This window comes from Streptomyces sp. NPDC057939, assembly GCF_042887545.1.
GTDB lineage: Bacteria > Actinomycetota > Actinomycetes > Streptomycetales > Streptomycetaceae > Streptomyces.
In genome coordinates, this window is record NZ_JBHVPG010000024.1 from 1 (window position 1) to 57,671 (window position 57,671).

A 57,671-nucleotide genomic window follows, 5' to 3' on the forward strand; every position below is an offset into this window, starting at 1 on the left:
CTCGCCCATCACCGAGCGGCTGACGCGGCACGCCCTGTCGCACCGACTGGGGGGGATCCCGGCCGGTGACCTCATCGTGGAGAGCGCCGGTACGTTCGGCCGGGCGGCGGGACCGTTCGGAAGCCGAGGGAAGTACCGCTCAGAAGCCGAAGCCGCCCGCGCCGAGGTGTGCGGGCGTCGGCTCCGGCGCGGGGGCCGGCGCCGCGGGCGCGGGCCGGCGCTCCTCCAGCGGGACGATCGCCGGGACCGGGACGGCCTGTCCCAGGAAGACCCGGCGCACGACGCGCTCGGCCGCGTGGCCGTCGTCGTAGGAACAGAACCGCGAGCGGAACGACGCGCGCAGCTGGGCCGAGCGGGAGCCCTGCCAGTGACCGGTCGCGAAGATGTCCACGAGCTCGTCCTCGGTGCGGGCCACCGCCCCCGGCGGGCACGTCCGCAGGTCGAAGTAGGTGCCGCGGGCGGCCTCGTACGCCTCCCAGTCGTCCGCGTGGATCACGATCGGCCGGTCCAGGGTCGCGTAGTCGAACATCAGGGACGAGTAGTCGGTGACGAGCGCGTCCGAGGCGAGGCACAGCTCCTCGACGGAGGGGTGCGCGGAGACGTCGATCAGCCGCGGGTGCGGCTCCCACGTCGGGGTGGTGCCCGCGTACGTGAGGTGCGTACGGGTCAGCACGGTGAACCGCGGACCCAGATCGCGCAGCACCCGCTCGAAGTCCAGGTGGTCGGGGCGGCTGCGCCGGTAGTCCCGGTGCGTCGGGGCGTACAGGATCGCGGTGGAACCCGGCGCGATGCCCAACCGTTCGCGCAGTTCGAGGACCTCGGAGCGGGTGGCCCGGTGGAAGGCGTCGTTGCGCGGGTAGCCGTACTCCAGCGTCGTGTACGAGGACGGCAGCGCCCGCTCCCAGACGAGGGTGGAGTGCCGGTTCGCGGAAAGCAGGTAGTCCCACTGGTCGGCGCCGCGCAGCAGCCCCGCGAAGTCCGTCGTCGGGGTCGCCGCCGGCCGGTCCTGGAGGTCCAGGCCGACCCGCTTGAGCGGGGTGCCGTGCTGGGTCTGCACCAGGATCTGGCCGGGCCGCTTGACCAGCGCGCGGTCGAAGTTGACGTTCGTGGTCAGGTAGGTGGCCCGGGCGAGGGCCGTCCAGTACGCGGCGGAACCGGGACGCAGCGCCGCCGTCGTCGCGGGCAGCGTCGCCGCGTGCTCCGGGTCGCAGATCCACGCCGTCCGCATCCGCGGGGCCAGTTCGCGCAGCTTCGCCTCGATCGCCGCCGGGTTGCAGGCGTAACCGCCGTGCCAGTACGCGGAGAAGACGGCCAGCTCCGGGCGCAGCGGCAGCAGCCGCTGGATCCGGTAGTGCAGCCGCAGCAGCGTCTCGCGCAGGCCCCGCCCCAGGACCAGGGCCCCGCCGCCGGCGGCCAGGGCGGCCCGGCGGGCCGTCGACAGCACCCGGTAGGTGCGCCGGACCCCGAGCCGCATCAGGGCGTGCCGCAGCCGGTCGGTGCGGTTCGGGGACGGCGACCGGCCGGCCGGGCCGACCGGGGGCCGCCGACGGCGCAGCAGGGCCGAGGCCCGGGCGAAGAACTCGGCGCGCCCGGCGCGCGGGAGGCGGCGCGGGTCGGCGTACAGGGCGCAGAAGTGCTCGGCCATCCGCCGGTGCACGGCGGGGCGCCAACGCTCCAGCTCGGGCCGGGTGCCGAGGAAGGCGAAGACCCGCTCGTACTGGTCGAAGATGTCGAGGTGGCGGCGGCTCGACGTGGTGAGGATCGACCCGGTGCGGCGCTGGCGGTAGTGGACGCAGACCCGGTCGAGGACGGCCACGGACTCGGCGGCCAGCAGCGCCGGATAGGTCCAGGGGGTGTCCTCGTAGAAGCCGGGCGGGAAGGTGAGGCCCTCGCGTTCCACGTACTCGCGGCGGTACGCCTTGTTCCACACCACCATCAGCATGCCGAGCAGGTCCGGACGGTCCGAGAGCCGGAAGCTGGCCGGGCCCTCCTCGTCCAGACGGTGCGCGAGGCGGTTGCGCACCACCTCGCCGGTCCAGAAGGCGCGCGCGTAGTCGTAGACGAGGACGTCCGGGGAACCGGTGGCCTTGAGCCGGTCGGTGACGGCCTGGAGGGCGCCCGGTGCGAGGGTGTCGTCACCGTCGAGGAAGATCAGGTAATCGCCGCAGGCCCGGGCCAGGCCCGCGTTGCGGGCCGGGCCCAGGCCCAGGTTGTGCGCCAGGTGCACGGCGGTGACGCGGGGGTCACGGGCCGCGTACTCGTCGATGATCGAACCGCAGGCGTCCGGGGAGGCGTCGTCGACCGCGATCAGCTCCAGATCCGGGTACGACTGGGACAGGACCGAATCCAGACTCTCCTGGAGGTACGCCTGAACCTTGTACGCGGGCACGATGACGCTGAACCGGGGCACGGCACATCCAGGGGTCGGCGCGGGCATATGGCCCAGGAACCCCGGGCGTGGTGATCGGGTTACGCCACGTGCGCCATACGGGTTACCCGGCGTCAACGTCCCACGTCAACACCGTGATCAAGAGCGGATCACTTGACCGCGCCGGCCATCACCCCCGTCACGAACTGCCGTTGGAACGCGAAGAAGACGACGAGCGGCACCACCATCGACAGGAACGCCCCGGGGGCCAGGACGTCGATGTTGTTCCCGAACTGCCGCACCTGCTGCTGGAGCGCCACCGTCACCGGCGGGTGCGCGGAATCGGCGAAGACCAGCGCCACCAGCATGTCGTTCCACACCCACAGGAACTGGAAGATGCCGAGCGAGGCGAGCGCCGGCCCGCCGAGCGGCAGCACCACCCTGGCGAACAGGCGCAGTTCACCGGCGCCGTCCAGGCGGGCCGCCTCCAGCAGCTCGCGCGGGATCTCCGCGAAGAAGTTCCGAAGCAGGAACACCGCGAAGGGCAGCCCGAAGGCCGTGTGGAACAGCACCACTCCCGCCGTCGTCTCGAACAGGCCGATGGAGCCGAAGAGTTCGGACACCGGGATCAGCGCGACCTGCACCGGCACCACCAACAGGCCGACGACGAGCAGGAACAGCCAGTCCCGGCCGGGGAACTCCAGCCAGGCGAAGGCGTATCCGGCGAACGCCCCCAACACCAGGACCAGCAGCGTCGCCGGGACGGCGATCGCGACCGTGTTCAGCAGCGAACCGGTGATCGTGTCGTTCTCCAGCAGCCGTCCGTAGTTCGACGCCGTCAGCCGCGACGGCGCCGTCAGCACCTGCCACCAGCCTCCCCGGTTCAGGTCGTCGGGAGCCAGGAACGAGGACAGCAACAGTCCGAGCGCGGGCACGAGCCAGAACAGGGCGACGACGACCAGGAACACCCGCACCGCCCCCGACGCCACCCGGGCGGCGACCGCCCGGCCCGCCGACGTGGTCCGCCTGCCCGCGGCGCCGCTCATCGCGATCCCTCCTTCCGCAACCTGCGGATGTTCACCAGCATCACCGGCACCACCAGCACCAGCAGCAGTACGGCGATGGCGCTGCCCAGCCCCGGATCGGCATCCGTGCCGAACGACGTCCGGTACAGCTGGAGCGCGAGCACGTTCGCGTCGTCCTGGACCGCTCCCGGAGCGATCACGAAGACCAGGTCGAACACCTTCATCACGTTGATGACGAGCGTCACCAGCACGACCGCCAGGACGGGCCCCAGCAACGGCACCGTGATCCGACGGAACACCTGCCACTCGCTCGCCCCGTCCACCCGCGCCGCCTCCAGCAGCTCCCGCGGCACCGAGGCCAACCCGGCCCCGATCAACACCATCGCGAAACCGGCCCACATCCAGACGTACGCACCGATCACCGCCGGGGTCACCAGCGCCGGGCCCAGCCACTGGACCCCCGCGTACGCCTCCCGGAAGTTCTCGGCGGGCAGCCGCAGCAACGCCCCGTCCGCCTTCGCGGACATCAGGAACGTCCCGTCGGCGCGGGTCGTCGCCGACTCCACCACCCTGTCGCCCCTCACCGCCTCGAGCCGCATCCCCGCGAAGGCCGACTCCGTGGGATCCACGGTGTTCGTCGTACCGCCCCCGCCCCGGGTGAAGTCCTGCCAGACCGTGCCGGTGACCTTCCGCGGATCCGAACCGGCCGCCTCGGCCGTCGCGGTCCCCTCCGGCAGGTCCTCCGGCGCCACCCCGACCAGCGGGAGCAGCACCGGCACGCCCGCCCGTGCCGGCTCGCGCGTCACGAACGCGCCGCCCGCCACCGGCTCCAGCGGCGAGTCCCGGCCCGGCCGGGCCCGGGGGAAGGCCGAGGACTCCGCGAAGGTGTCGTGCACCCCCACCCACACGGCGTTGGCGACGCCCTTGCCCGGGTCGTGGTCGTACACCAGCCGGAAGATGATGCCCGCCGCCAGCATGGAGATCGCCATCGGCATGAAGACGATCAGCTTGAACGCCGTTCCCCAACGCACCCGTTCGGTCAGCACCGCGAAGATCAGGCCGAGCGCGGTCGCCGTCGTCGGCGCCAGCACCACCCACACCGCGGTGTTCTTCAGCGCCGTGCGGATCGTGTCGTCGCCGAGGATCTCCCGATAGTTGGCGCCGCCGACGAACACGTCGCCGGAGCGGTCGAAGAAGCTGCGGTACACGGAGTAGCCGATGGGGTGCACGACCAGCGCACCCAGCAGGACGAGGGCCGGGAGGAGGAACGCCGCCGCGATCAGACGGCGCCGCCGGTCCTCGGCCGAACGCGGGGCCGACTTCCGCGGGGCGGACCTCCCCGGACCGGACCTTCCCGCAGCCGGCTCCCGCGGGGCCGACCTCCGTGAGGCTGTGGCCGCCACCGGTCAGCCCCCGTAGGCCTTGGCCGCTTCCGCCTCCAGTTTCGCCTGCGCCCCCGCCACGTCCGCCGGGTTCGCCAGGAAGTCCTGGAGGGCCTTCCACTCGCCCGACCCCGGCGTACCGCCGAACGCCGCCGGAGCCTGGTCCGACATGTCGAAGCGGAAGTCGTCGCCCGCCGCGATCAGCGACTTCGCGATCCCGCGCTGGATGTCGTTCGGATAGGCGGCCGGGTCCACGGCCTTGTTCGGCGAGACGAAACCGCCCTCGCGGGCCTGGATCTCCGCCGCGTCCGGCGACGCCAGGAACGTCAGCAGCGCCTGCGCGCCCTTCGACGGCTTCAACGCCACCGCCACGTCACCGCCCGAAACGACCGGGGGCTTATCGCCCACCGCCGGGAACGGGAACACCAGGGCGTCCTCACCCACCTTCGCCTCGGTCTGCGCGATGTTCACCGCCACGAAGTCGCCCTCGAAGACCATCGCCGCCGCAGGCCGGTCACCACCGGTGAACGTCTGCGTCACCGACTTCGGGAACTCCGTCGACAGCGCCCCGCTCTGGCCGCCAGCCAGGAAGTCCTTGCGCCCGAACAGCTCGCCCAGCGTCGTCAGCGCCTGCTTGACGCTGTCGTCCGTCCACTTCAGCTCGTGCTTGGCCAACCGGTCGTACTTCTGCGGACCCGACTGGGAGAGGTAGACGTTCTCGAACCAGTCCGTCAGCGTCCAGCCGTCCGCCCCCGCCACCGACACCGCCGGCGTACCGGACGCCGAGAGCGTGTCGGCCGCCGCGATGAGGTCCTTCCAGGTCTTGGGGGGCGTCACGCCCGCCGCCTCGAAAGCCTTCGCGTTGTACCAGATCAGCGACTTGTTGGCCGCCTTGTAGTACACGCCGTACTGGGTGCCGTCGACCGCGCCGAGGTCCTTCCAGCCCGCCGAGTAGTTCGCGTCCAACTGGGCCTTCGCCTCCGGACCCACCGGCTGCGCCCACTTGTTCTGCACCGCCGCGCGCAGCGCCCCGACCTGCGGGAGCAGCGCCACGTCCGGCGGGGCGCCGCCCGCCACCTTCGTACCGAGGAACGTGACGATCGGGTCCTGCGCCGGGACGAAGGTGACGCTCGCCCCCGTCCGCTTCTCGAACTCCTTCAGCACCTTGGTGAAGTTGGCCTGCTCCGGGCCCGTCCACACCGCCGCGACCTCAAGCTTCTCCCCGGGCAACTGCGGTAACCGCACCCTGGAGGCCGAGGGCCGCTCCCCCTGCGGGGGGCCCGGCTCCGGATCCTTCCCGTCCCCGCAACCGGAGAGGGCCAACGCCCCCACCGCGGCCAGGGCCGTCCACGCCCCGCCCGGCACAAGGGCCCGCGTCCGGCCCGTACTTCGCTGTCCCCGCTGTCGTCCCTGTCGTCGCATGGTGTCGCCCCCGATGCCGTGTGGCCTTGGTGGTGTGTCCCGTGCCACAAGGTCTACGCCGCCCCGCGCACCCCCGCAATACCGCGTCGCGGGGGTGCCGGGGAGGCCGAGGCAGACGTCAGGGGGCCGGCGGGAAGAGCACGGGCACCGCGGACACCAGGTGGGACGCCCGGTCGAGGGCACTGGCCAGGAGCGCGAGGTCGGTCGGGCCGTTGCCCAGTTCCCGCACCGGCCGACGGGCCGGCGGGTCGCCCATCCGGTCCCACTCCACCGGCACGACCGTCGGTCGCAGCGTCGCCGTCCGAGGGATCCGGCCCGTGACCCGGCCGCCCTGGAAGGGCACCCGGCGGCCGTCGGCGTACCGGAGCACGCCGCGTCCGGGACCGGGCTGGTCGGGGGAGTCCAACTCCACCCGCAACGTCGCCAACCGGGCCGGCTCGGAGTCGGCCGTGCGCTCCGGGCGGGCCGTGGCCGCGATCAGGTGCACCCCGAGCCGGGTCCCCTCACGGGCCACCGCCTCCAGCGCACGCACCACCGAACCGGCCGCGGGCCGACCCGTACTGCCCAGGGCGGGCGCCACCAGCGCGTCGAAGTCGTCGACCAGGACCACCAGCCGCGGCAACGGACTGGGACCCGCCGCGGGATCGGTGCGCGGGGTCGATGCCCGCAACCGCAGGGTGCCGCTGCGCGGCGGATCCAGGTCGCCGTGCTGCTCGCCCGGCGTGGGCCGGCGCGGGGACACCATGTGGTCGGACAGGGCCCGGTGGGCGTGCCACTCCGCGAAGGGCACCCCGTCCAACAGCTCGTGGCGGCGCTTCAGTTCGGCGCCGAGGGCCTGCGCGAACTCCCGCATGCGCACCGGGTCGGACGCCACCAGGTGCGCCGAGACGTGCGGCAGCTCCGTACAGGGCAGGAGGCCGTCGCCGCGCTCGCCGCCCGCTCCGTCGAGGAGGACCAGCGCGAGGCGGTCGGGACGGGCCGCCGCCGCCAGCGAGGCGGCGAGGGAGCGCAGCAGCTCCGTACGGCCGCTCCCGGCCGGGCCCTCGACGAGGAGGTGCGGGCCCTCGTGGGCCAGCTCCGCGCCGACCGGACCGCGCTTCCCGGTGCCGAGGACGATCTCGGCGAGGCCGCCGACGCCCTGCCCCTGCTCGGTCGCGGCGGCCCAACGCGCCATCAGGGAGGCCGGGGTGGCCCGGGCCAGCCCCAGTTCGTCCAACAGCCGCGAGGTCGCCGGCAGGTTGGCGGCGGCCGGCCGGTACCCGTCGTCGCCGGCCGGCGCGTCCGCGCGCAGCGGGGCCAGGGCCCGGGCGAAACGCTCCGCCCAGGCGGCGGACACCGCGTCGGCGACGGCGGTGCCGCCGGGCGCCACCGGTCTGCCGCCGCTGACCGCGAAGGTGCGTACGGCGGTGGCGACGTCCCCGCTGAGCAGGGCCGCCGTGGCGCAGTGGCGGAAGGCGGGCGCGGCCGCGCAGGCGCTCTCGTACGTGTCGACCACAGGGGAGGCGGGCGTCGCCGCCGGCGCCTCCGCGAGGGCCACGACGTGGATCCCGGCGGCCGGCCCGTGGGAGGCCAGCCGGCAGGTCACCTCGCGCAGGGCGCCCGAACCCGGATCGCCGTCGAGGACGACGACCGTGCGCGGCCCCCCGTAGCCGCGGGCGGCCTCCCGCACGGCGGCCGGGTCCGCGCCGGCCCAGTTGGTGCCGAGCGGACTGTCGTCCAGCCGGCGGGTCAGCTCACCGGTCCGGGCCGCGGCCTGGTCGCGGTCGTACGCCAGCAGGAGCCGGCAGTCCTGTCCGTGAGCGGGGCGCACGTGGGGCAGCCAACCCAGCCAGCCCCAGTCGCGCAGGCGTTCCTGGACGGGCCGGGCCCGGTCGGCCGCGATCAGTACGATCTCCAGCTGCCCGGGCGCGTGCAGCGCGGCCAGCTGCGCGACCACCGAGCGGGCCACCCCGGTCAGCCGGGCGCGCGGGCCGGCGATGCCCAGCGAGCCGACGCCGAGCAGCGCGACCCGGCTTCCGGCGCCGAGCCCGACCTCCAGGAACCCGGGGTGACCGGCGCCCCGCGACCAGAGCCGGCCGGTCGGGCCGAGCGCGGCCAGCAGCAGCGAGGCCGGCTCGTCGGGGTCGGGAGCCGCGGCGACGGGTGCCTCCGGCTCGGCCACGGCCTCCGGCTCGGTCTCCTCGCCCCGGACCCACTTGCGGGCCCAGGCCCCGATCCCGCGGCGCGACCTGGCGCCGCCGGACGCCACGGCGTCGGGGACGGCGCCGGTGCGGGGGTCGGCGGCCCCGGCCGGGTCGCCGCCGCCCGCGGTTGCCCCGTACGGGACGGCGCCCGCGGTCGGCGGCCGGCCGGCGGCGGGCGCACCGGTGTCGTGAGCCCCGGCGGGGGCGGGGGCCGGGGTCGGTTCCGGTTCGTGCCCGGCCGGGGGGCGCGGCAGGGCGAGGTGGCCCTCCAGGTCCGGGACCACGGTCAGGGGGGCCGCGCCCGCGCGGGCCAGCCGCAACGTCGACTCGCCGATCCGCAGCAGGGCGCCCGGGGCCAGTGCGACGGGGCGGGCGCCGACGGGCGTCCCGTCCAGCGTGGTGCCGTTCGTCGAGCCGAGGTCGGCCACGGCGACCCGCCCGTCCGCCATCACGGTCACCGCGCAGTGCAGCCGCGACACGTCCGGGTCGTCCAGCGGCACGTCGGCGTCCGCCGAGCGGCCGATCCGTACCGCGCCGGGGTGCAGCAGGTGCACCCCGCCGGCGTCCGGGCCGGCCACCACGTGCAGCTGCGCCGCGCCGGGGCCGTCGTCGGGCAGGGCGTCGGCGTTCGGCAGGGGGGTGTGCAGGGCCAGTACCGCCCCGTCGACCAGCGGGGGCTCGCCCAGGACGGCCCGCTGCGGGTCGAGTCGCTGCGAACCGGCGTACAGCACCACGGTGCCGCCGGTGTCGGGCCCGCCGGCGGTCGCGGCGAGCCCGGAGGCCACGGCGGCCAGGGGGGTGCCGGCGGGCGCGGTGACGAGTACGTCACCACTGGCCGGCGCGGTGGCGGTCTGGTGGCCGCTGCGCGACCCAAGCACGGTCAGCCGGATCTGCATCGCCGTCAGCGGTCCCTTCTGCGCGGAGCGCAGTGCGCGGAGCGTGCGCCCGGCAGGGAACCGGCGGGACATGCCTTCCCGACCACCCCCACCCGGCGCGGACGCCTCGTCCGGTCAGGTACGCCGGAAGGGCAGGGCTCCCGTCCCGGCCGTTCCGTACGGGTGCATCCTCGCACCTGTCACACACAACACGCCCGGCACCCGGCAACAAATGATCTTGATCGGTCGGCAGGGGTGCCGGGACCGAACAAATCCGGACAGGCCGCCGGATGAAATCCGAGCGAAAACGCCCCCGGCATACCCGGTAAATCTCACCCTTCGTACATATGTGCGGCAACCAACCTCCGTCGCCCCGCGTCTTCCCCGGGGACACCCCCTAGAGTTGGGGGGGCCGAAACCCATCCAGCGGAATCAGCCGAGGAACTCCGGTACGACCCGAGAACCGGAAGACCCGAACAACGGAACAGACGACAGCAGGGGAGCGCGAGACGTGCGGCCAGTCGGCAGCAAGTACCTGCTCGAGGAGCCGCTCGGACGCGGCGCCACGGGCACTGTCTGGCGTGCCCGCCAGCGGGAGACCGCCGGTGCGGAGGCAGCCGTCGCCGGGCAGCCCGGCGAGACCGTGGCGATCAAGGTCCTCAAGGAGGAGCTGGCCCAGGACGCGGACATCGTCATGCGTTTCCTGCGCGAACGCTCCGTCCTGCTGCGCCTGACCCACCCCAACATCGTGCGCACCCGCGACCTCGTCGTCGAGGGCGACCTGCTGGCGCTGGTCATGGACCTGATCGACGGTCCCGACCTGCACAAGTACCTCCGCGCGAACGGCCCCTTCAGCCCGGTCGCCGCGAGCCTGCTGACCGCGCAGATCGCGGACGCGCTCGCCGCCAGCCACGCCGACGGCGTCGTGCACCGCGACCTCAAGCCCGCCAACGTGCTGCTCGACGAGAGCAACGGCCAGATGAAGCCGATGCTCACCGACTTCGGCATCGCGCGCCTCGCCGACTCCCCGGGCCTGACCCGCACCCACGAGTTCGTCGGCACCCCCGCCTACGTGGCCCCCGAATCCGCCGAGGGGCGCCCGCAGACCTCCGCGGTCGACATCTACGGCGCCGGCATCCTCCTCTACGAGCTGGTCACCGGCCGACCGCCGTTCGCGGGCGGCACCGCGCTCGAAGTCCTCCACCGGCACCTGAGCGAGGAGCCGCAGCGACCCCCGACCCTGCCCGAGCCGGTCTGGATCGTCATCGAGCGCTGCCTGCGCAAGGAGCCCGACGAGCGCCCCAGCGCCCAGAGCCTGGCCCGCGGCCTGCGCGTGGTCGCCTCCGGCATCGGCGTGCACTCCTCGCCGGGCGAGGTCGAGGCCGCCCTCGGGGTCGGCGCGCTGCTCGCCCCCGACCCCTCGCCCGCCCCGGTCCCGGCGACGCCCGGGGCCGTCGGTCCGGCGCACGCCCCGGCCGGCCCGCAGGGCTCGTACGACCCGAACGCCATGACCAGCGTGATGCCGCCCATCGGAGGGGCCGACGCCACCACCGTGCTGCCCAGCACCGGGCCGGCTCCCGCCGACGCGACCTCGGTCATGCCGCCCGTGCAGCAGCCCGACGCCCCGCACCCGTGGCAGTCGCAGATGCGGGCGGTCCGCGACCGCAACGAGCAGACGCAGATGCACCGGCTCGACCCGAGCGAGGACCCGCTGCGCCGCCGCCCGCAGCGCCAGGCCCCGCCGCCCCCGCAGCACCAGCCCCGACCGCCGCAGCAGCCGCAGCAGCCTCCCCAGTACCGCCAGGCCCCGCCGCCGCAGCACTACCAGCAGCAGTCGCAGCCGCCGCAGCAGTACCAACAGCCTCAGCAGCAGCCCCAGCAGCGGGCGCCGCAGTACCAGCAGCCGCAGCACCAGCCCCAGCAGTACCAGCCCCAGCCTCCCCAGCAGTACCAACAGCCTCAGCAGCAGCCCCAGTACCGGCAGCCGCCGCAGTCCCCGCCGCCGCAGCAGCGGGCCCCGCGGCCCCCGCGCGAACCGCGTGAGCCGCGCCGCCGCAGCGCCAACCCGGTGCGGATCCCCGGCCTCGGCTGCCTCAAGGGCTGCCTCGTCATGATCCTGCTGTTCTTCGTGGCGGGCTGGCTGGTCTGGGAACTCACCCCGCTCCAGGAATGGGTCGGCACCGGCCGCGGATGGTGGGACCAGGTGTGGACCTGGGGCTCCGACACCGTCGACTGGGTCACCTCCGTCGGCGACGGCTCCGGCGGCGGCTCCGCCACCCCCTGACGCCGGTCCGCACGAGCCGCCGGTCCGCACGAGCCGTCGGTCGTGGCGTGCGGGGCACTCGTACCGGGCATCCGTGCGAGGCGTCCGTATGAGGCGTCCCGGGGAGGTATCCGTACGAGCCTTTCGCGACGGCGGCCGTACGGCCCGCCGTCGGGCCGCCGGGGCCGCCCCGCGCGGCCCGGTGGCCGGCCGTCGACGGCGCCCGGAGCACCGAGTTCGTGGATTTGTCGACATCCGGGACGTGATTTCGCCCCCAGAAGTCAAGGTCGCCGCGATCCGGAGCGCCCAACCCCCATTCGGCCGCGTAGCTTTGGTGCGTACTTCAGCCGCTGAGGGAGCAGTCGTGGCACGGAAGATCGGCAGCCGGTACACCGCGCACCAGATCCTGGGGCGCGGCAGCGCGGGCACGGTGTGGCTGGGTGAAGGGCCGGACGGGCCCGTCGCCGTCAAACTGCTGCGCGAGGACCTCGCGTCCGACCAGGAACTCGTCGGGCGGTTCGTACAGGAGCGCAGCGCGCTGCTCGGCCTGGAACACCCGCACGTCGTCTCCGTCCGCGACCTCGTCGTCGACGGCAACGACCTCGCCCTCGTCATGGACCTCGTCCGCGGCACGGACCTGCGCACGCGCCTCGACCGCGAGCGCCGCCTCGCCCCCGAGGCGGCCGTGGCCATCGTCGCGGACGTCGCGGACGCCCTGGCCGCCGCGCACGCGGCGGGCGTCGTCCACCGGGACGTCAAGCCCGAGAACGTCCTGCTCGACATGCAGGGCCCGCTCGGTCCGGGCGGCGCGCACCCCGCGCTGCTCACCGACTTCGGCGTCGCCAAGCTCATCGACTCCCCGCGGCGGGCGGCCGGGGCGCCCGGGACGCGGGCCTCGGCCCCGACCACCCGGATCATCGGCACCCCCGACTACCTGGCCCCGGAGATCGTGGAGGGCCTGCCCCCGAGGGCGGCCGTCGACATATACGCCCTGGCCACGGTGCTGTACGAGCTGCTGGCCGGCTTCACGCCCTTCGGCGGCGGGCACCCGGGCGCGGTCCTGCGCCGGCACGTCACGGAGACCGTGGTCCCGCTGCCGGGGATCCCGGACGAGCTGTGGCAGCTGATGGTCCAGTGCCTGGCGAAGGCCCCCGCCTCCCGGCTGCGCGCCTCGGAGCTGTCGGTCCGGCTGCGGGACATGCTGCCGATGCTGGCCGGGATGCCGCCGCTGGACGTGGACGAACCGGACGACGTCGAGCCGGAGGAACCGGAGGCCGAGGACCTGCCGGCCGACCCGGTCCGGCGGCGGGGCGTGGTCCCGCTGGTGCCCGGCTCCGCCACGGACTCCAACCGCGACACCCACACCTCCATGCGGGTGCCCGGCCCGGACGAGCTGGCGGGCGGGGCACTGGGCACCGCCCGCGTCCCGCGTCCCGCCGGCGGACACCGGCCCGGGTCCGCCCGGCACCGCGCCGAGGCCGCGCGCAAGCGGCGGCTGGTGATGTCCGCCTCGGCGGTGGCGCTGGTCGCCGCCGTGGGGCTGGGCAGCTGGCTCGCCGTGTCCGGCGACGAAGACGGCGCCCCGCCGCCGCAGGACGGGAAGCGCTCGGCCCCGGCCCGCCCGTAGGTTCCGCGCCCCCGGGCCGTCCGGCCGGGGTTCCCGGCGGTCCCCGGCGGTCCCCGGCGGTCCCCGGCGGTCCCCGGCGGTCCCCGGCGGTCCCCGGCGGGTCCCCGGCGGTCCCCGGCGGTCCCCGGCGGTCCCCGGCGGTCCCCGGCGGTCCCCGGCGGTCCCCGGCGGTTCCCGGTCCGCCGGGGTCAGCCGGCCGGGTCCCGGCCGCCGTCAGGCCGTGATCAGCTCCGGGTGCCACCGGCGGGCCACCGTCGGGTGGGCGCGCACCCAGCCCTTCAGCTCGTTGCGGCCGTACTCCGCGTGCAGCGGGTTCGACGCGTCGTGCGCCACGCCCGGGGCGGTGCGCAGGTACTCCCCGGGGACCGTCTCCACCACCGAGTCCAGCCGCGGGTTGTAGAAGAACGGCACCGAGAACCGCTCCACCGCGCCCGGCGGGCTGACCACCCGGTGGTCGGTCGCCACCAGGTACCCCTCCGTCGCGATCTCCAACAGCTCGCCCAGGTTGACCACGAAGGCCCCCGGCATCGGCGGGATGTCGACGTAGCCGCCGTCGCGCACCACCTGGAGCCCGCCCACCCCGTCCTGGAGGAGCAGGGTCAGGAATCCGTAGTCCTTGTGCGCGCCGACGCCCTGGTCGGCGCCCGACGGGGCGGATCCGGGGTAGCGGATCAGCTTCGTGTGCAGGTGGGGGCGGTCGGCGAAGACCGCGTCGAAGAAGTCGGGGGCCGCGCCGATCGAGGCCAGCAGCTCGCGCAGCAGCCGGTGGGCCACGGCCGCCAGCCGCGACTGCCACGAGAGCACCACGTCCCGCAGCTCCGGCAGGGCCGCCGGCCACTGGTTGGGTCCCTCCAGCCACAGGTACGAGGGATCCCCCGGGCCCACCTCCGGCGCGGGGCGTTCCGCGCCGACGTCCAGCTGGTCGCGCCAGTCGGAGGTGCCGCCCGTCAGCTCGTGTCCTATGCGGGTGTAGCCGCGGAAGTGCGGGGAGTTCAGGTTGCTCACGGCCAGCCGGTCGGCCTCCGGGAGGGCGAAGAAGGCCCTGGTCAGCTCCAGGATCCGGGCGGTTTCCGCCTCGCTGATCCCGTGGCCGGTCAGGTACAGGAAACCGGTGTCCCGGGCGGCCGCGTGCAGCTGCCTCAGGAAGTCGTCCCGCTCCGCGGGGTCGTCGGCCCGGGAGAGGTCGATCACGGCCAGGGAGGAGGGCGCCGGGGCGGAAGGGGCCGGGGAGCCGGCGGCCACGGCGGAGGAGGTCACGGAAGAGGAGGGATGCGCGGACGGCATGACGGCTCCGTTTCGGATGTCACGGGGTCCTGGGCCCCGGAGATGGAGGGGCAACGGAGGGAACGGCCGGCCGGCAGGGATGGCGCCGGGGGCCGCGTGGCCAACGCGTACAGGACCGAAGTCGGATCGGGGTGGATCAGGCTCGTGCGAGGTCCGTCGGCAGACAGCTCGTCGTCGTGACACGCATGTGGTCCACATGGCGGCGCTTCACGAGTGGGACAGTCATACGGTGAGCGTACGCCTGTACCCACCCCTGTCCGTACGTACCGATCCGGCCTGACCGGAGAGTGCCGCCCGGGGACCGGCTAGGCTGGGCCCGTGGCAGTTGTCGATGTATCCGAAGAGCTGAAGTCCCTCTCCTCGACCATGGGGTCGATCGAGGCCGTCCTGGACCTCGACAAGCTGAGGGCAGATATCGCCGTGCTCGAGGAGCAGGCCGCCGCGCCGTCCCTGTGGGACGACCCGGAAGCCGCTCAAAAGATCACGAGCAAGCTTTCGCACCTCCAGGCCGAGGTCCGCAAGACCGAGAGCCTGCGCGGGCGCATCGACGACCTCGCGGTGCTGTTCGAGCTCGCCCAGGAAATGGACGACGCGGACACCCTCGCCGAGGCCGAGACCGAGCTGATCTCGGTGCGCAAGGCACTGGACGAGATGGAGGTCCGGACCCTCCTCTCCGGCGAGTACGCCGAGCGCGAGGCCCTGGTCAACATCCGTGCCGAGGCCGGCGGCGTCGACGCCTCCGACTTCGCCGAGCGGCTCCAGCGCATGTACCTGCGCTGGGCCGAGCGCCACGGCTACGCGACCGAGGTGTACGAGACCTCGTACGCGGAGGAGGCCGGCATCAAGTCGACCACCTTCGTCGTCAAGGCGCCCTACGCCTACGGCACCCTCTCCGTCGAACAGGGCACCCACCGGCTCGTCCGGATCTCGCCCTTCGACAACCAGGGCCGTCGCCAGACCTCCTTCGCGGGCGTCGAGGTGCTGCCGGTCGTCGAGACCAGCGACCACGTCGAGATCGACGAGGCCGAGCTGCGCGTGGACGTCTACCGCGCCTCGGGCCCCGGCGGCCAGGGCGTCAACACCACCGACTCGGCGGTGCGCATCACGCACCTGCCCACCGGCATCGTCGTCTCCTGCCAGAACGAGCGCTCGCAGATCCAGAACAAGGCCAGCGCGATGAACGTGCTCCAGGCCAAGCTGCTGGAGCGGCGCCGCCAGGAGGAGAAGGACAAGATGGACGCCCTCAAGGACGGCGGCAGCTCCTGGGGCAACCAGATGCGGTCCTACGTCCTGCACCCGTACCAGATGGTCAAGGACCTGCGGACGGAGTTCGAGGTCGGCAACCCGCAGGCGGTCCTCGACGGCGAGATCGACGGCTTCCTGGAGGCCGGTATCCGCTGGCGCAAGCAGCAGGAGCAGTCCGCGTAACGGACCTCACCGCGCGCGGACCACACGACGCGAGGAAGGGCCCGGACACCTTGGGTGTCCGGGCCCTTCCCCATTCCGTGTGATCGGGACGTGCCCGCGGGCGGGCGGTCTAGGCGGTCTGGGCCGCCAGCGCCAGCGCCGCCACCAGCACCACCAGAAGCGCGATGAGTGTCACCGGGTTCAGCCCGGCGAAGGGCCCCTCCTGCTGGAGGTGCTTCCGGTTCGCCCGGCACACCGGGCACCTGCCCTGGTTGACGGGCGCGGCGCAGTTCGCGCACACGAGCCGGTCATATGTCATGCGCTCCTCCTCTCGTCCCCTCGTACAACGGCACGGGGACCGGGTCCGTTCCCCCTACCACTGTGCCGGCTCCGACGGCATTCGGCGCGGCCCGTCCGGGCAATCACGATCGGGCTGCGCGGGCACCCGGGGATTATTCGGGCAACTGCGGTTGGCGGGTCCACACCCACCGTCCGTTCGCGTATGGTCACGCTCACCTACTCCCGGCGACCCCGTGGTGCACCCGTGATCCGATTCGACAACGTCTCCAAGTCCTACCCGAAGCAGAACCGGCCCGCACTCAGAGATGTCTCCCTGGACATCGCCAAGGGCGAGTTCGTCTTCCTGGTCGGCTCCTCCGGCTCCGGCAAGTCCACCTTCCTGCGGCTGGTCCTGCGCGAGGAACGGGCCAGTCACGGCCAGGTGCACGTCCTGGGCAAGGACCTCGCCAAGCTCTCCAACTGGAAGGTCCCGCACATGCGGCGCCAGCTGGGGACCGTGTTCCAGGACTTCCGGCTGCTGCCCAACAAGACGGTCGCCGAGAACGTCGCCTTCGCGCAGGAGGTCATCGGCAAACCGCGGGGCGAGATCCGCAAGTCCGTCCCGCAGGTCCTGGAACTCGTCGGCCTGGGCGGCAAGGAGGGCCGGATGCCCGGCGAACTGTCCGGCGGCGAACAGCAGCGCGTGGCCATCGCCCGCGCCTTCGTCAACCGGCCCGCCCTGCTGATCGCGGACGAGCCGACGGGCAACCTCGACCCGCAGACCTCCGTCGGGATCATGAAACTGCTGGACCGGATCAACCGGACCGGCACCACCGTCATCATGGCGACGCACGACCAACAGATCGTGGACCAGATGCGCAAGCGCGTCATCGAACTCGAACAGGGCCGACTCGTGCGCGACCAGTCGCGCGGCGTCTACGGCTACCAGCACTGAAAGGCCCCTGAGACGTCATGCGCGCCCAGTTCGTCATGTCGGAGATCGGCGTCGGCCTCCGCCGCAATCTCACCATGACCTTCGCGGTCATCATCTCCGTGGCCCTGTCGCTGGCCCTGTTCGGCGGCTCCCTGCTCATGCGCGACCAGGTGAGCGCCATGAAGGGGTACTGGTACGACAAGGTCAACGTCACGGTCTACCTCTGCACCAAGAACGACGCCCTGGAGGCCGCCGGGAGCGCGGCCGCCGGCCCGCCCGCCGCGGGCGGCACGTCCGACGCGGTCGGCTCGCCCCGCGCCTGCTCCAAGGGGGCCGTGACCCCCGAGCAGCGGCAGGGGATCGAGACCGAGCTGAAGAAGATGCAGCTCGTACAGACCGTCACGTACGAGTCCTCGGACGAGGCCTACAAGCACTACAAGGAACGCTTCGGACACACGGCTCTGGCCTCCGTCGTCACCCCCGACCAGATGCCCGACTCCTTCCGCGTGAAGCTGAGGAACCCGGAGAAGTACGAGGTCATCACCTCCGCCTTCACGGGCCGCGACGGCGTCCAGTCGGTCGCCGACCAGAGCTCGCAGCTCGACAACCTCTTCAAGCTGCTCGGCTACCTCAACTGGGCCGCCCTCGGCATCATGTTGATCATGCTGATCGTGGCGCTGCTGCTGATCGTCAACACGGTGCGCGTATCGGCCTTCAGCCGAAGGCGGGAGACGGGCATCATGCGGCTCGTCGGCGCCTCCAGCTTCTACATCCAGGTCCCGTTCATCATGGAGGCGGCCGTCGCGGGCCTCATCGGCGCCGCGCTGGCCTGCCTCATGCTGGGCGCCGGCCAGTACTTCGTGATCGACCACGGCGCCGCGCTCCGCGACAAGCTCGAACTGATCAACTTCATCGGCTGGGACGCCGTCCTCACCAAGTTGCCGCTGGTGCTGGTCATCGGGCTGCTCATGCCTTCCCTGGCCGCCTTCATCGCGTTGCGCAAGTACCTGAAGGTGTGACGAGCGCCCCCTGTGAGGTACGCCCAACCCGCCGTACCGCGGCGGGGCTTGTCCTAGACTCGGCGCCATGCCGGGTCTGCCCGCTCACTGTCCCCGGCCCCGCGACCTGCGTCGCGGGGCCGTCTTGACGTTGGTGTTCCTGACCTCCGTCGTCGCCGCGGCGAGCACCGGCCGCTGGGACGCCGCGGAGGCCGGAACCCTCGCCCGCACGAGCGTTCCCGCGCAGGCCGCCGCCCCCGATCCGGCCCCGGCCCCCGCTCCCGCCGCCCCCGACGCGCCCCGGGCAACCGGTACCGCCGACCGCGAGGCCGTCGCCCGCGCCGCCGCGGAGGCCGTCGCCGAGGGCAAGTCCGGCAAGAAGGCGGCGCAGGAGGTCGTCAGCCGCAGCGGGGACCGCTGGGGCAAGGTCTACGACCGGGGCGAGTACGCGGCCTTCGCCGACGACCTCGACGGCCACTGGACCGGAGTCGGCCTCTGGGCCGAACGCACCCGGGAGGGTTGGATCCGGGTCGACCGGGTCCAACCCCTCGGCCCCGCCGCCCGCGCCGGCCTGCGCGCCGGGGACCGGCTGCTGAGCGTGGACGGGCAGGGCGTCTCCGGCCTCGCCGTGGTCGACGTGGTGGCCCTGCTGCGCGGCGAGGCCGGCACCCCGGTGGTGCTGCACCTCAGCCGGGACGGCGTGGACCTGACCGAGACCGTCCGCCGGGAGCAGCTGCGCGCCGAACCGGTGACCGTACGCCGCCTCGCGGACGGGATCACCGTCATCAAGGTCGACTCCTTCACCCGCGGTTCGGGTGAGCGGGTGAGGACAGCGGTCCGCGAGGCCCCGCCCGGCGCCGGCGTGCTGCTTGACCTGCGCGGCAACCCGGGCGGGCTGGTCGCCGAGGCGGTGACCGCGGCCTCCGCGTTCCTGGACGGCGGGCTGGTGGCGACGTACGACGTGCGGGGCTCCGAGCGCGCCCTGTACGCCGCCCCGGGCGGGGACACCGGGCGGCCCCTGGTGGCCCTGGTCGACGGCGGCACGATGAGCGCGGCCGAGCTGGTCACCGGCGCCCTCCAGGACCGGGGCCGCGCGGTGACGGTCGGCACCCGCACCTTCGGCAAGGGCTCGGTGCAGATGCCCACCGAGCTCCCGGACGGTTCGGTGGCCGAGTTGACCGTCGGCACGTACCGCACGCCGGCGGGCCGCAGCCTCGACGGCGGCGGGATCACCCCGGACCTGGCGGCCCGGGAGGGGGCCGAGGAGCGGGCGCGCAAGGTATTGGGTGGCCTCGGGGTGGGTCCGTAGTGCGAAAATGACCGCACTATGGCTAAGGAAACAGGGCGCAAGATGATCGCCCAGAACAAGAAGGCGCGGCACGACTACACGATCATCGACACCTACGAGTGCGGTCTCGTGCTCACGGGTACCGAGGTCAAGTCCCTGCGCCAGGGCCGTGCCTCGCTGGTGGACGGCTTCGTCTCGGTGGAGAGCGGCGAGGCCTGGCTCTACAACGTGCACGTGCCGGAGTACAGCCAGGGCACCTGGACCAACCACAGCGCGCGGCGCAAGCGCAAGCTCCTCCTGCACCGCGAGGAGATCGACAAGCTGGACTCGAAGACGGGGGAGACCGGCAACACGATCGTGCCGCTCGCCCTGTACTTCAAGGACGGCCGGGCGAAGATCGAGATCGCGCTGGCGAAGGGCAAGAAGGAGTACGACAAGCGGCAGTCGCTGCGCGAGAAGCAGGACACGCGCGAGACGAACCGGGTGATCTCGGCCGTCAAGCGCAAGGAGCGCGGTCAGCTCTAATGTCCTGGCACGCGGAGGTCCACTTCGCGTACGATGGCGTCAGCACCACGCGCTTGCGGGTGGCGCCGGTCGAGCGGGACGCATGGAGAGCGCCTGCTGGATCTCGACAACTGAACAGCGTGAAACATGGGGATGATCGGTTTCGACAGCGGCTGTCGATGTAGGGGAAGCGAGCCGAGAAAGCGGCAATGATCTCGTTAACCATATGTCGCAAAAAATAATCGCCAACTCCAAGAGCGATAACTCCCGCTTCACCCTCGCTGCCTAATAACAGTGAGCTGAAGCCTCTGTGAGGAGCGTCAGCCCGGAAGTGGTCCCGGTCCGGATCCTGGCGTCAATTAGGGATCTAAACCTCTAACTCCGGTCACGGGGGATAGAGGGAAATCAAACAGTGACTGAGCCCGTCGGAGACTTGTCCGTGTGATCTCCGGGGCCGAGAAAAGCGCAGCGGAATGCGCTCGGAGAAGCCCTACTTCTGCACCGTTGGACGCGGGTTCGATTCCCGCCATCTCCACCACCCCATGTTGACGAAGGCCCCGCAGCTCCTGGCTGCGGGGCCTTCGTCGTGTTCGGGTGAGGTGGGAGCCCCGGTGGGGCCTCAGGTCAGCAGAAGGGGACCTTGTTGAGGTTCTGGGCGTAGCGGGCGGCGATCCAGCCGCTGCCGTCGGCGAGTTTGTACCAGATCGAATTGCCGTCGACCTTCTGGCCGTTGACCTTGCACTGGAGGGCGACGACCGCGCCGGTCGCGACCTTGCCCTTTTCGGCGTACCCGGTGCCCGGGCCGGAACGGATGCCGAGTCCCTTTCCGGGGGAGACGATGCGGGCCTTCGGGGCCTTCTTGCCGTGGTCGTCGTGGCCGGGCTTGTCGTGGCCGGGCTTTCCGTGGCCGCCGTGGCCGTTCTCGCACTTCTTGCAGGCGCCGGGCTTTCCGGTGTCGCCCTTCGGGCCCTGGGGGCCGGTCGGGCCGGTCGGGCCGCGGTTGCCGTCGGAGCCCTTGGGGCCCTGCGGGCCCGGGTTGCCCTTGTCGCCCTTCCGGCCGGCGGGGCCCGTCGGACCGCGGTCGCCCTGCTTGCCCTTTTCGCCGGTGTCGCCCTTGGGGCCCTGCGGGCCCCGGGGGCCGTTGGCCGGGCCCCGGTCGCCCTTGGGACCCTGCTCGCCCTTCGGGCCCTGCGGTCCGGCGGGGCCGGTGACGCCGTCACGGCCGTCGCGGCCGGTTTCCCCGCGGTCGCCCTGCGGGCCGGACTCGCCCCGGTCGCCCTTGTCGCCCTTCTCGCCCTGCGGGCCGGGGCGGCCCGGCTTGCCGTGGTGGCCGGGCTTGCCGTCGTGGCCCGGTCGGCCGTCGTCGCCCTTGGGTCCCGTCACCGGGGTGGACACCGCGAACAGGGCCGACTCCTCGGTGCCGGTGGCCCATTCACCGCCGTCCAGGGTGACGCCCTCGGGGGCGTCGGCGTCCACGTGGAGCGACACCGAGAGCCGGGTCCGGGTGTTCGCCGGGAACGTGAAGCCCGCGCGGGTTCCCGCGTCGCAGGTCAGCAGGCGGGCGTCCGACGAGCGTTCGCACGAGCCGCCGGCCCGGTCACCGTTCCAGTAGATGCGGGCCTCGGGGAACGTGGTGCTCTGCGGAGCGGTGATGCGGAAGGTGCTGCTGCGCGTCGCCTCCGCCCCGCCCGCGGCCGCGATGACGACGCGTCCCGTCCGGCCGGGAGCGATCGAGGGGACGTACGGCTGGGAGAAACGCAGGTCCGAGGAGGCGGCCAGGGCCGGCGCGGCCGGCAGGAGGCAACCGGCGGTGACGGCCGCGACGAACAGGGCCGCGGGCACGGAACGGGAAGCAGGCAAGGGGTGTTCCTCCGCAAGGGGAAGGGCGCTGGGGGAAGACCCCCCAGTTATGGCCGATCCCGCGCGGCGGCGGGGAGTCCCACGCGGGAGTGATCACTCGGCCGCCGGATCAAATCGTCCCGACGCGGAGGCGAACAGGGCCAACAGGGCGGCCGCGGCGGGCAGCAGGTACGCCGTCGTCGTGCCGAGGTGGTCGACGGTCAGCCCCGCCGTCGCCGAACCGACGGCGATGCCCCCGAGGATCGCGGTGACGGCCAGGGTCATGCCCTCGTTCAGCCGCTCCCGCGGGGTGACCCGCTGGACCAGTGCCATCGCGGTGACCATCGCCGGGGCCGTCGCCGCGCCCGCCAGCAGCAGCGCGCAACCCAGCAGGGCCGGGGAGCCGGCGCCGGCCGCGATCCAGGGCAGCGCCATCGCGGCGGCCAGGGCGAGCAGGCACGTCCGCAGGCTCCGGGGGCGCCGGGTCCCGTAGAACAGGCCGGCCGCGCAGGAGCCCGCCGCCTGGAGGGCGAGGACCGGTCCGATCGCGGCGCCGAGCCCCTGTGCGCCGAGGTGGGCGATGGACGTGACCTCCATCGAGCCGAAGACGACCCCGGTGGCGAGGAACAGGCCGAGCAGCGGCAGCAACCGGCGCGACAGGGAAGGACCGGCGGCCGAGGGGCGTACGCCGGCGGGCGGGGGCTCCGTGGCGCGGTGCGCGGTGAACACCGTCATCCCGGCCAGGAGCAGCACCGCCGCGACGAGGGTGCCCGCCTCCGGGAAGAGCGCCGTGCACAGGAACGCCGCCGCCACGGGGCCGAGCAGGTAGCAGAGTTCGTCGGCGGCCTGTTCGAAGGACATCGCCGTGTGGTGCGAGGCCGGCGGCAGCAGATGGGTCCAGCGGGCCCGGGACATGCCGCCGATGTTGGGGGTGGTGGCGGTCGCCGCGTACGAGGCGAAGAGCGTCCAGGCGGGCGCCTGCGCACGGACGCACAGGACCAGCGACAGCGAGCCGAGGACCGCGATCGCGGTGGCGGGCAGGGCGATCCGGGCCTGGCCGTACCGGTCGACCAGCCGGGCCGTCCACGGGGCGACGAGCGCGGTGGCCGCCATCCCGGTCGCGGTGACCGCGCCGGCGAGGGCGTACGAACCGCGCTGGCCCGCGATCATCAGCACCGCGCTGATCCCGAACATGCCCATGGGCAGACGGGCGATCAGGTTCCCGACGGTGAAGCCGCGGGTGCCCGGGAGGGCGAAGAGCCGCCGGTACGGGCCCGGGGCGCGGGTGCGGGTGACGGCGGGGACGCGGGCCGTGGCGGTTCCGGCGGCGGCGTCGGGCCGGCGGGGGGACAGGACCAGGGTGCTGCCCGTCACGGCCATGAACGGGGTCTTCTGCGGCATGCCCCGAGACTGCGGCCCGGACCCGCCGGCGGTCCAACACCTGTTCGGGGGCCATTCACCGCTCTCTGTTGTTAATCTCCGGGGATGCTCTCCCGCGATGTCGACCCCCGGCTGCTGCGCGGCTTCGTCGCCGTCGCCGAGGACCTCCACTTCTCCCGCGCCGCCGCCCGGCTCTACGTCGCGCAGCAGGCCCTCAGCCGTGACGTGCGCCGCCTCGAACTCGTCGTACGGGCACCCCTGTTCGTCCGCACCACCCGGGCCGTCGAACTCACCCCCGAGGGGGAGCGGCTGCTGCCCCACGCCCGCGAGGTGCTGCGCGCGCACGAGGAACTCGCCGCCGCCTTCGCCGGCCCGCCCCGCGCGCTCCTCGTCGACGTGAACACCGACGGCCCCGGCACCGGCCGCCGCGTCCTGGAACGCGCCCGCGAGCTCGCCCCCGGCTGCGAGCTGATGGCCCGCTTCGAGAGCGGCCTCACCCACGCGGCCGGGGAGATCGTCGCCGGCCGCCTCGACGTCTCCTTCGGCTACGCCGCCGGCCTCGACCCGGCCCTGCGGACCCGCCTCGCCCACCGACCCGTACGGCACGAACCCCTCGCCGTGCTGCTGCCCGACGGGCACCCCCTGGCCGCGCGGGACGACGTACCGCTGGCCGCGCTGGCCGGGGAGACCGTCTACGCGGGGGCCGGGAACCCGCGCACCCTGGAGTGGACGCGGCTCGCCGGCGAACTGTTCGCCGGACGGGGCATCGAAGCGGCGCCGCCCGCCCCGGTGGCCGTCGGCAAGGAGGAGTTCGGCCGGGTGATGGCCAAGACCCGCAACCCGGTCCTGGTCACCGTCGGCTTCCCCGACATGCCCGGCGCCGTGAAACGGCCACTCGTCGACCCCGTCCCGCTGTCCCCGCTCTCCATGGTCTGGCGCAAGGGCCTCCACCACCCCGGCCTCGACGCCCTGCTGCGGGCCGTCGAGGAGCTCCAGGGCCCCGCGGGCTGGCTGGAAGTGCCCACGGGCAGCTGGCTCCCCGCCGCACTCACACCGGGCTCCGACAGCGGGTGAGTGCAAGGTTTCCCGCCGGTCATCCGGCGGGGACCCGGGCCGAAACGCGCCCTTCCTACGGTCGGACCACGGACGCGACAGCTGTGGAGGCGTGTGATGACCGGTACGACCGCACCGCGCAAGGGGGGCCGCTGGATCGAGCGGTGGGAACCCGAGGACGAGACGTTCTGGAAGGAGACCGGCGAGCGGACCGCCCGCCGCAACCTCCTCTACTCCGTGCTCTCCGAACACATCGGCTTCTCCATCTGGTCCATGTGGTCCGTGATGGTCCTCTTCATGGGCCCGCAGTACGGCATCGACCCCGCCGGCAAGTTCTTCCTCATCGCCACCGCCACCTTCGTCGGCGCCCTGGTGCGCGTGCCCTACACCTTCGCCGTCGCCCGCTTCGGCGGCCGCAACTGGACGGTCGTCAGCGCCCTGCTGCTCCTCGCGCCGACCGTGGCCGCGCTCGTCGTCATGGAACCCGGCACCTCGTACGCCACCTTCGTGGTCGTCGCCGCGCTGACCGGGGTGGGCGGCGGCAACTTCGCCTCCTCGATGACGAACATCAACGCCTTCTTCCCGCTCCGCAAGAAGGGCTGGGCCCTCGGCCTCAACGCGGGCGGCGGCAACATCGGCGTCCCCGTCGTCCAGCTCGCCGCCCTCCTCGTCATCGCGACCGCCGGAGCAGACCGGCCCAGGCTGCTGCTCGCCGCCTACCTGCCGCTGATCGTCGCCGCGGCCGTCCTGGCCCTCGTACGCATGGACAACCTGGCGCCCGTCCGCAACGACGCGGGCGCCGTCCGGGAGGCGGCCCGCGACGTCCACACCTGGATCATGGCGTTCCTCTACGTCGGCACCTTCGGCTCCTTCATCGGCTACAGCTTCGCCTTCGGCCTCGTGCTCCAGACCCAGTTCGGCCGCACCCCGCTCCAGGCCGCGTCGCTGACCTTCATCGGACCGCTCCTCGGCTCCCTCGTACGGCCCGTGGGCGGAGCGCTCGCCGACCGCTTCGGCGGAGCGCGGATCACCCTGGCCGGCTTCGTGGCGATGGCCGCGGCGACCGGTGTGGTCGTCCTGGCCTCCGTACGGGAATCGCTGCCCGTGTTCCTCATCGGCTTCGTGGCCCTCTTCGCCCTCAGCGGCGTCGGCAACGGCTCCACCTACAAGATGATCCCCGGGATCTTCCAGGCCAAGGCCCTCGCCCGAGGCATGACCGGCGAGGAGGCCGCCGCCTACGGACGCCGGCTCTCCGGGGCCGCCATGGGACTGATCGGAGCCGTCGGCGCGCTCGGCGGACTCGCCATCAACCTGGTCTTCCGGGAGGCCTTCGCCTCCTCGGGATCCGGCAGCGCCGCCTTCGTCACCTTCCTCGGCTTCTACGCGGCGTGCTGCGCCGTCACCTGGGCGGTATACCTTCGCCGACCCGCCCGGGTACCGGCCCCCACCTCCGGAACCGAGGCGAAACCGCAGCTCACGACCGTATGACGGCAGGGGCGCGGCCTGCGGCGTTACGGCGCCGAAATGCGGTGGAACCGAGCCTGACACGACGGCTTGACAGGCTCGGTCCCGCGACGAGACACCCCACCCCCACCGGGTAGGCCCAGCCGGGCACCGGACAAGGCAGCCGAGGCAGGTCACAACGATGGTCGACGAAGACGGCGACGACGCCATGAACACGGGGCCGGTCGGGGCCAGGGGGGCGGCGGCCGCGGCGGTCGCCCCCACCGGGCCGCTCGCCGGGTTCACCATCGGAGTCACCGCCGCCCGCCGGGCGGACGAGCTCATCGCCCTGCTGAAGCGGCGCGGGGCGGCCGTGGTCCACGCGCCCGCCCTGCGGATCGTGCCCCTGGCCGACGACAGCGAGCTGATGGCCGCGACCAAGCAACTCGTCGACGACCCGCCGGACGCCGTCGTCGCGACCACCGCGATCGGCTTCCGCGGCTGGATCGAGGCCGCCGACGGATGGGGCATCGGCGAGGACCTGCTGGCCCGGCTCCGGGCCACCGAACTCCTCGCCCGCGGACCGAAGGTGAAGGGCGCCGTACGGGCCGCCGGACTGGTCGAAGCCTGGTCCCCGGCGTCCGAATCGCTCGCCGAGGTACTGGACCGCCTGCTCGACGCCGGCGTCGCCGGCCGCCGCATCGCCCTCCAGCTCCACGGAGAACCCCTGCCCGGCTTCGTCGAGGCGCTGCGCGCCGGCGGCGCCGACGTGGTCCCCGTACCCGTCTACCGCTGGATGCCGCCGGAGGACCTCGCCCCCCTGGACCGGCTGCTCGACGCGGTGGCCGTGGGCGCCGTCGACGCCGTCGCCTTCACCTCCGCGCCCGCCGCCGCCTCCCTGCTCTCCCGGGCCGCGGAACGCGGACTGCGGGAGGCCGTCCTGGAGGCGCTGCGCGGACCCGTCCTGTCCGCGTGCGTCGGCCCGGTCACCGCGCTGCCGCTACAGGCGCAGGACGTCCCCACCGTCCAGCCCGAACGCTTCCGGCTCGGGCCGCTCGTCCAACTGCTCTGCCAGGAACTCCCCGGGCGGGCCCGGGTGCTGCCCGTGGCCGGGCACCGGCTGGAGATCCGGGGCCACGCCGTGCTCGTCGACTCCGAGCTGCGGCCCGTGCCCCCGGCCGGGATGGCCCTGCTGACGGCGCTGGCCCGCCGGCCCGGCTGGGTGGTCTCCCGGGCCGACCTGCTGCGGGCCCTGCCGGGCGCGGGCAGCGACGAACACGCCGTCGAGACGGCGATGGCCCGGCTGAGGGCGGCCCTCGGGGCGCCGCTGCTGATCCAGACGGTCGTCAAGCGCGGGTACCGGCTGTCGGTGGACGCGGGCGGCGAGGACCGGTTCACGGCACGCGGGTGAGGGACGGGCACCTGCTGTCCGTCGGGTCGGGGGACTGGGCAGGCCCGGGCGGTTCCGTTAGCGTGCTCGGATGCTGATGGACGGGGTGGAGATGAGGGGCGTCACGCTTGACGACGCCGCCGGACTGGCCGACGTACTGGCACGCAACCGCGCCTACATGGCGCCCTACGAGCCCCACCGCGCACCCGAGTTCTACACGGAGACGGGCCAGCTGGCCCGCGTCGCGACCCTGCTCGCCGACCGTGACGCCGGACGGGTCCTGCCGTACGTCCTGACCGCCGGCGGCGACCCCATCGGGACGATCAACCTCGGCAGCATCGTCCACGCCCCCCTGTGCAGCGGCGGCGTCGGCTACTGGATCGACCAGGCCTGGGCCGGGAAGGGCCTCGCGACCGCCGCCGTCGAGGAGGTCTGCCGGATCGCCCGCGACGAGGCCGGCCTGCACCGGGTCGAGGCCGGGACCCTGGTCGACAACCTCGCCTCCCAGCGGGTCCTGGCCAAGGCGGGCTTCACCGAGTACGGCCTCGCACCCCGCTTCCTCCACATCAACGGCGCCTGGCGCGACCACCGGCTCTTCCAACGCCTGCTCCACGACGACCCGCCCGCCGCGTAGCCCACCTCACGGGGGGTTCCGCAACGCCCCCGCCAACGGCACTCTGGGGAGGCGGCCCACGGCGACCGAGGCGGTGACGGGCATGTGGTTCGACTCCGGACGGATCTGTCTGGACCTACTGGCCACCTTCACCCCCCACGGGGACACCGAAGGCATCCGCGACGGCGACGAACTGCGCCTGTGGCTCGTCGGCGTCGGCCTGGTGCCCGACCGGACCCCGCTGGGCGGACTCGGCCCCGACTGGGTGGCCGCGTTCCGAGGCCTGCGCGACGACGTCGACCGCCTCGTCCGCGCCGAACTCGCCGGACAGGGCCCCGCCGAGGACGCCCTCGCCCGGGTCAACGCCGCAGCCGCCGGTCCACCCCCGGGTCTGTGTGCCGTCCGGGACGGCGAGGGCCACCTGGTACGGGAACTGTGCGGCGGCGTCGAATGCGCCGGCCTCCTCGCCTCGGTGGCCCGCGACGCCGTGGAACTCCTCACGGACCCCGGCGACATGGCGCTGCTCCGAGCCTGCGAGGGCGACGGCTGCGCCCGGGTCTACCTGGACACCTCCCGGGGCCACCGCCGCCGCTGGTGCTCCAGCGAACTCTGCGGCAACCGCGAACGCGTGGCCCGCCACCGCAGGCGACTGGCGGGGGCGGCGGGGGTGGCGGGGGTGGCGGGGAAGGGCTGACGGGGGTGGGGGAGCGGGGTGAGGGGTGGGGTTGTGGTTGGTCGGGGGTGGGGGTGGTCGGTGCTTCCCGGGTCGGGGTCGGGTGTGGTCCGGGGGCTGCCCGCCAGTCCACTGTCCTTCCGTGTCGGTCCGGTCCCTCAAGGGCGCTCCTCCTTCGTCGTCGCGTCGCTTCGCGATGGCCTTCGGCCACCCTTGACCGACCGGCCCGCCCCGGAATGCCAAAGACTGTCGGGAAGCCCCCGAAGGAACGGCATGGGGGACGAAGAGGCAGGAGCGGGTCTCTCGGTGACGAGGCGAGGGGCCGGGGATCGGCCCACCGGGCATACGGGGAGGTCGGACGGCCTGCGGCCTGGCCATGAGCACGGCCGGTCGTCGGTCGCCGAGACGACCTCGGCCACGATCCGGGGCTGGTGCGTGGCTTATGTCCGGCCGGGGGCGGCTCGCAGACGCCCAACCGGGCGAACACCCTACGGACCCGGCGCGTACGGGCCGTCTGACGTGCCCTGAGGTCGATTCCCTCGTCCTGACGGGCGGGTAGGGGCTCGTGGCCGCGCCCCTGGCCCGGCCGCAGGCCCTCCGACCTCCCCGCATGCCCAACCTGGCAGCGCCCGGTCCCTCGCCTCGTCACTGAGAGACCCGCCCCTCCTCGTCTCTGACCCGTGACCGTTCTTTTGGGGGGTTCCCGTCGGTCTTCGGCTTTCCGTGGCGGGTCGGTCGGTCAAGGGTGGCCGAAGGCCATCGCGAAGCGACGCGACGACGAAGGAGGAGCGCCCTTGAGGGACCGGCCCGACACGGGGAGACGATGAGACCGGCGGGAAACCACCAAACCCTCCCTGACCCGGATGAGTAGGACCCCGCCCACCCCCACCCCGCCCAGCCGCCCACCCCCGCTCACCTCCACCACCCACCCCCCGACCCCGTCCCGACCCCCCCGACCCCCCCCCGACCCCGCCCCACCCACCCCCCACCCGTGCGCATTTCGTCCGGCGCGCGGAACCGGCGTGCGGACAGGGGCTGGATTCGCGTACGGTTGACGGTCGCCCATGCACGTCAGAAGGGGGCCTTGGTGGCCGCGCAGAATGCCGCTGTCGACAGCACGGCGGATTCCGTCCGCGATCGGGAGATCGCGGGCGAGCAGACGCATCTCGACCGGGTGTACCGACGCCTTGAGGAGAAGATCCACGAGGCCGAGTTCCTGGTGAACGACGCCGCCAAGCGGAGCCAGGTCGGCACGCCCGGCGCGCTCGCCGAGCGCGACGCGCAGGTCTTCCGCGCCGGGATCCACCTCAACCGGTTGAACAACGAGTTCGAGGACTTCCTCTTCGGACGGATCGACCTGGTCCTCGGCAAGGACGGGGAGCGCGGCTCGGACGGCGCGTTCACCTCCGTGGAGCCCGCCGACGACGCGATCCGTGCGGACCTCACCGCCGACATCGCCGAAACCCTGCACATCGGGCGCATCGGCGTACTCGACACCGATTACGCGCCCCTCGTCATCGACTGGCGCGCCCCGGCGGCCGCGCCGTTCTACCGGTCCACGCCCAAGGACCCCGGTCGCGTCGTTCGTCGTCGCGTGATCCGGTCCAAGGGGCGCAAGGTGCTCGGTGTCGAGGACGACCTGATGCGTCCCGAGGTCACCGCCACCCTCGACGGCGCGGAGCTCCCCGCCATCGGGGACGGCGCGCTGATGGCCGCCCTCGGTCGGGCGCGGACGCACTCGATGCGGGACATCGTCTCCTCCATCCAGGCCGAGCAGGACCTGGTCATCCGGGCTCCCGCCGCGTCCGTCGCCGAGGTGGCGGGCGGGCCGGGCACCGGGAAGACCGCCGTCGCCCTGCACCGGGCGGCGTACCTGCTCTACCAGGACCGGCGGCGCTACTCCGGCGGCATCCTGATCGTTTCGCCGACCCCGCTGCTCGTCGCCTACACGGAGGGCGTGCTGCCCTCCCTCGGCGAGGAGGGGCAGGTCGCCATCCGGGCGCTGGGCTCGCTCGTCGACGGGGCCGAGGCGACCACGTACGACGATCCGGCCGTCGCCCGGATCAAGGGCTCCTCCCGGATGCTCAAGGTGCTCCGCAAGGCCGTACGGGGAGCCCTGGAGCTGGGCGAGGCGCCCGAGCGGCTCCGTGTGGTGGCCTTCGGGCGACGTCAGGAGCTGGAGTCGGCCGAGCTGAACCGGATCCGGCAGAACGTGCTCGGGGGGACGGCGCCGGTGAACCTGCTGCGCCCGCGCGCCCGCAAGCTGCTCCTCGACGCCCTGTACTCCAAGTCCGGCGGTGCGGGCCGGCACAGCGACCCGGAGCTGGCGGCCGAGCTTCGTTCCGCGTTCGACGAGGACATCTCCACGGAGGACGACTTCATCGGCTTCCTGAACGCCTGGTGGCCCGAGCTGACCCCGCGCAAGGTCCTCGCGGCGATGGCGGACGAGCGGCGCCTGGGCCGCTGGTCGCGCCGGGACCTGAACCCGCGCGAGACCCGGCAGCTGGCGCGTTCCCTGCGCCGGATCGGCCCGGACGGCAAGGGTCCGCTGTCGGTGCACGACGTGGCCCTGCTGGACGAGCTCCAGTTGCTCCTCGGCGCGCCTGCGCGGCCCAAGCGGCGGCGGGACATGGATCCGCTGGACCAGCTCAGCGGGCTGGAGGAGCTGATGCCGACCCGTGAGGAGACCCAGTGGGAGCGGGCGGAGCGCATCGCGGCCGAGCGCACCGAGTACGCCCACGTCATCGTCGACGAGGCCCAGGACCTGACGCCGATGCAGTGGCGGATGGTGGGCCGGCGGGGCCGGATGGGCACCTGGACGGTGGTCGGTGACCCGGCGCAGTCCTCGTGGACCGATCCCGAGGAGGCGGCCGCCGCCCGGGACGAGGCGTTGGGGCGCAGGCCGCGCCGGCGCTTCACGCTCACGGTGAACTACCGCAACCCGGCCGAGGTGGCCGAGGTCGCCTCGCGGGTGCTGAAGCTGGCGATGCCGGACATGGAGCCGCCGACGGCGGTGCGTTCCACGGGCCTGGAGCCGCGTTTCTCGGCGGCCGGGGCGGATCTGGGCGCGTCGGTCCGTGAGGAGACGCGGCGGTTGCTGGAGCAGGTGGACGGCACGGTCGGCGTGGTCGTGGCCATGGACCGTCGGGCGGAGGCGGCCGGCTGGTTGGCCGACCTCGGGGAGCGGGCTGTGGCGCTGGGCAGTCTGGAGGCCAAGGGGTTGGAGTACGACGCCACGGTGGTCGTCTCCCCGGCGGAGATCGCGAACGAGTCCCCGGCGGGCCTGCGCGTGCTGTACGTGGCGCTGACGCGTGCGACGCAGCAGCTGACGGTGGTCTCGGCGGCGGCCGACAGGCCGGGCCCGGACGGCGTTCCGGAGCTGCTGAGGCCCTGACGGGGGAGCCGGGGCGGTTCCGTCCCGCCCCGGCCCGCCGGTGCGGGGGGCGGTCTCGGTACGGGGCCGGATGGCCCGCGGCCAGGAGCGTGATGCGGTCCATCGAAGTCGCCGGAGGGGGATCACTTTCGGCGAACCTTTGTTAGCCTGGTCAGGACACCGGCTCGATCCAAGCCCCCGGGCCCAACCTTCGTCGCTCAGAGCGACCACTTGCCGCGAGGCGAGCATGGCGGGTCGGTGTCTTAGACGGAATACCAGGTCCGCGCCCTCCACCCAGTGGGGGGCGCGGACCTGTTTTGTATTAATCCACCATTCCGCCGACCCCCGGTCTCTCGTATGGTGGAAGAGTTCTTCCGAAATTTGTAGCTGGTTACCTTTTACCGGCTGGTAGGTGGGACGATCGGACAACGGGACCTGTCACACCTGCCGTGTGCGGGCCCTGTGTACAGCGAAATCAGGGACAGAAGAGGAACACGGCCATGGCAACGGCGCCCAGCGTCTCGTATTCGATGACGGTCCGCCTGGAAGTGCCCGCGAGCGGAACCGCGGTCTCCCAGCTCACCACCGCCGTGGAGTCTTCAGGAGGTTCGGTCACCGGCCTCGACGTGACCGCGTCCGGCCACGAAAAGCTCCGCATCGACGTCACCATCGCCGCGACGTCCACCGCGCACGCCGACGAGATCGTCGAGAAGCTGCGCGGCATCGAGGGCGTCAGCCTCGGCAAGGTCTCCGACCGAACCTTCCTGATGCACCTCGGCGGCAAGATCGAGATGGCGTCCAAGCACCCCATCCGCAACCGCGACGACCTCTCGATGATCTACACCCCGGGCGTCGCCCGCGTGTGCATGGCGATCGCCGAGAACCCCGAGGACGCGCGCCGCCTCACCATCAAGCGCAACTCCGTCGCAGTCGTGACCGACGGCTCCGCCGTCCTGGGCCTCGGCAACATCGGCCCGATGGCCGCCCTCCCCGTCATGGAGGGCAAGGCGGCCCTCTTCAAGCGGTTCGCCGGCATCGACGCCTGGCCGATCTGCCTGGACACGCAGGATTCCGATGAGATCGTCGCCATCGTCAAGGCGATCGCCCCGGGCTTCGCCGGCATCAACCTGGAGGACATCTCCGCGCCGCGCTGCTTCGAGATCGAGGCCCGCCTGCGCGAGGCCCTCGACATCCCCGTCTTCCACGACGACCAGCACGGCACCGCGATCGTCGTCCTCGCCGCCCTGACGAACGCACTTCGCGTCGTCGGCAAGGCAGTTGGGGACGTCAAGGTCGTCATGTCCGGCGCCGGCGCGGCCGGTACGGCCATCCTGAAGCTGCTCCTCGCGGCGGGCGTGAAGAACGCGGTCAGCGCCGACATCCACGGCGTCGTGCACGCGGACCGTCCCGACCTCGTGGACGCCGCGGCCGACTCCCCGCTGCGCTGGATCGCGGACAACACCAACCCCGAGGGCTACACCGGCACCCTCAAGGAGGCCGTGGTCGGCGCGGACGTCTTCATCGGCGTCTCGGCTCCCAACGTGCTCTCCGGCGAGGACGTCGCGGCCATGGCCGAGGGCGCCATCGTGTTCGCGCTCGCGAACCCGGACCCCGAGGTCGACCCGGCCGTCGCCCGTCAGACGGCCGCCGTCGTGGCCACCGGCCGCTCGGACTTCCCGAACCAGATCAACAACGTGCTGGTCTTCCCGGGCGTCTTCCGCGGCCTGCTGGACGCCCAGTCCCGGACCGTGAACACCGACATGATGCTGGCCGCCGCCAGCGCCCTCGCGGACGTCGTCGGCGAGGACGAGCTGAACGCGAACTACATCATCCCGTCCGTCTTCAACGACAAGGTCGCCGGCGCGGTCGCGGGAGCCGTCCGCAAGGCCGCCACCGCCGGTCAGTAGCCCCTGGACGGGCCCGGCGGCCACCGGGCCCCCGCCGGGCCCGTTCGGCGTGTCCGAGGGCCCTCGCAGGGCCCGTGGGGCGGCTGCGGCGGGTGGGTGACGGCCCGTGGGGTCGCGGACGGGCCCGACGGACCCGCCCTGCCGGTCGGTTCGGCCGGCGGCTTCGTCCGACGCGTTCGCCCGGCGGGGTCGCCCCGCTCCTCGGCCGCCCGTTCGACCGCCGCTCCCGAGGCCGCGCCGGAGTCCCTCCCGGGGGCGTTGTGACGGGCCCCACGCCCCCGTACCGGCGCGTCGCGGGATGCGGGCCCGGCGGGGCGCCTCTAGGGTTGCGGGGATGCCCGCGTGGCTCGCGGTCCGCATCCGGTCGGAGCCTCCGGTGCGGACGGAGCGTCACCGCGGCGTGACTGTGGCGCTTTTCGTGTGACCCTGGCGGGTGCCGGATTGGCTTTCCCGCCGCTGGTGGGGGCAGGATGCGTAACCGGGCGAGAGGGTCTGACGTTCAGACCCGGGTCCGGGGACTGTCCGAGGGCCCTGGCAGCATCGGCTTCGATCTCACGCCTCTAAGGCAAGTTGAACACGGGAGTACAACATGAACCGCAGTGAGCTGGTGGCCGCTCTGTCCGAGCGCGCCGAGGTGACCCGCAAGGACGCCGACGCCGTTCTGGCCGCGCTCGCCGAGACCGTCGGCGAGATTGTCGCCAAGGGCGACGAGAAGGTCACCATCCCCGGCTTCCTGACCTTCGAGCGCACCCACCGTGCCGCTCGCACCGCGCGCAACCCGCAGACCGGCGACCCCATCCAGATCCCGGCCGGCTACAGCGTGAAGGTCTCCGCGGGCTCCAAGCTCAAGGAAGCCGCCAAGGGCAAGTAGTACCGCCCTTGTGCCGAGGGCCGCAGAGGCCCTCGGGACGGCAGTGGTACGTAGAACGCCGAAGGGCGGCCACCCCCGCGGGGGTGGCCGCCCTTCGGCCTTTCCGGGGCCCCGTGGGGCCCCGGAGGGGATCAGACGAGGTCGCCGTTCGGCAGCTCGACCTTCGCGCCCAGCTCGACGAGCTTCTCCATGAAGTTCTCGTAACCGCGGTTGATCAGGTCGATGCCGTGGACGCGCGAGGTGCCCTCGGCCGCCAGCGCCGCGATCAGGTACGAGAACCCGCCGCGCAGGTCGGGGATGACCAGGTCGGCGCCCTGGAGCTTCGTGGGGCCCGACACGACCGCCGAGTGCAGGAAGTTGCGCTGGCCGAAACGGCACGCGCTGCCGCCCAGGCACTCGCGGTACAGCTGGATGTGAGCACCCATCTGGTTCAGCGCCGAGGTGAAGCCGAGCCGGGACTCGTAGACCGTCTCGTGGACGATCGACAGGCCCGAGGCCTGGGTCAGGGCGACGACCAGCGGCTGCTGCCAGTCGGTCTGGAAGCCCGGGTGGACGTCCGTCTCCAGGTGGATCGCCTTGAGAGGGCCGCCCGGGTGCCAGAAGCGGATGCCCTCGTCGTCGATCTCGAACGCGCCACCGACCCGGCGGAACGTGTTGAGGAAGGTCATCATCGAGCGCTGCTGCGCCCCGCGGACGTAGATGTTGCCGCCGGTCGCCAGGGCCGCGGAAGCCCAGGAGGCGGCCTCCAGGCGGTCCGGGAGCGCCTTGTGGTTGTAGCCGCTGAGGCGGTCGACACCGGTGATGCGGATGGTCCGGTCGGTGTCGACGGAGATGATCGCGCCCATCTTCTGCAGGACGCAGATGAGGTCTTCGATCTCCGGCTCGACGGCGGCGTTGCTGAGCTCGGTCACGCCCTCGGCCAGCACGGCCGTCAGCAGGACCTGCTCGGTCGAGCCGACCGACGGGTAGGGCAGGCGGATCTTGCATCCGCGAAGGCGCTGCGGGGCCTCCAGGTACTGACCGCCCTCGCGCTTCTCGATGGTCGCGCCGAACTGGCGGAGCACGTCGAAGTGGAAGTCGATCGGTCGGCCGCCGATGTCGCAGCCGCCCAGGCCCGGGATGAAGGCGTGGCCGAGGCGGTGCAGCAGCGGACCGCAGAAGAGGATCGGGATCCGGGAGGAACCCGCGTGCGCGTCGATGTCGGCGACGTTCGCGCTCTCGACGTGGGTCGGGTCGAGCACCAGCTCGCCCGGCTCCTCGCCGGGGCGCACGGTCACGCCGTGCAGCTGCAGGAGCCCGCGCACGACCCGGACGTCACGGATGTCGGGCACGTTGCGCAGACGGCTGGGCTCGCTGCCGAGGAGAGCGGCGACCATGGCCTTCGGCACGAGGTTCTTCGCGCCGCGGACACGGATCTCGCCCTCGAGCGGGGTTCCGCCGTGGACAAGCAGGACATCGTTGCCGGTCATGGATCTCGCGTTCCGGAGAGGGATGGGCAGGGGATCAGTGAAAAGGGTAAGGGGCACCACCCCCTTGTTTGTATGGCTGACGCGGCCGTAGGACTGTCATGAATTCGGTACAGCACCCTGTGTGCGCGGCAAGTAGCGGAGCGTTCACTTCCGGGGGTTTTCGCCGTGCGCGCTCCTCGCTGCCGCCGTGCGCCCTGAGCTGCGCACGATCCGATACCGCCGTCCGCTCCCCCTGAAGGGCGATTGTGCGGGATCATGTCCGCATGACCGAGGTGTCCTCCCTCACAGGGCGGCTGCTCGTGGCCACCCCAGCCCTCGCGGACCCGAATTTCGACCGCGCGGTCGTCCTGCTGCTCGACCACGACGAGCAGGGCTCCCTCGGCGTCGTCCTCAACCGCCCCACCCCGGTGGACGTAAGGGACATCCTGCTGCCGTGGGCGCCGCTCGCCGGTGACCCGGGGGTGGTGTTCCAGGGCGGACCGGTGGCGCTCGACTCCGCGTTGGGGGTCGCCGTGATCCCGGGCGAGGAGGGGCCGCTCGGGTGGCGCCGGGTGCACGGCGCGATCGGCCTGGTCGACCTGGAGGCCCCGCCCGAACTGCTGGCCGCGGCGCTGGGCGGGCTGCGCATCTTCGCCGGCTACTCCGGATGGGGGCCGGGCCAGCTGGAGGTCGAGCTGGGCGACGGCGCCTGGTACGTGGTGGACTCCGAACCGGGCGACGTCTCCTTCCCCGACCCCGAACGGCTCTGGCGGGCGGTCCTGCGCCGCCAGCGCAGCGACCTCGCGATGGTCGCCACCTATCTGGACGACCCGTCGCTGAACTGAGCCGGGTGGGGTTCAGTACCCTGGCTTTATGAGCACTCTTGAGCCCGATCGCGGGACTGGTACGGGGACCCTCGTAGAGCCGACGCCGCAGGTGTCCCACGGCGACGGCGACCACGAGCGCTTCGCCCACTACGTCCAGAAGGACAAGATCATGGAGAGCGCGCTCGGGGGCACCCCCGTCGTCGCGCTCTGCGGCAAGGTCTGGGTCCCGGGCCGCGACCCGAAGAAGTACCCGGTCTGTCCCATGTGCAAGGAGATCTACGAGTCCATGGGCGCCGGTGGCGACAAGGACAAGGGCGGCAAGGACAAGTAGGAAGGTCCTCGATCCGTTCGCCGAAGGTCCCCGTGTGCGCGGATGCGCGCCGGGGGCCTTTTGCGTGCCCCCGGCCCGGGTTAGTGTCGGCGCGACGAGCGCCCTGCGGAACGATCGTTGCGCAGGGCGCAACACGCTGTCTGTGGCGAAGGGCTGACGCATGGACCTGATCCCCGCACCCCGGAACGCGGTTCCCGACGGGGACGGACGGACGTACGCCTTCGGGCCCCGACCCTCCCTGACCGTCGGGCCCGACTCCGAAGGTGTCGCGCGGTGGCTGCGCCGCGAACTCGGAGCGGCCACCGGGTGGGAGCTCCCGGACGCCGGCCCCGGCGCGCGGGGCGACGTACGGCTGGCCGTCGACCCGGAGCGCGCGGGCGGCGACGGACCGGAGGCGTACCGCCTCGACATCGGCGAGGACGGCGTCGAACTGACCGGCGCCTCGGCCGCCGGGCTGTTCTGGGGCGCGCAGACGCTGCGTCAGCTGCTCGGCCCCGACGCGTACCGCAGGGCGCCGCTGCCCGGGCGGACCTGGAGCCTGCCGTACGCCGCCGTCGCCGACGGCCCGCGCTTCGGGTGGCGCGGGATGATGCTCGACGTCGCCCGGCACTTCCTCCCCAAGGACGGGGTGCTGCGCTACATCGACCTGCTCGTCGCGCACAAGCTCAACGTGCTGCACCTGCACCTGACGGACGACCAGGGGTGGCGCGTCGAGATCAAGCGCCACCCCGGGCTCACGGCGACCGGCGCGTGGCGGGCCCGCAGCCGTCGGGGGCACCGGGCCTCGCCGCTGTGGAACGAGGCGCCCCACGGCGGCTTCCTCAGCCAGGACGACATCCGCGAGATCGTCGCCTACGCCGCCGAACGGCACGTGCGGGTGGTGCCCGAGATCGACGTGCCCGGGCACTCCCAGGCGGCCATCGCCGCCTATCCCGAGCTCGGGAACACCGACGTGGTCGACACCGCCGCCCTGGAGGTTTGGGACGACTGGGGCATCTCGGAGAACGTCCTCGCGCCGACCGAGGCCGTACTGCGGTTCTACGAAGGCGTCTTCGAGGAGCTGCTGGAGCTGTTCCCGGTGGAGGTGTCCCCCTTCGTCCACGTGGGCGGGGACGAGTGCCCCAAGGCGCAGTGGAAGGCCTCCCCGGCCGCGCAGCAGCGGATCGCCGAGCTGGGCGTGGACGGGGAGGACGGGCTCCAGTCCTGGTTCATCCGGCACTTCGACCGCTGGCTCGCGGAGCGCGGACGGCGGCTCGTCGGTTGGGACGAGATCCTGGAGGGCGGCGCGGGGGCCGGCGCGCGGGCCGCGGAGTCCGGTGACGAGGTGAGTGCCGTGGGCCTCGGCAAGGGCGCCGTCGTGTCCTCCTGGCGGGGCTACGCCGGCGGGGTCGCGGCAGCCGAGGCCGGGCACGACGTGGTGATGTGCCCGGAACAGCAGGTGTACCTGGACCACCGTCAGGCGGACGGCCCGGACGAGCCGATGCCCATCGGGTACGTGCGGTCCCTGGAGGACGTGTACCGCTTCGAGCCGGTGCCGCCGAAGCTTTCCCCGGAGGCCGCCGCGCACGTGCTGGGCGCGCAGGCCAACGTGTGGACCGAGGTGATGGAGAACCAGAGTCGCGTCGACTACCAGGTGTTCCCGAGGTTGGCGGCCTTCGCCGAGGTGGTGTGGTCGACGCTGCCGGAACCGGAATCCCGGGACCACGCCGGGTTCGGGGCGCGGATGGTGACCCACTACGCGCGGCTCGACGCGCTCGGCGTGGAGTACCGGCCTCCGGGCGGTCCGCTGCCGTGGCAGCGCCGGCCGGGGGTGCTGGGCCGGCCGATCGAGGGGGAGCCTCCGATCGTGTGACCTCGGGGAGGGCGCCGTCCCCGTGCCGTCCGATGGCCGGAAGCGGAACTCTTCGGAAACCTTTGGAACTCTCTCCCGAATAAGGCTGATACGGGGAAAAACGGGCGCCCGGGCGTGTGGTCGTACGACCGCCGCCCGGGCGTCCCCGCGACGGTCGGACGGCGTCCGCGGCGGGGGCGCGGCACGAAGTCCGGCGCCGGGGCCGGTTCCGGGTCGGGCGGTACCCGGGAGACCCTCGCGCCGGGTGCTCCGGAAGATGTGCCAGAGTTGCCACCTCCCGGCGGTGAGGACGTACCGTACGGCGGACAGGCGTGAGCGCCGGGACCGGGACATCGGGAAGGGGCAGCTGGGTTGACCACGCACGCACCGCACGCATCGCATGCGGCTCAGGGGCCGCAACCTCCGCATGCGGCCCAGGCGGCGCAGTCCGTGACGCTGCCGACCTCGCTCGACGAGGCCGTGGCGGCACTCACCGCCATGCCCGCGGCCGTACCCGTGGCCGGCGGCACCGACCTCATGGCGGCCGTCAACGCGGGCCTGCTGCGGCCCGCCGCACTGGTGGGCCTCGGCCGGATCAACGAGATCCGCGGCTGGCAGTACCAGGACGGACACGCGCTGCTCGGCGCCGGACTGACGCACGCCCGGATGGGACGGCCGGACTTCGCCGCCCTGATCCCGGCGCTCGCCGCCGCCGCCCGCGCCGCCGGCCCGCCGCAGATCCGCAACGCGGGCACCCTCGGCGGGAACATCGCCACGGCCGCCCCGACCGGTGACGCCCTCCCGGTGCTGGCGGCGCTGGAAGCGATGCTGATCATCGTCGGCCCCGGTGGGTCGCGGCGCGAGATCCCCGTCTCCCACCTGCTGGCCGGCCGCGAGATGCTCCGGCCCGGCGAACTGATCGGTTTCGTACGGGTGCCCCTGCTGCACGCGCCGCAGGTGTTCCTGAAGGCCACGGGCCGCACGGGACCGGGACGGGCCCTGGCCTCCGTCGGACTCGTGCTCGATCCGGCGCGCAGGGGAGTGCGGTGCGCCGTCGGCGCGGTCGCCCCGATGCCGCTGAGGCCGCTGGAGGCCGAGCAGTGGGTGGCCTCGCTGATCGACTGGGACGGGGAACGGACCCTGGCCCCCGAGGCGCTGGAGGCCTTCGGCGAGTACGTCGCGGCCGCCTGTGTGCCCGACCAGGGGGAACCGGTGTCCTCCGGAGTACTGCATCTGCGGCGGACGGTGGCCGTGCTGGCGCGCAGGGCCCTGGGGAGGGCACTGACCTCATGAGTGAGAACGAGAACGTGAGCGGAACGACCGGCAACTCGGGCAACTCGGGCAACGGGGGCGGCGCGGGCGCCGACTGGGGCTGGGAGCCGGTGCCGCACGGCGGCGAATTCGACTCCGAGGCCACGGCCTTCGTGAAGCTGCCGCAACACATGCTGGACGCCCTCGACAGCGGCGAGCCCCTCGCCGCCCCCGGACACGGGTACGTGCCGCCGCCGATGATCGTGCCGCTCGGCTCGGCCAGCGCCGACCCGACGGCCACGGGCACCTGGACCATGCCGGTCCAGTGGCCGGAGGCCGGAACGGGCAGCGCGGGCGGGGCGGGCGCCGACACGGCGCCGGGCCGCGGGCCGATCCCGGCGTCGATCCCGCTGCCGCCGTCCGTGGCGGCCGCCTACGGGGACGGCGGCCCGGAGGAGACCGGCCACGACCCCGATCCGTCCGCGACGGCCGAATGGCGGTTCCCCGAGGCGTCGCAGCAGTCCGACGAGTCCGTGAGCACCGGGCAGTGGACGCTGCCCACCGGCGGAGCGGGCGGAACGGAACTTTCCGGCGACACCGGGCAGTTCACGGACTTCTCCGACCCTTCGGGCTACTCCGACTTCCGGAACGTGCAGGACTTCGGGGGTGTTTCGGGCTACGCGGGTTCTTCGGGTGGTTCGGGTTCTTCGGGTGGTTCGGGCGTGGACGGCTTCGCGGGTGCCGACGGATTCGCGGGTACGGGCGAGTTCGCGGGTGCCGACGGATTCGCGGGCGCATCCCAGGACGGTTACCCGGGCGAGTACCGGGGCGGGTACGCCGGGGGCTACCAGGAGGACGGACGGACGGACACCTTCGGCGGCGCGGCCGGCGTCGGGGCGCCCTCCGGGGAGTCCCAGGAGCGGTCCGCGGACGCCGACTGGAGCCGGGCTCCGGTGACGCTGCCGGGCGGAGCCGCCGCCCCCTGGGTGCAGACCCCCGCCGACGCCGGGGCCGCGGGCGCCGGGATGCTGACCGGCGGCGTGCTGCCGGGCGGGACCGGACCGGCCGGAGCCGGCGAGGACGCCGCGCGGACCGCGGGGCCCGGGGCGGGCGCCGCGGGGCGCGGCCCGAGGGTGTTGGGCGGCCCCGGTGTGGGCACCCCGCTCCCGGAGCCGCTGCCCGAGCCGGAGCCGCTGCTGCACGCCACCCCGGACATCGACGCCGACCACGGCCCGGCGCTGACGCCGGTCGCGGAGGAGCGGCCCCGTCCGGTGGAAGCCGGGGCTGCCACGGGCCCCGGTGACACGCACGGACACGGATTCGAGGCCGCGCCGCCCGCACCGGGCGAAGCGCAGGCCGCGCCCGTGCCGGACGACGGCACCGCCGACAGCGACCAGGCACCCCCGGCCGAGGACGACGCCGAGGGATTCCCGGTGCAGGGGGCGACGTACGAGGACGAGGAAAGCCCCGCCGTCGCCCAGCACGAGCACCCGGCGGCCTCCTACGTGCTGCGGGTCAACGGCGCCGACCGGCCCGTCACCGCCGCCTGGATCGGCGAGTCCCTGCTGTACGTGCTGCGCGAGCGCCTCGGCCTGGCCGGCGCCAAGGACGGCTGCTCGCAGGGCGAGTGCGGGGCCTGCGCGGTGCAGGTCGACGGCCGGCTCGTCGCCTCCTGCCTGGTTCCGGCCGCGACGGCCGCCGGCAGCGAGGTCCGCACCGTGGAGGGGCTGGCCACGGACGGGGAACTCTCGGACGTGCAGCAGGCGTTGTGCAGGTCGGGTGCGGTGCAGTGCGGGTTCTGCGTCCCCGGCATGGCCATGACCATCCATGACCTGCTGGAGGGCAACCACGCCCCCAGCGACCTGGAGACCCGGCAGGCGCTGTGCGGCAACCTGTGCCGTTGCTCCGGCTACAAGGGCGTCATCGAGGCGGTCCGCGAGGTCGTCGCGGAACGCGGGGCGCCGGCGGCGACCGGCACGGACGACGAGGCGACGGCGGGCGGTTCCGCGGGCGGCGCGGGCGAGCCGCGGATCCCGCACCAGGCACTGCCCGGCGAGGGCGGCGTCCAGGGTGGCGTCCAGGGTGGTTCCGGCGGCGCGGGCGGTCCGGGCGACTCCGGTCATCTCGGCAACCCGGGCAACCTCGGGATCACGGGCAACCCGGGCAACCCCGGGCACCCCGGCAATCTCGGGATCCAGCACAACGGAGGCATGGCGTGAGCGGGCACGACGGGGCCACGGCCACGACCACGGCGACCACCACGGCCACGGCCGGCGTCACGACGGTGACCGTCGGCGGCGACGGCGACCAGCAGCGGACCGCGCGCGGCATCGGAGCCTCCGTCCCCTCGGCGGACGCCCGCCCCAAGGCCGAGGGCACCTTCCCGTACGCCGCCGACCTGTGGGCCGAGGGCCTCCTGTGGGCCGCCGTGCTGCGCTCCCCGCACGCCCACGCCCGGATCCTGTCCGTCGACACCTCGGCCGCCGCCGAGATGCCCGGCGTCCGGGCCGTCATCACCCACCTCGACGTCCCCGGCGCCGGCACGCACGGCCGCCGCATCGCCGACCGGCCCGTCTTCGCCCACGACGTCGTGCGCCACCACGGCGAGCCCATCGCCGCCGTCGCCGCCGACCACCCCGACACGGCGCGCCTCGCGGCCGCCGCCATCGCGGTCGAGTACGAGCTCCTCGACCCCGTCACCGACCCCGAGCAGTCCTTCGGCGCCGCCCCGCTCCACCCCGACGGCAACCTGATCCGGCACATCCCGCTGCGCTACGGCGACCCCGAGGCGACCGGTGAGATCGTCGTCGAGGGCCTCTACCGGATCGGCCGCCAGGACCCCGCGCCCATCGGCGCGGAGGCCGGCCTGGCCGTGCCGCGGCCCGACGGGGGCGTGGAGATCTACACCGCCTCCACCGACCCGCACACCGACCGCGACCTCGCCGCCGCCTGCTTCGGCCTGGAGCCGGACCGGGTACGGGTCGTCGTGACCGGCGTCCCCGGCGCGACCTCCGACCGCGAGGACCCCGCCTTCCAACTGCCGCTGGGCCTCCTCGCCCTGCGCACCGGCTGCCCCGTGAAACTGGCCGCCACCCGCGAGGAGTCCTTCCTCGGCCACGCCCACCGCCACCCGACCCTGCTGCGCTACCGCCACCACGCGGACGCCGAGGGCCGGCTGGTCAAGGTCGAGGCGCAGATCCTGATGGACGCGGGCGCCTACGCCGACGCCTCCTCCGAGTCCCTGGCCGCGGCCGTGGCCTTCGCCTGCGGCCCGTACGTCGTCCCGCACGCCTTCGTCGAGGGCTGGGCGGTCCGGACGAACAACCCGCCCTCCGGCCACGTACGGGGCGAGGGCGCGATGCAGGTCTGCGCCGCCTACGAGGGCCAGATGGACAAGCTGGCCGCCGCGCTCGGCATCGACGGAGCCGAGCTGCGCATGCGCAACGTCATGGCCACCGGCGACATCCTGCCCACCGGCCAGACGGTGACCTGCCCGGCGCCCGTGGCGGAACTGCTGCGTTCCGTACGGGACTACCCGCTGCCCTCCCTCCCCAAGGACACCCCGGAGGAGGAATGGCTGCTGCCGGGCGGCCCCGAGGGCGCGGGCGAGCCCGGGGCGGTGCGGCGCGGGGTCGGGTACGGCGTAGGCATGGTCCACATGCTCGGGGCGGAGGGCGCGGACGAGGTCTCCACCGCCACCGTGAAGGTGGTCGGCGGCACCGCGACCGTCATCTGCGCGGCCGTCGACACCGGCCAGGGCTTCGCGACGCTGGCCCGCCAGATCGTCCAGGAGGTCCTCGGCGTCGACGAGGTGGCGATGGCCCCCGTCGACACCGACCAGCCGCCGGCCGGCCCGTCGGCGCACGGCCGCCACACGTGGGTGTCGGGCGGCGCGGTGGAACGCGCGGCGAAGATGGTCCGCACCCAACTCCTGCAACCCATGGCGCACAAGCTCGGCATGTCGACCGAGCTGCTGCAGATCGCGGACGGCCGGATCACGTCGTACGACGGCGCGTTCTCGATGTCCGTCCCGGAGGCGATAGAGGGCAAGGAGCTCTGGGCGACCGCCCAGTGCCGCCCCCATCCGACGGAGCCGTTGGACGCGGACGGGCAGGGCGACGCGTTCGTCGGCCTGGCGTTCTGCGCGATCCGCGCGGTCGTCGACGTGGACATCGAACTCGGCTCGGTCCGGGTCGTGGAACTGGCCGTCGCGCAGGACGTCGGCTGCGTCCTCAACCCGCGCCAACTGGAAGCCCGCATCGAAGCGGGCGTCACCCAGGGCGTGGGCGCCGCCCTGACGGAGAACCTCCGCTCGATCGCCGGCCTCGTACGCCACCCGGACCTGACGGGCTACGCCCTGCCGACGTCGCTGGACGCCCCGACGGTACGCATCGTCAAGCTCGTCGAGGAGCGCGACGTGGTGGCCCCGTTCGGCGCGAAGGCGGCCAGCGCGGTTCCGGTGGTGACCACCCCCGCGGCGATCGCCTCGGCCGTCCGGGCGGCCACGGGCCGGCCGGTGAACCGGATCCCGATCCGCCCGTCGGCCGCGGTGGCGGCGCCGGTGGCGGCACCCAACTCCTGATCGGACGCGCCGCGTTGCCGGCCGCCCCGGGCTAGAGTGATCACGGTGGGTGCGCGAACGTACCCGGTGCGTGACGGGAGGCCGGTGTGGCGGCGGTGTCAGGGGCATCCGGGGCCGGTGTCGCCGGGGGCGTCGCGGACGCCCTGACGCGGCAGGCCCGGGCCCTGGAGGTCGAGTACGCGTCGATGACCGGCTACCGGAAACTGGTCGACGCCCTCCTGGAGGAACTCGACGGCTCCGAGGCCGCCGACGGACGACTCGCCCACGGCGCCCTCGCGCGGGGCGCGCTGGGCGGTGGCTTCGCCGAAGCGGATTCCCTCTTCCGTGCGTACTCGACGGTCCACACCGAACTCCGCTCCCTCTCCCGCGCCCTGGCGGCCCAGATCGAGGCCCTGGGCATCGCGATCCGGACGGCGGGCAAGGGCTACGGGGACGTGGACGAGGACACGCGGCAACGGATGCGGGCCCTCGTCGGACAGTCGAAGCGGGACTACGTACCCGACCGCGACCCGCGAACCCGCGAGGAGCGGGCGCGCGAGGAGCGGGCGCCCCTGGAGGCGGGGCCGGACGCACCGGCCGAACGGCCCGGCGCGAGCACGGCGGAGGGCAGCCTCTGATGGCCACGGACTTCGAGGGTCACACGCACGAGGGGCTGCTGGCCATGATCGCCTCCATCGACCCGGAGGCGGTCACGGCGCGGGCCGCTCAACTCGCGAACGCCGCGAAGGCGATCGAGGAGATCGGCGAAAGCCTCAAGAGGCACCGGGTCGGGGGCTGGGAGGGCGAGGCCGCCGACGCCTTCCGGGACTGGGTCGGCCGCGCGGGCAATGCGACGCTCCGGCTGTCCGCATATGGCGCCGAGGCCGGCAAGTGGCTGACCGAAGCCGCCCAGACCATGATCGAGGTCAAGGCCAACACCCCGCCGTACGACACCGCCGCGGCGGCGAACCTCCGATCGGCCCGAGCGAACCACAACGACCCCGACGCCGGGGAAGCCGCCCGAACGGCCCACACCAAGCTCAACGCCGACCACGAACGAGCGATCCAGCAACTGACGAAGCTGGCCCAGTCCTACGAGGCCTCGGCAACCCAACTGACCCGAGCCGAAACCCCGACGTTCCCACCCCCGCCGGGGGTGTTCGTGCCTGGGGGGTACTCGGGTTCGAGCAACCTCGCTCGCTCAGGTGGTGAGCCAGGACGGGAGGTCGGCGCGGGCCACGGAGCGGACCCTGTGCCGCTCATGACACACGGCGCGCCGCACAACTGGCCTGACCACCCGCTTCGTCCCTCGGGCGCCCAGGACGGTTTCCCGCTTGCGGGCATGGAAGCAGGACGGGCATCGGCCGGTTCCGGCAGTGACGTGGGCTTGAGCCTCGACCAGGTTGTGACACCGCCGAACCGGACGATGGAACCGCCCACGCATACGTCCGGGGGAGTGGGGATCGGGCCGGTGAGCAGTGGAATGGGCGCGGCAGCGGCACCAGGACCGGTTCCACTTGCCACGCTGCCGCCGACCACTGGCGTGCACGGCTCCGGGGGCGCGAATCCAGTCGGCACTAAACCCCCGGGTGCTGGTGGCGGAGTGAGTCGGATGGGTGTCACCAGTCCTCCGTCCGGTCATGACTCAGGTTTTTTCGGCGGGCGGCCCCTCGCCCCCAACACCCCGATTACGGGAATTCCTCGTGGCACGGTGATCGGTGCGGACGGTGCGCACCCGATGGCCCGCAGCGCGGGGGGTGCTCTGGGCGCACCACTCGGCAGCCCGGGCACAGTGTCCGGTCGCCGGCTGTCGATGGAGCCGGGCGCTGTCGTAGGCGGACGACAGGCGTTGACGGGGGGCAGGCCGTTCACCGAGGGAGGGTCAGGTTTGGTGCGCAACGGAATGGGGTCGGGCCCGTTTGGCGGGGCCATGGGTCACGCCGGTGCGACCGGCCAGCCGCAGGGGAGCCGACGGAGCGATCAGGCGGAGAGCCGCCCCGACTACCTGATCGAGGACGAAGAGACCTGGCAGAGCAACCATCGCGTTGTCCCGCCGGTGATCGACTGAGCAGAACGGACCTTGCACGGGATGCGCATGCAGAAGTCGACCTCGGCCGTGGTGGGTCTGCTGCTGACCGGGGTGGCGGTGAATCCTGCCCTCGCGCAGACGATTCGGGAACAGCAGTGGCACCTCGATGCCATGAAAGCCGATGAGATCTGGAAGACCAGCACGGGCAAGGGAATCACCGTCGCCGTCATCGACAGTGGTGTGGCCCGCGTTCCCGAGTTGGAGGGTCAGGTCGTGCCTGGGCGGGATCTGGCGGCATCACAAGAAGGTGATGAGCGTACGGACTACGACCATCACGGCACTTCCATGGCCGCGATCATCGCCGGAAGCGGAGAACATCCCAGCGGAGATGGGGCGATTGGGCTTGCTCCGGACGCAAAGATCCTTCCGATCCGCGTTCCGATCGAGGGCGACCCCGCACGTGCATCCTGGACACAAGCCATTCGCCATGCCGCAGACTCGACCGCGAAGATCATCAATATCTCCATGGGTACGGACATCGAGGACCCGGCACGCCTGGACGCAGTGAAGTATGCGCTCGCCAAGGGAAAGTTGATTTTCGCAGCCGCCGGGAATGACGCGGAGACCCTGAACGATCTGCGCTATCCCGCTGCAACGCCTGGTGTCGTAGGTGTCGGGGCGGTTGATGCCGAAGGCGCAGCCACCCGGGAATCGCAGCACGGGCCGCAGGTGGACATGGCGGCGCCCGGCGTGGACATTGTCACGGCCTGTGCGGGACGGACCGGGCTGTGCACCAGTCACGGGACCAGTGACGCGTCCGCGCTCGCGTCCGCCTCCGCCGCGCTCGTCTGGGCCGCGCACCCCGGCTGGACCAACAACCAGGTTCTCCGGGTCCTCCTGAACACCGCCGGGAAGCCCGTGGACGGCGTCGAGCGGAACGACTACGTCGGCTACGGCGTCGTGCGCCCCCGGATTGCGGTGCCCGCGCCCGGGGATCCCGGGCCGGCGGACGTGTTCCCGCTCCCAGACCTGGCTGCGGCTGCGGCCGAGGTCGAGGCCGGGAGGACGCCGCCGCCCGCCGCCGGCCCCGCCCACCGGCCCGCCGCCCAGGGAGTGGGGGAGGGGGAGCGTAAGGGGGACGGACCCCCCTGGCTCGCGCTCGGGCTCGGAGCCTGCCTCCTCATCGGTGGGGCCGTCGCCGCAGCCGTCGTACGCCGTACCAAACGCTGACCCGACCCGACCACAGCCACCCCGACCACAACCGACCCGACCCAGGAGCGCACACGATGTCGTTCGACGAGGAATGGTCCGCCGCCCGCGCCACGGCTGCGGCCAACGTCTCCCTGCGACTCGATCGGGCGTCCCCGCCCGGACCCCAGGCCGGCGGCGCGGACCTGGAACTCGACCAGGACCACATCGGGGCCGTCGGTTCCGAGGCGCACCGGCTCCACTCGCGCCTCCAGACCGACGGCAAGCACGCCGCCACCGCGACCGCCGAGGCGGCCGGCGCGCTGGCGCGGGAGGGATTCGCGAGCGGCGCGGCCCTGAGCAGGGTGAACGCGCGCTGGGAGAGCCAGGTGAAGACCCTCGTCGCCGCCTGCGCCCAGATCTCCAACGGGCTGAACTACTCGCTCTCGTCCCACAACAAGGACGAGCAACAGCTCTACGCCGCCTTCACCACGTCCAAGCTCGACGGATACCTCAAGTAGGCGGGCCCGTGCTGACGTACGAGAACGTGCTGAACGCCCCGCTCGACAAGCTCCTGACGGCCGCGAGTGACTGGCAGGCGATGGCGGGCAAGCTCGACGAGCTGGCCGAGAGCGCGCGCAACGGCATGAAGGCGAAGTCCGACAAGGCCGAGTGGAGCGGGGTCACCGCCGGCGTGGCCAGACCGTTCGTCACCAAGACGGCCAAGGAGTTCGAGGACGCGGCCAAGGAGGCCAAGGGCGTCCACCTGGTGCTCACGGACGCGCACACCACCTTCAAGGTCGCCCGCGAGCAGCTGAAGAAGATCGCCGAGGACGCGCCGGCGGCGGGTTTCCGGGTCGACGGCGCAGGCCGGGTCGTCGTCGTGCCGCTTCCGACGGAAGCGGACCGGAACGCCGCCCGCCACGACCCCGACTACCAGGAACTCCTCCGCACGAACCGGCAACTGTGGCAGCAGCGGGTCGACCGGGCGGTGGAGGACGCGCAGGACGCGGACGACTCGCTGGTGCGCGTCCTGCGGGCCAACGTCGCCGAGGACCACAACTTCGGTGCTCCGAAGTTCGCGACCCTGGACGCGGAACAGTCCGCCCGCGCGGCCGCCCTGATGCGGACGGTCTCCGGCGAGGGCGGTACGGCCCGCAACATCGGGGCGCTGCGCGAACTGGAGGAGCTGCTGGACGACAACCGGACGGATCCCGAGTTCGCGACGTCCTTCTACCGTTCGGTCGGCGCCGAAGGCACGTTGGAGATGTACGCGAAGATGTCGCTGGACGCCACCGGCCTGGGCCCCACGGGTCGGGATCGTCAGATGATGGTCGCCAACATCCAGAGCGACATGGGCGCCATGCTCGGTCTGGCCACGCACAAGGACGTTCCGCACCACCTCGACGCCGCCTGGACACGGCAGTTGATGAGGGCCGGCCACAAGGAGTTGGACGTCACCGGCGTCGCCGGGCTGAACGCCAGGGTCTTCGGGTACCAGGCGCTGGGCTCGCTGCTGCGCGAGGGCACGTACGACACCGAGTTCCTGACGTCGGTCGGACGGGACATGGTCGCCATGGACCGCAAGGACCCCAACGGATGGGCGTACGGGGTTCCGTACGACATGGACATGGCCCTCAACCACGGTGTGGAGGGCGGCAAGGGCTTCTACCCGCTCACCGGGCTGATGGAGGCCCTCGGCAACAACCCCGAGGCGGCCACGGCCTTCTTCAACGAGCCCGTCCGCGAGGACAGCAACCGCGACGGCATCGTCACGACGGCGGACAGGACGGTCCCGGGGCAGTACGGCAAGGCACAGGGCATGGTCGATTACATGCTCGACAAGCCTCCGGGTACGGACGGTTTCGACGCCACGCGAACCGGAGGCCTGCACGCGGGACAGCAGGCGGTGGGCGACGCGCTCATGGCCGCCGTCTCCCACCGGTCCCCCGGGGACGAGGACTCTCCGCCGGTGCCGCACACGAAGGAGATGGCGGCCGTCATGGAACGGATCGTCGAGAAGATCGGCGACAAGCCGGAACTGGTGGCGGCCGACCCCGGAAAGCCGGACGGGCCGCTGAAGGGCCTGTCCGGCCACTTCGGGCAGATGGCGGCGGAGTACATGCCGGACATCCAGGCGTCGGCGGAGAACGGCAGTCGGATGATCCGGGCGAACGGCGAGATGGCCGAGTTCGACAAGTCCGCCATGGCGAGCTTCGTCGGGGCGGTGGGGCAGGACCCGGACGCGTACGGCGCGATGACCAACGCCCAGCGGGCCTTCACGACGACCTTGGTGAACGACGTGATCGTCCACCGGGCCGAGTACGAGGAGGTCGACGCGGCGATCAAGAGCGCCGTCCACCCGGGCGGCCAGATCGCCGGAATCCTCTCCCAGGCCCGGGCGGAGGGCGTCTTCGCCGAGAGCGCGCACAAGCAGGAGGAGTACGTCCAGGGCGTGGAGGACAACGCGAAGTGGATCGAACGCGGCATCGACGCTGCGGGCGGCAAGTACCTGGAGATGGTCCCGCTGGCGGGGGACGTCGTGACGTGGCTCCAGGAGGACATCACCGACAGCGTGGTCAAGGGAGCGGAACAGGACCAGGCGACGAAGACCGACGAGGTCAATGGGAAGGCCGCGATCGACTACACGGATGCGGCGACCGGGGCGGGCGTTTCTGCGGCAGCGGCGGTACGCCATGCCGCTGAGGGGACAGGAATGAACCAGAGGTCGATCAACGCCCTCGCCGGTGTGGCATCCACGGAGACATCCAATGCCCACGCGGTCGGACGGGGACAGGTAGCCACAGCGAACGGTGGATCCTGATGCGGACCACTCAATTCCGGATCCTGTGTGCCGCCTGGTTGGCTACGGCGCTACTTACAGGGTGTGGTGGCGAGGAGAAGAAGGCCGCAGCACCACAGTTGTCGGAATATAACTGTTTCGGTCTGTTTACTAGGGCTGAGCTGGCGCCCCTGATGGGTTACGGCGAGGTCGTTGAAGAGACCTCGCCGATCGATGTCCGACTGAGCGCGGTGCGCCGTGCGGCAACCTGCAGCATCAATGTTGATGGCAATGGCCGGGTGCGTTTCATGGCCACACGACAACCCTTGGGCCAAAGCTTCTTCTGGCACACCGACCGAAACCAGCCCCCGCCCGACCCCCTCCCCCTCGGCGACAAGGGGATCGTGTGGGACACCGGGGCCCGGGTCGCCCTCACCTGTGACGGTCCTACCGATGCCTTCGAGCTGGAGTTGGGGATCAGTGGCTCCGTGGAGCACATGGAGCCGGGGACCTCGCGGGCGTTGTTCGCGCGGCTGATGGCGAAGTACCTGGCGGCCGCCCGGGAGCAGACCCGGTGCGGGCAGTAGGGGTGGCGGGGCCCCGGGACGTGCTGAAGGCCGTCCAGGGGACCTCCCGCCTCTGGACGGCCTTCAGTAGAAGCCGTGACCGGAATCGAACCGGCGTAACTCGCTTTGCAGGCGAGTCCCTCAACCACTCGGGCACACGGCTGTGGGGTGGTGCGTGATGTTGCTCGGTGTTGCTCGGTGTTGCGTGGTGTTGCTTGGTGCTGGTCATGAACGTACGGGGAGTCCCGGGGGTGGGGAAGGCGAATCGGGGGGCTGCAATGTGACTGCCATGTCGCGTTCATGGACCTAGGTCGCCCGGCCGAGGCGGAATGGGACTAATTGACAGGGGCGCTCGCAGGCTACGCACCTTACTCTGGGGCGATGAGCGCCCTTGAACCCCGCGTGCCGAGCGGGTCCGATTCCACCGTGCCCGTGCAGTCGCCGCAGCCGCCGCCCGGCGGGATCATGGAGCCGGCGTACCGGGCGCTCAGCATCGGGATCATCTCGGTGATCTTCCTGATCGCGTTCGAGGCCACCGCCGTCGGGACGGCCATGCCCGTCGCCGCGCGGGAGCTGGACGGGATCGCGCTGTACGCGTTCGCGTTCTCCGCCTACTTCACCACCAGCCTGTTCGCCATGGTCCTGTCCGGGCAGTGGTCGGACCGGCAGGGGCCGCTGCGGCCGCTCACCGTCGGCATCGGGGCGTTCGCCGCCGGGCTGGTGTGTTCCGGGACCGCCGGGGCCATGTGGGTGTTCGTGCTCGGGCGGGCCGTGCAGGGCTTCGGTGGCGGGTTGGTCATCGTCGCCCTCTACGTCGTGGTCAGCCGGGCCTACGAGGAGCGGCTGCGGCCCGCGATCATGGCGGCGTTCGCGGCGAGCTGGGTGGTGCCGTCGATCGTCGGCCCGCTCGCCGCCGGGACGGTCACCGAGCACCTCGGGTGGCGGTGGGTGTTCCTCGGGATACCGGCGCTCGTCATCGTTCCGCTCGCCATAGCGCTGCCCGCGATCCGGCGCACCGCCTCCGGCCCCGTCGAGGGCGGCGGGGGGCCCGCCGCCTTCGACGGGCGGCGGATCCGGCTCGCCCTCGGGATCTCCGCCGGCGCGGCCCTGCTCCAGTACGCCGCCCAGGACCTGCGGTGGCTGTCACTGCTCCCCGGGGTCGTGGGCGCGGCGCTGCTGGTGCCCGCCGTGCTCGGGCTGCTGCCGCGCGGGACGTACCTGGCGCGGCGCGGGCTGCCGTCCGTCGTGCTGTTGCGCGGGGTGGCGGCGGGGTCGTTCATCGCCGCCGAGAGCTTCGTGCCGCTGATGCTGGTCACCCAGCGGGGCCTGAGCCCGACGCTGGCCGGGTTCTCGCTCGCGCTGGGCGGGGTGACCTGGGCGGCCGGGTCCTGGGTGCAGTCCAAGGGGCGGACCGCGCCCTACCGTGAGCGGCTGATGGTGCTCGGCATGGTGATGGTGGCGTTCGCGATCGCGGCGGCCCCGGCCGTGCTCGTGGAGTCCGTGCCCGTGTGGACCCTGGCTCTCGCCTGGGGCGTCGGCTGCCTCGGCATGGGGCTGGTGATCGGTTCGACGAGCGTGCTGCTGCTCAAGCTGTCCCCGCCGCAGGAGGCGGGGACGAACTCCGCCGCCCTGCAGATCTCGGACGCCCTCGCGAACGTGGTCCTGCTGGCCGCGGGCGGCGCCGCGTTCGCCGCGCTCGGCGGGGGAGCGGTGGGGGCGGCGGGGCACGCCGTCGCGGCGGGGGCCTCGCATCCGACCGCGTTCGTGGTGGTCTTCCTGCCGATGGCCGCCGTCGCGCTCGTGGGCGCCTGGGTCGCGACCCGGCTGGACCCGGCGTAGCAGCCAGGACCCGACCGAACCCCCGGCTCGACCATCACCGCCAGGCGCCGGAATCCTCATGGCACCGAGTGGTACCGCGCGGTACCGTGAAGTCATGGCCGGACTCAACGTCAGATTCACCGAAGAAGAACTGGAAGCCCTGCGCGAGCGCGCCGAGGCGGAGGGCCGCAGCATGCAGTCCTTCGTGCACGACGCGGTCATGGGCGCCGTGAACGAGCACGCGCGACTGTTCGACGAGGCGGCCGAGCACGTCCTCAAGGCGAGCGCGGAGCTGAACCGACGGCTCGCCTGATGCGCTACCTCACGCTCTCCGAGCTGCTGAACCTCGCGGAGCGTCTCGGGGCGAACGAAGTGCGCGACTACGGACTGCTCGACTCCGCGCTCGCACGCCCGCAAGCGAGCGTGTTCGGGCAGGACGCCTACCCGGACATCTGGCAGAAGGCCGCGGCCCTCATGGAGTCCCTGGCCCGCAACCACGGCCTGATCGACGGGAACAAGCGCATCGCCTGGTACGCGACCTGGGTCTTCCTGCACGTGAACGGACACCCGCTCGACGGGGCGTTCGACGTGGACGAGGCCGAGCAGTTCGTGCTGGACGTCTGCCAGGGCGTACTGGACGTCCCCAAGATCGCCGAGCAGCTGCCGAGGTTCGCCTCCCGGTGAAGCCCGCGAGGTGAAGCCCGCGAGGCGAGGCCCGCGAGGCGAGGCCCGCGAGGCGAGGCCCGCGGGGCGACGCCCCGGGAGGCGGCGCACAGGTGACGCCCGGGCGACGCCCGCGTCACTCCGGGCGACGCTCCGGCGGGCCCGGTGGACGTCGTGTGTGACGCTCACCGCACCCGCCGAGGTCACGGGCCTGTCCCTCCGCGAGGGGCGCGCGCGGGCCGGTAAGGTGGCCCGGTTGTCCTACGTACGACCGCGGATGACCGCGTTACGACCGCGACCCGCGACCGAGACGAACCGGAGACCGTGACTACTACCGCCTCCCACCACCTCTCACCCGCCTTCCCCGGCCGCGCGCCGTGGGGTACCGCCAGCAAGCTGCGTGCCTGGCAGGAGGGTGCCCTGAACCGGTACCTGGAGAAGCAGCCGCGCGACTTCCTCGCGGTGGCGACCCCCGGCGCCGGCAAGACGACGTTCGCGCTCACCCTGGCCTCCTGGCTGCTGCACCACCACGTGGTGCAGCAGGTGACCGTGGTCGCCCCGACCGAACACCTGAAGAAGCAGTGGGCCGAAGCCGCCGCGCGCATAGGGATCCGCCTGGACCCCGAATACTCGGCCGGCCCGCTGAGCAAGGACTACCACGGCATCGCGGTGACGTACGCGGGCGTCGGCGTGCGCCCGATGCTGCACCGCAACCGCTGCGAGCAGCGCAAGACCCTCGTCATCCTCGACGAGATCCACCACGCGGGCGACTCGAAGTCCTGGGGCGAGGCCTGCCTGGAGGCCTTCGACCCGGCGACCCGCCGGCTGGCCCTGACCGGTACGCCCTTCCGGTCCGACACGAACCCGATCCCCTTCGTCACGTACGAGGAGGGCAACGACGGCATCCGGCGGTCCTCGGCCGACTACACCTACGGCTACGGCAACGCCCTCGGTGACGGCGTCGTCCGGCCCGTGATCTTCCTGTCCTACAGCGGCAACATGCGCTGGCGGACGAAGGCGGGCGACGAGATCGCCGCCCGGCTCGGCGAGCCCATGACCAAGGACGCCATCTCCCAGGCCTGGCGCACGGCGCTCGACGCGCGCGGCGACTGGATGCCGAACGTGCTGCGCGCCGCCGACCAGCGCCTGACCGAGGTCAGGAAGGGCATCCCCGACGCGGGCGGCCTGGTCATCGCCTCCGACCAGGACTCGGCACGCGCCTACGCCAAGCTGATCCGCGAGATCACCGGGACGAAGGCGACCCTGGTGCTCTCCGACGACACCGGCGCCTCGAAGAACATCGACACCTTCAGTGGGAACGACGACCGCTGGATGGTCGCCGTCCGCATGGTGTCCGAGGGCGTCGACGTCCCGCGCCTCGCGGTGGGCGTGTACGCGACGACGATCTCGACGCCGCTGTTCTTCGCGCAGGCCGTGGGCCGCTTCGTGCGATCGCGCAGGCGCGGCGAGACCGCGTCCGTGTTCCTTCCGACGATCCCCTACCTCCTCGGCTTCGCCAACGAGATGGAGGTCGAGCGCGACCACGTCCTCGACAAGCCGAAGAAGCAGGGCGAGGAGGATCCGTACGCCGAGTCCGAGAAGGAGATGGACGAGGCGAACAAGCTGGAGGACGAGGACCTCGCCGAGGACGAACAGATGTCCTTCGAGGCGCTGGAGTCCGACGCCGTCTTCGACCGGGTCCTCTACGACGGCGCCGAGTTCGGGATGCAGGCCCACCCCGGCAGCGAGGAGGAGCAGGACTACCTCGGCATCCCCGGGCTGCTGGAGCCGGACCAGGTGCAGATGCTGCTCCAGAAGCGGCAGTCGCGGCAGATCGCGCACAGCCGGCGCAAGCCGGACGCGGAGGCGGACCTGCTGGAGCTGCCCGCCGACCGGCGACCGGTGGTCTCCCACAAGGAACTGCTGGAGCTGCGCAAGTCGCTGAACACGATGGTGGGCGCGTACGTCCACCAGAGCGGCAAGCCGCACGGGGTGATCCACACCGAGCTGCGGCGCGTGTGCGGCGGACCGCCGAGCGCGGAGGCCACGGCGGGTCAGCTGCGCGAGCGGATCAAGAAGGTCCAGGAGTGGGCCACGCGGATGCGGTAGCGCGTCAGTGGGCCACGCGTATGCGGTAGCGCGTCGCGGCCGTCCACCTGGAGAACGGATACGGATCGGGGTCCGTGCGCCGCTGCGCACGGACCCCGCTCTCGTGGTGCCTAACGCTTACGCGTTGGTACGGCGACGACGGCCGGTGCCGGCGACCAGGGCCGCACCCATGGCGAGCGCGACGCCGGCGCCACCGATGGCCCAGCTGGTGGCCGCGTCGGAACCGGTCTCCGCGAGCTCACCGGCGGTGGTGGTGCCACCGTTGTTGGTGGTGCCGCCGTTGTTGCTGTTGTCGACGATCGGCGTGGTGGAGGTGCCGCCGTTCGGCTTGGTGCCGGTGTTGCCGCCACCGTTGTTGTTGCCGCCGCCGTTGCCGCCGGAGACGATCTTCGACTCGACCCAGACGGTCTCGGACCAGACGTCCTCTTCGACGTTGCTGCCGCCGGCGACCGCGATGGCGATGTTGCCCTTGGGGGCACCCGTGCCGAACTTCACGCGGACGTCGAGCTTGATCTTGCCCGCCGGGATCTGCAGGTCGTCGTTCAGGAGCGCGACCGGCACGCCGCCCTCGCTGATGACCTGCACCGAGTGCCAGGTGCCGTTCCAGAAGACCTGGACCTGGACGTCCTTGCCGCGGAGCTTGCCGTGCTCGTCCTCGACGGCGAGGACGAGGACGTAGCTCTCCTGCGGCTTGTTCTTCGAGTTGTCGACCGCGACGGAGAACTTCGTCCAGGTGCCGGTCTTGAAGGTGGCCGGGACGTCCTTGAGCTCCAGGACGGGACCGGTCGCGAGCAGGTCCTCGTCGCCCGCTTCCAGCTCGGCCTCGTCGGCGACCGGCTTGGTCTCCGGGGTCTTGGCGTCCGGCGTGGCCGGGGCGACCGGGGCTACCGGCGCGACCGGGGCGACCGGCGGGACGACGGGCGGGGCGACCGGGACGACGGGCGCGACCGGCGCGACGGCGGCGGGGGTCTCGGCCGGGGCCTCGACGGCCTTCTCGGCCGGGGCCTCGGCGGCGGGCTTCGCCGCGGCGGGGGCCTCGGCGGCCGGGGCCTCCGCGGCCGGGGCCGCGTCCGGCGTGGTGACGGCGGTCGGCTGGGCCTCGTCGGCCATCGCCGGCGTCGCCATGAGGACGGTCGGACCCACGACGGCGGCGGCGGCCACGACGGCCATGCGCTTCAGATTCACTTTGACTTCTCTCCCCTGTGTGAGCTCAGGGCCGTAACGGCCTGCCCACCCCCAGCAACTTTTGAACATGATCAGAGTAATGGGCGTGTAAAGCGATTTTCAGCAGATGATCATTACGAATTGATACATGCGTGCGGAGCAATCCGTGCAAATCGGCGCCATGCGCCCGGATTCTGGACGAGGCCTTCCGCTGAGCGGACCCGCTCGCTACTGTCCCCGCATCGAACGCCCCGTGGCAGCGCCGCCGCGGGAGCGCAGCCGGTGCCATGGCCGCTACCGGCGGCCTCTCCGTGCGTCGCCGAGGGACCGGCAGCGCTCCACCCCGTGAGAGTCACCGCCGCCCACCGAAAGAGGGAGAGGCGTCGTGACCGCGGAAACCTCCCAGACTCTCGACCGAGGACTCAGAGTCCTCAAGCTGCTCGCCGACACCGACCACGGTCTGACTGTCACAGAGCTCTCCAACCGACTCGGTGTGAACCGCACCGTCGTCTACCGCCTGCTCGCCACCCTCGAACAGCACGCCCTGGTCCGCCGTGACCTCGGCGGCCGCGCCCGCGTCGGGCTCGGAGTGCTGCGCCTGGGACGCCAGGTCCACCCCTTGGTACGGGAGGCCGCCCTGCCCGCCCTCAGGTCGCTCGCCGAGGACATCGGGGCCACCGCGCACCTGACCCTCGTCGACGGCACGGAGGCGCTGGCCGTGG

General features: G+C 72.7%; 43 protein-coding genes, 1 tRNA gene, 1 other RNA gene and 1 pseudogene (1 of these 46 running past the window's edge). 34 read left to right on the plus strand and 12 right to left on the minus strand.

All coding sequences use genetic code 11. The features are described from left to right. Nucleotides 1-115: pseudogene (locus tag ACFVS6_RS24295) on the plus strand (protein-tyrosine-phosphatase); the annotation flags it as partial. Nucleotides 116-139: 24 nt separating this feature from the next. Here ACFVS6_RS24295 and ACFVS6_RS24300 read toward each other — a convergent pair. The 5 genes from ACFVS6_RS24300 to ACFVS6_RS24320 all read right to left on the minus strand — a co-directional run bounded on the left by ACFVS6_RS24300 (nucleotide 140) and on the right by ACFVS6_RS24320 (nucleotide 9,276). After that, complete coding sequence (locus ACFVS6_RS24300) at nucleotides 140-2,410, minus strand: CDP-glycerol glycerophosphotransferase family protein (protein ID WP_389706836.1); 2,271 nt, start codon at nucleotides 2,408-2,410, stop codon at nucleotides 140-142. A gap of 128 nt (nucleotides 2,411-2,538) precedes the next feature. Continuing rightward, on the minus strand, nucleotides 2,539-3,414 hold the full coding sequence (locus ACFVS6_RS24305; RefSeq protein WP_389706838.1) for a carbohydrate ABC transporter permease: 876 nt from the start codon (nucleotides 3,412-3,414) through the stop codon (nucleotides 2,539-2,541). Continuing rightward, complete coding sequence (locus ACFVS6_RS24310) at nucleotides 3,411-4,676, minus strand: carbohydrate ABC transporter permease (RefSeq protein ID WP_389706998.1); 1,266 nt, start codon at nucleotides 4,674-4,676, stop codon at nucleotides 3,411-3,413. Before ACFVS6_RS24310 ends, ACFVS6_RS24305 begins: the two co-directional genes overlap by 4 nt. Before the next feature lie 123 nt (nucleotides 4,677-4,799). Continuing rightward, complete coding sequence (locus tag ACFVS6_RS24315) at nucleotides 4,800-6,197, minus strand: ABC transporter substrate-binding protein (protein ID WP_389706840.1); 1,398 nt, start codon at nucleotides 6,195-6,197, stop codon at nucleotides 4,800-4,802. A 118-nt stretch (nucleotides 6,198-6,315) separates the two neighbouring features. Then, a complete protein-coding gene (locus ACFVS6_RS24320; RefSeq protein ID WP_389706999.1) occupies nucleotides 6,316-9,276 on the minus strand; it encodes an FtsK/SpoIIIE domain-containing protein in 2,961 nt (986 codons plus the stop codon). Between the two features lie 490 nt (nucleotides 9,277-9,766). On the opposite strand from ACFVS6_RS24320, the gene ACFVS6_RS24325 reads away from it, so the two are divergent. Continuing rightward, complete coding sequence (locus ACFVS6_RS24325; protein WP_389706842.1) at nucleotides 9,767-11,539, plus strand: protein kinase; 1,773 nt, start codon at nucleotides 9,767-9,769, stop codon at nucleotides 11,537-11,539. Nucleotides 11,540-11,882: 343 nt separating this feature from the next. After that, nucleotides 11,883-13,145 carry a serine/threonine-protein kinase gene (locus tag ACFVS6_RS24330; RefSeq protein ID WP_389706844.1) on the plus strand — a complete coding sequence of 421 codons (1,263 nt, stop codon included), beginning with the start codon at nucleotides 11,883-11,885 and terminating at the stop codon, nucleotides 13,143-13,145. A 213-nt stretch (nucleotides 13,146-13,358) separates the two neighbouring features. Here ACFVS6_RS24330 and ACFVS6_RS24335 read toward each other — a convergent pair whose 3' ends face one another. Then, nucleotides 13,359-14,429, minus strand: a complete 1,071-nt coding sequence (locus tag ACFVS6_RS24335) for an isopenicillin N synthase family dioxygenase (RefSeq protein WP_389706846.1) — start codon at nucleotides 14,427-14,429, stop codon at nucleotides 13,359-13,361. 318 nt (nucleotides 14,430-14,747) lie between these two features. Here ACFVS6_RS24335 and prfB point away from each other — a divergent pair, with 318 nt between their 5' ends. Then, complete coding sequence (gene prfB, locus ACFVS6_RS24340) at nucleotides 14,748-15,857, plus strand: peptide chain release factor 2 (RefSeq protein ID WP_389706848.1); 1,110 nt, start codon at nucleotides 14,748-14,750, stop codon at nucleotides 15,855-15,857. 109 nt (nucleotides 15,858-15,966) lie between these two features. Here the strand turns inward: prfB and ACFVS6_RS24345 are convergent, their stop codons facing one another. Then, nucleotides 15,967-16,155 carry a hypothetical protein gene (locus ACFVS6_RS24345; RefSeq protein ID WP_389706849.1) on the minus strand — a complete coding sequence of 63 codons (189 nt, stop codon included), beginning with the start codon at nucleotides 16,153-16,155 and terminating at the stop codon, nucleotides 15,967-15,969. A 225-nt stretch (nucleotides 16,156-16,380) separates the two neighbouring features. On the opposite strand from ACFVS6_RS24345, the gene ftsE reads away from it, so the two are divergent. The 5 genes from ftsE (at nucleotide 16,381) to ssrA (ending at nucleotide 20,377) form a co-directional block, all read left to right on the plus strand. Continuing rightward, nucleotides 16,381-17,070, plus strand: a complete 690-nt coding sequence (gene ftsE / locus ACFVS6_RS24350) for a cell division ATP-binding protein FtsE (RefSeq protein ID WP_389706851.1) — start codon at nucleotides 16,381-16,383, stop codon at nucleotides 17,068-17,070. A gap of 17 nt (nucleotides 17,071-17,087) precedes the next feature. After that, on the plus strand, nucleotides 17,088-18,068 hold the full coding sequence (ftsX, locus tag ACFVS6_RS24355; protein ID WP_389706853.1) for a permease-like cell division protein FtsX: 981 nt from the start codon (nucleotides 17,088-17,090) through the stop codon (nucleotides 18,066-18,068). A 67-nt stretch (nucleotides 18,069-18,135) separates the two neighbouring features. Further along, nucleotides 18,136-19,356: a S41 family peptidase gene (locus ACFVS6_RS24360; protein WP_389706855.1), complete on the plus strand. Its 1,221-nt coding sequence runs from the start codon at nucleotides 18,136-18,138 to the stop codon at nucleotides 19,354-19,356. Nucleotides 19,357-19,374: 18 nt separating this feature from the next. Next, a complete protein-coding gene (gene smpB / locus ACFVS6_RS24365; RefSeq protein ID WP_281208852.1) occupies nucleotides 19,375-19,860 on the plus strand; it encodes an SsrA-binding protein SmpB in 486 nt (161 codons plus the stop codon). Nucleotides 19,861-19,988: 128 nt separating this feature from the next. Further along, nucleotides 19,989-20,377: a transfer-messenger RNA gene (ssrA, locus tag ACFVS6_RS24370) on the plus strand. 86 nt (nucleotides 20,378-20,463) lie between these two features. Here ssrA and ACFVS6_RS24375 read toward each other — a convergent pair. After that, nucleotides 20,464-21,699 (minus strand): SH3 domain-containing protein, encoded by a 1,236-nt coding sequence (locus ACFVS6_RS24375; protein ID WP_389706858.1) that lies wholly within the window; start codon nucleotides 21,697-21,699, stop codon nucleotides 20,464-20,466. A 93-nt stretch (nucleotides 21,700-21,792) separates the two neighbouring features. Next, a complete protein-coding gene (locus ACFVS6_RS24380; RefSeq protein ID WP_389706860.1) occupies nucleotides 21,793-23,079 on the minus strand; it encodes an MFS transporter in 1,287 nt (428 codons plus the stop codon). A gap of 84 nt (nucleotides 23,080-23,163) precedes the next feature. Here ACFVS6_RS24380 and ACFVS6_RS24385 point away from each other — a divergent pair, with 84 nt between their 5' ends. The 8 genes from ACFVS6_RS24385 to ACFVS6_RS24420 all read left to right on the plus strand — a co-directional run bounded on the left by ACFVS6_RS24385 (nucleotide 23,164) and on the right by ACFVS6_RS24420 (nucleotide 34,381). Then, nucleotides 23,164-24,132, plus strand: coding sequence for a LysR family transcriptional regulator (locus ACFVS6_RS24385; protein WP_389706862.1), 969 nt, complete (start codon nucleotides 23,164-23,166; stop codon nucleotides 24,130-24,132). Nucleotides 24,133-24,228: 96 nt separating this feature from the next. Beyond that, entirely contained in the window at nucleotides 24,229-25,599 is a 1,371-nt protein-coding gene (locus tag ACFVS6_RS24390; protein WP_389706864.1) for a nitrate/nitrite transporter, read from the plus strand. 184 nt (nucleotides 25,600-25,783) lie between these two features. Further along, nucleotides 25,784-26,965, plus strand: a complete 1,182-nt coding sequence (locus tag ACFVS6_RS24395) for a uroporphyrinogen-III synthase (RefSeq protein WP_389707001.1) — start codon at nucleotides 25,784-25,786, stop codon at nucleotides 26,963-26,965. A gap of 70 nt (nucleotides 26,966-27,035) precedes the next feature. Continuing rightward, on the plus strand, nucleotides 27,036-27,578 hold the full coding sequence (locus tag ACFVS6_RS24400) for a GNAT family N-acetyltransferase (protein WP_389706865.1): 543 nt from the start codon (nucleotides 27,036-27,038) through the stop codon (nucleotides 27,576-27,578). A gap of 82 nt (nucleotides 27,579-27,660) precedes the next feature. Next, nucleotides 27,661-28,251 carry a CGNR zinc finger domain-containing protein gene (locus tag ACFVS6_RS24405; RefSeq protein WP_389706867.1) on the plus strand — a complete coding sequence of 197 codons (591 nt, stop codon included), beginning with the start codon at nucleotides 27,661-27,663 and terminating at the stop codon, nucleotides 28,249-28,251. Between the two features lie 1,066 nt (nucleotides 28,252-29,317). Beyond that, entirely contained in the window at nucleotides 29,318-31,624 is a 2,307-nt protein-coding gene (locus ACFVS6_RS24410; protein ID WP_389706868.1) for a HelD family protein, read from the plus strand. 479 nt (nucleotides 31,625-32,103) lie between these two features. Next, nucleotides 32,104-33,510, plus strand: a complete 1,407-nt coding sequence (locus ACFVS6_RS24415) for an NAD-dependent malic enzyme (protein WP_389706870.1) — start codon at nucleotides 32,104-32,106, stop codon at nucleotides 33,508-33,510. 589 nt (nucleotides 33,511-34,099) lie between these two features. After that, entirely contained in the window at nucleotides 34,100-34,381 is a 282-nt protein-coding gene (locus ACFVS6_RS24420; protein ID WP_007264399.1) for an HU family DNA-binding protein, read from the plus strand. A 131-nt stretch (nucleotides 34,382-34,512) separates the two neighbouring features. Here the strand turns inward: ACFVS6_RS24420 and murA are convergent, their stop codons facing one another. Further along, nucleotides 34,513-35,850 (minus strand): UDP-N-acetylglucosamine 1-carboxyvinyltransferase, encoded by a 1,338-nt coding sequence (gene murA, locus ACFVS6_RS24425; RefSeq protein WP_356875250.1) that lies wholly within the window; start codon nucleotides 35,848-35,850, stop codon nucleotides 34,513-34,515. 263 nt (nucleotides 35,851-36,113) lie between these two features. Here murA and ACFVS6_RS24430 point away from each other — a divergent pair, with 263 nt between their 5' ends. The 12 genes from ACFVS6_RS24430 to ACFVS6_RS24485 all read left to right on the plus strand — a co-directional run bounded on the left by ACFVS6_RS24430 (nucleotide 36,114) and on the right by ACFVS6_RS24485 (nucleotide 51,216). Beyond that, nucleotides 36,114-36,674, plus strand: coding sequence for a YqgE/AlgH family protein (locus ACFVS6_RS24430; RefSeq protein WP_281211014.1), 561 nt, complete (start codon nucleotides 36,114-36,116; stop codon nucleotides 36,672-36,674). Between the two features lie 28 nt (nucleotides 36,675-36,702). Next, entirely contained in the window at nucleotides 36,703-36,987 is a 285-nt protein-coding gene (locus tag ACFVS6_RS24435) for a DUF3039 domain-containing protein (RefSeq protein ID WP_281211013.1), read from the plus strand. Between the two features lie 160 nt (nucleotides 36,988-37,147). Beyond that, nucleotides 37,148-38,839 carry a beta-N-acetylhexosaminidase gene (locus ACFVS6_RS24440; RefSeq protein ID WP_389706872.1) on the plus strand — a complete coding sequence of 564 codons (1,692 nt, stop codon included), beginning with the start codon at nucleotides 37,148-37,150 and terminating at the stop codon, nucleotides 38,837-38,839. 351 nt (nucleotides 38,840-39,190) lie between these two features. Continuing rightward, on the plus strand, nucleotides 39,191-40,111 hold the full coding sequence (locus tag ACFVS6_RS24445; RefSeq protein ID WP_389706874.1) for an FAD binding domain-containing protein: 921 nt from the start codon (nucleotides 39,191-39,193) through the stop codon (nucleotides 40,109-40,111). Then, nucleotides 40,108-42,288 carry a 2Fe-2S iron-sulfur cluster-binding protein gene (locus tag ACFVS6_RS24450; RefSeq protein WP_389706876.1) on the plus strand — a complete coding sequence of 727 codons (2,181 nt, stop codon included), beginning with the start codon at nucleotides 40,108-40,110 and terminating at the stop codon, nucleotides 42,286-42,288. Before ACFVS6_RS24445 ends, ACFVS6_RS24450 begins: the two co-directional genes overlap by 4 nt. Nucleotides 42,289-42,353: 65 nt before the next feature. Beyond that, on the plus strand, nucleotides 42,354-44,651 hold the full coding sequence (locus tag ACFVS6_RS24455; RefSeq protein ID WP_389707003.1) for a xanthine dehydrogenase family protein molybdopterin-binding subunit: 2,298 nt from the start codon (nucleotides 42,354-42,356) through the stop codon (nucleotides 44,649-44,651). Nucleotides 44,652-44,746: 95 nt separating this feature from the next. Beyond that, nucleotides 44,747-45,268, plus strand: coding sequence for a DUF2563 family protein (locus tag ACFVS6_RS24460; protein WP_389706878.1), 522 nt, complete (start codon nucleotides 44,747-44,749; stop codon nucleotides 45,266-45,268). Further along, nucleotides 45,268-46,698: a hypothetical protein gene (locus ACFVS6_RS24465; protein WP_389706879.1), complete on the plus strand. Its 1,431-nt coding sequence runs from the start codon at nucleotides 45,268-45,270 to the stop codon at nucleotides 46,696-46,698. The genes ACFVS6_RS24460 and ACFVS6_RS24465 overlap by 1 nt, the downstream gene beginning before the upstream one ends. Nucleotides 46,699-46,719: 21 nt before the next feature. Next, nucleotides 46,720-47,889 (plus strand): type VII secretion-associated serine protease mycosin, encoded by a 1,170-nt coding sequence (gene mycP, locus ACFVS6_RS24470; protein ID WP_389706881.1) that lies wholly within the window; start codon nucleotides 46,720-46,722, stop codon nucleotides 47,887-47,889. A gap of 56 nt (nucleotides 47,890-47,945) precedes the next feature. Continuing rightward, nucleotides 47,946-48,368 carry a hypothetical protein gene (locus tag ACFVS6_RS24475; protein ID WP_389706883.1) on the plus strand — a complete coding sequence of 141 codons (423 nt, stop codon included), beginning with the start codon at nucleotides 47,946-47,948 and terminating at the stop codon, nucleotides 48,366-48,368. 8 nt (nucleotides 48,369-48,376) lie between these two features. Beyond that, entirely contained in the window at nucleotides 48,377-50,671 is a 2,295-nt protein-coding gene (locus ACFVS6_RS24480) for a hypothetical protein (protein ID WP_389706885.1), read from the plus strand. Between the two features lie 266 nt (nucleotides 50,672-50,937). Further along, nucleotides 50,938-51,216: a hypothetical protein gene (locus tag ACFVS6_RS24485; protein ID WP_389706887.1), complete on the plus strand. Its 279-nt coding sequence runs from the start codon at nucleotides 50,938-50,940 to the stop codon at nucleotides 51,214-51,216. 70 nt (nucleotides 51,217-51,286) lie between these two features. Here the strand turns inward: ACFVS6_RS24485 and ACFVS6_RS24490 are convergent. Then, nucleotides 51,287-51,358, minus strand: a tRNA-Cys gene (locus tag ACFVS6_RS24490). A gap of 218 nt (nucleotides 51,359-51,576) precedes the next feature. Here ACFVS6_RS24490 and ACFVS6_RS24495 point away from each other — a divergent pair. From ACFVS6_RS24495 to ACFVS6_RS24510, 4 genes are all read left to right on the plus strand, one after another. After that, nucleotides 51,577-53,034 carry an MFS transporter gene (locus ACFVS6_RS24495; RefSeq protein ID WP_389706889.1) on the plus strand — a complete coding sequence of 486 codons (1,458 nt, stop codon included), beginning with the start codon at nucleotides 51,577-51,579 and terminating at the stop codon, nucleotides 53,032-53,034. 94 nt (nucleotides 53,035-53,128) lie between these two features. After that, complete coding sequence (locus ACFVS6_RS24500; RefSeq protein ID WP_389706890.1) at nucleotides 53,129-53,326, plus strand: plasmid mobilization protein; 198 nt, start codon at nucleotides 53,129-53,131, stop codon at nucleotides 53,324-53,326. After that, nucleotides 53,326-53,697: a type II toxin-antitoxin system death-on-curing family toxin gene (locus ACFVS6_RS24505; RefSeq protein WP_389706892.1), complete on the plus strand. Its 372-nt coding sequence runs from the start codon at nucleotides 53,326-53,328 to the stop codon at nucleotides 53,695-53,697. Before ACFVS6_RS24500 ends, ACFVS6_RS24505 begins: the two co-directional genes overlap by 1 nt. A 303-nt stretch (nucleotides 53,698-54,000) precedes the next feature. Continuing rightward, complete coding sequence (locus ACFVS6_RS24510; RefSeq protein WP_281209574.1) at nucleotides 54,001-55,785, plus strand: DEAD/DEAH box helicase; 1,785 nt, start codon at nucleotides 54,001-54,003, stop codon at nucleotides 55,783-55,785. Nucleotides 55,786-55,902: 117 nt separating this feature from the next. On the opposite strand, the gene ACFVS6_RS24515 is transcribed toward ACFVS6_RS24510, so the two are convergent. After that, complete coding sequence (locus ACFVS6_RS24515) at nucleotides 55,903-56,970, minus strand: hypothetical protein (RefSeq protein ID WP_389706894.1); 1,068 nt, start codon at nucleotides 56,968-56,970, stop codon at nucleotides 55,903-55,905. A 364-nt stretch (nucleotides 56,971-57,334) separates the two neighbouring features. Between ACFVS6_RS24515 and ACFVS6_RS24520 the strand changes: the two genes are divergently transcribed. Continuing rightward, nucleotides 57,335-57,671, plus strand: partial view of an IclR family transcriptional regulator gene (locus ACFVS6_RS24520; protein ID WP_069920456.1) — the 5' portion only. It continues 305 nt past the right edge of the window; the window shows 337 of its 642 coding nt (coding positions 1-337); its start codon is at nucleotides 57,335-57,337; its stop codon lies beyond the right edge, outside the window.

What these genes read in the sequence shown, in the direction of transcription:
- ACFVS6_RS24305 (WP_389706838.1), bottom strand. Translation starts at nt 3,414, where the DNA reads ATGAGCGGCGCCGCGGGCAGGCGGACCACGTCGGCGGGCCGGGCGGTC.
- ACFVS6_RS24315 (WP_389706840.1), bottom strand. Translation starts at nt 6,197, where the DNA reads ATGCGACGACAGGGACGACAGCGGGGACAGCGAAGTACGGGCCGGACG.
- ACFVS6_RS24320 (WP_389706999.1), bottom strand. Translation starts at nt 9,276, where the DNA reads ATGCAGATCCGGCTGACCGTGCTTGGGTCGCGCAGCGGCCACCAGACC.
- ACFVS6_RS24335 (WP_389706846.1), bottom strand. Translation starts at nt 14,429, where the DNA reads ATGCCGTCCGCGCATCCCTCCTCTTCCGTGACCTCCTCCGCCGTGGCC.
- ACFVS6_RS24345 (WP_389706849.1), bottom strand. Translation starts at nt 16,155, where the DNA reads ATGACATATGACCGGCTCGTGTGCGCGAACTGCGCCGCGCCCGTCAAC.
- ftsX (WP_389706853.1), top strand. Translation starts at nt 17,088, where the DNA reads ATGCGCGCCCAGTTCGTCATGTCGGAGATCGGCGTCGGCCTCCGCCGC.
- ACFVS6_RS24360 (WP_389706855.1), top strand. Translation starts at nt 18,136, where the DNA reads ATGCCGGGTCTGCCCGCTCACTGTCCCCGGCCCCGCGACCTGCGTCGC.
- smpB (WP_281208852.1), top strand. Translation starts at nt 19,375, where the DNA reads ATGGCTAAGGAAACAGGGCGCAAGATGATCGCCCAGAACAAGAAGGCG.
- ACFVS6_RS24380 (WP_389706860.1), bottom strand. Translation starts at nt 23,079, where the DNA reads ATGCCGCAGAAGACCCCGTTCATGGCCGTGACGGGCAGCACCCTGGTC.
- ACFVS6_RS24385 (WP_389706862.1), top strand. Translation starts at nt 23,164, where the DNA reads ATGCTCTCCCGCGATGTCGACCCCCGGCTGCTGCGCGGCTTCGTCGCC.
- ACFVS6_RS24390 (WP_389706864.1), top strand. Translation starts at nt 24,229, where the DNA reads ATGACCGGTACGACCGCACCGCGCAAGGGGGGCCGCTGGATCGAGCGG.
- ACFVS6_RS24395 (WP_389707001.1), top strand. Translation starts at nt 25,784, where the DNA reads ATGAACACGGGGCCGGTCGGGGCCAGGGGGGCGGCGGCCGCGGCGGTC.
- ACFVS6_RS24400 (WP_389706865.1), top strand. Translation starts at nt 27,036, where the DNA reads ATGCTGATGGACGGGGTGGAGATGAGGGGCGTCACGCTTGACGACGCC.
- ACFVS6_RS24405 (WP_389706867.1), top strand. Translation starts at nt 27,661, where the DNA reads ATGTGGTTCGACTCCGGACGGATCTGTCTGGACCTACTGGCCACCTTC.
- ACFVS6_RS24415 (WP_389706870.1), top strand. Translation starts at nt 32,104, where the DNA reads ATGGCAACGGCGCCCAGCGTCTCGTATTCGATGACGGTCCGCCTGGAA.
- ACFVS6_RS24420 (WP_007264399.1), top strand. Translation starts at nt 34,100, where the DNA reads ATGAACCGCAGTGAGCTGGTGGCCGCTCTGTCCGAGCGCGCCGAGGTG.
- murA (WP_356875250.1), bottom strand. Translation starts at nt 35,850, where the DNA reads ATGACCGGCAACGATGTCCTGCTTGTCCACGGCGGAACCCCGCTCGAG.
- ACFVS6_RS24430 (WP_281211014.1), top strand. Translation starts at nt 36,114, where the DNA reads ATGACCGAGGTGTCCTCCCTCACAGGGCGGCTGCTCGTGGCCACCCCA.
- ACFVS6_RS24435 (WP_281211013.1), top strand. Translation starts at nt 36,703, where the DNA reads ATGAGCACTCTTGAGCCCGATCGCGGGACTGGTACGGGGACCCTCGTA.
- ACFVS6_RS24440 (WP_389706872.1), top strand. Translation starts at nt 37,148, where the DNA reads ATGGACCTGATCCCCGCACCCCGGAACGCGGTTCCCGACGGGGACGGA.
- ACFVS6_RS24450 (WP_389706876.1), top strand. Translation starts at nt 40,108, where the DNA reads ATGAGTGAGAACGAGAACGTGAGCGGAACGACCGGCAACTCGGGCAAC.
- ACFVS6_RS24465 (WP_389706879.1), top strand. Translation starts at nt 45,268, where the DNA reads ATGGCCACGGACTTCGAGGGTCACACGCACGAGGGGCTGCTGGCCATG.
- mycP (WP_389706881.1), top strand. Translation starts at nt 46,720, where the DNA reads ATGCGCATGCAGAAGTCGACCTCGGCCGTGGTGGGTCTGCTGCTGACC.
- ACFVS6_RS24475 (WP_389706883.1), top strand. Translation starts at nt 47,946, where the DNA reads ATGTCGTTCGACGAGGAATGGTCCGCCGCCCGCGCCACGGCTGCGGCC.
- ACFVS6_RS24485 (WP_389706887.1), top strand. Translation starts at nt 50,938, where the DNA reads ATGGCCACACGACAACCCTTGGGCCAAAGCTTCTTCTGGCACACCGAC.
- ACFVS6_RS24495 (WP_389706889.1), top strand. Translation starts at nt 51,577, where the DNA reads ATGAGCGCCCTTGAACCCCGCGTGCCGAGCGGGTCCGATTCCACCGTG.
- ACFVS6_RS24500 (WP_389706890.1), top strand. Translation starts at nt 53,129, where the DNA reads ATGGCCGGACTCAACGTCAGATTCACCGAAGAAGAACTGGAAGCCCTG.
- ACFVS6_RS24505 (WP_389706892.1), top strand. Translation starts at nt 53,326, where the DNA reads ATGCGCTACCTCACGCTCTCCGAGCTGCTGAACCTCGCGGAGCGTCTC.